Annotated in this window: 51 protein-coding genes and 1 pseudogene (2 of these 52 only partly in view); 21 read left to right on the top strand and 31 right to left on the bottom strand. The window is 73.5% G+C overall.

Features of this window, described 5'->3' with window-relative positions:
- The 4 genes from ACGF5G_RS06505 to murJ all read right to left on the bottom strand — a co-directional run.
- Positions 1-385, bottom strand: partial view of a hypothetical protein gene (locus ACGF5G_RS06505; protein ID WP_393259527.1) — the beginning only. Its footprint begins 695 nt before the window's first position; only the first 385 of its 1,080 coding nucleotides appear in the window; the start codon lies at positions 383-385; its stop codon lies off the left edge, out of view.
- Positions 382-1,203 (bottom strand): RNA polymerase sigma factor SigM, encoded by an 822-nt coding sequence (sigM, locus tag ACGF5G_RS06500; RefSeq protein ID WP_393259526.1) that lies wholly within the window; start codon positions 1,201-1,203, stop codon positions 382-384. The genes ACGF5G_RS06505 and sigM overlap by 4 nt, the downstream gene beginning before the upstream one ends.
- A 43-nt stretch (positions 1,204-1,246) precedes the next feature.
- The gene (locus ACGF5G_RS06495; protein ID WP_393259524.1) at positions 1,247-2,845 is read right to left on the bottom strand and encodes a protein kinase family protein; all 1,599 of its coding nucleotides are present in this window, start codon (positions 2,843-2,845) and stop codon (positions 1,247-1,249) included.
- A gap of 457 nt (positions 2,846-3,302) precedes the next feature.
- A complete protein-coding gene (gene murJ / locus ACGF5G_RS06490; protein WP_393259522.1) occupies positions 3,303-5,051 on the bottom strand; it encodes a murein biosynthesis integral membrane protein MurJ in 1,749 nt (582 codons plus the stop codon).
- Between the two features lie 135 nt (positions 5,052-5,186).
- Between murJ and ACGF5G_RS06485 the strand changes: the two genes are divergently transcribed.
- On the top strand, positions 5,187-6,647 hold the full coding sequence (locus ACGF5G_RS06485; RefSeq protein WP_393259521.1) for a CCA tRNA nucleotidyltransferase: 1,461 nt from the start codon (positions 5,187-5,189) through the stop codon (positions 6,645-6,647).
- An 81-nt stretch (positions 6,648-6,728) separates the two neighbouring features.
- On the opposite strand, the gene ACGF5G_RS06480 is transcribed toward ACGF5G_RS06485, so the two are convergent.
- Together ACGF5G_RS06480 and ACGF5G_RS06475 are read right to left on the bottom strand one after the other, a co-directional pair.
- Positions 6,729-8,246: a flotillin family protein gene (locus tag ACGF5G_RS06480; RefSeq protein WP_393259519.1), complete on the bottom strand. Its 1,518-nt coding sequence runs from the start codon at positions 8,244-8,246 to the stop codon at positions 6,729-6,731.
- Positions 8,247-8,275: 29 nt separating this feature from the next.
- Positions 8,276-8,797, bottom strand: coding sequence for a hypothetical protein (locus tag ACGF5G_RS06475; RefSeq protein ID WP_393260638.1), 522 nt, complete (start codon positions 8,795-8,797; stop codon positions 8,276-8,278).
- A 107-nt stretch (positions 8,798-8,904) separates the two neighbouring features.
- Between ACGF5G_RS06475 and ACGF5G_RS06470 the strand changes: the two genes are divergently transcribed.
- Positions 8,905-9,309 (top strand): hypothetical protein, encoded by a 405-nt coding sequence (locus tag ACGF5G_RS06470; protein WP_393259517.1) that lies wholly within the window; start codon positions 8,905-8,907, stop codon positions 9,307-9,309.
- Between the two features lie 69 nt (positions 9,310-9,378).
- Here the strand turns inward: ACGF5G_RS06470 and ACGF5G_RS06465 are convergent, their stop codons facing one another.
- A complete protein-coding gene (locus ACGF5G_RS06465) occupies positions 9,379-10,278 on the bottom strand; it encodes an SdrD B-like domain-containing protein (protein ID WP_393259515.1) in 900 nt (299 codons plus the stop codon).
- Between the two features lie 173 nt (positions 10,279-10,451).
- On the opposite strand from ACGF5G_RS06465, the gene ACGF5G_RS06460 reads away from it, so the two are divergent.
- The gene (locus ACGF5G_RS06460) at positions 10,452-10,931 is read left to right on the top strand and encodes a methylated-DNA--[protein]-cysteine S-methyltransferase (RefSeq protein ID WP_393259513.1); all 480 of its coding nucleotides are present in this window, start codon (positions 10,452-10,454) and stop codon (positions 10,929-10,931) included.
- A 99-nt stretch (positions 10,932-11,030) separates the two neighbouring features.
- On the opposite strand, the gene ACGF5G_RS06455 is transcribed toward ACGF5G_RS06460, so the two are convergent.
- The 3 genes from ACGF5G_RS06455 to ACGF5G_RS06445 form a co-directional block, all read right to left on the bottom strand.
- Positions 11,031-11,693, bottom strand: coding sequence for a hypothetical protein (locus ACGF5G_RS06455; protein ID WP_393259512.1), 663 nt, complete (start codon positions 11,691-11,693; stop codon positions 11,031-11,033).
- Positions 11,694-11,837: 144 nt separating this feature from the next.
- Positions 11,838-12,917, bottom strand: coding sequence for an inositol-3-phosphate synthase (locus ACGF5G_RS06450; RefSeq protein ID WP_393259510.1), 1,080 nt, complete (start codon positions 12,915-12,917; stop codon positions 11,838-11,840).
- Between the two features lie 23 nt (positions 12,918-12,940).
- Entirely contained in the window at positions 12,941-13,579 is a 639-nt protein-coding gene (locus ACGF5G_RS06445) for a PadR family transcriptional regulator (RefSeq protein WP_393259509.1), read from the bottom strand.
- A 175-nt stretch (positions 13,580-13,754) separates the two neighbouring features.
- Here ACGF5G_RS06445 and ACGF5G_RS06440 point away from each other — a divergent pair, with 175 nt between their 5' ends.
- From ACGF5G_RS06440 to ACGF5G_RS06430, 3 genes are all read left to right on the top strand, one after another.
- Positions 13,755-14,222 (top strand): DUF5318 domain-containing protein, encoded by a 468-nt coding sequence (locus ACGF5G_RS06440; RefSeq protein ID WP_393259507.1) that lies wholly within the window; start codon positions 13,755-13,757, stop codon positions 14,220-14,222.
- 197 nt (positions 14,223-14,419) lie between these two features.
- Positions 14,420-17,230, top strand: coding sequence for a transglycosylase domain-containing protein (locus tag ACGF5G_RS06435; protein ID WP_393259505.1), 2,811 nt, complete (start codon positions 14,420-14,422; stop codon positions 17,228-17,230).
- A gap of 121 nt (positions 17,231-17,351) precedes the next feature.
- Positions 17,352-18,857, top strand: coding sequence for a glycosyltransferase family 87 protein (locus ACGF5G_RS06430; protein ID WP_393259503.1), 1,506 nt, complete (start codon positions 17,352-17,354; stop codon positions 18,855-18,857).
- 54 nt (positions 18,858-18,911) lie between these two features.
- On the opposite strand, the gene ACGF5G_RS06425 is transcribed toward ACGF5G_RS06430, so the two are convergent.
- Together ACGF5G_RS06425 and ACGF5G_RS06420 are read right to left on the bottom strand one after the other, a co-directional pair.
- Positions 18,912-21,347 carry a hypothetical protein gene (locus ACGF5G_RS06425; RefSeq protein WP_393259501.1) on the bottom strand — a complete coding sequence of 812 codons (2,436 nt, stop codon included), beginning with the start codon at positions 21,345-21,347 and terminating at the stop codon, positions 18,912-18,914.
- Positions 21,344-22,135, bottom strand: a complete 792-nt coding sequence (locus ACGF5G_RS06420; protein WP_393259499.1) for a deoxyribonuclease IV — start codon at positions 22,133-22,135, stop codon at positions 21,344-21,346. Before ACGF5G_RS06420 ends, ACGF5G_RS06425 begins: the two co-directional genes overlap by 4 nt.
- A 633-nt stretch (positions 22,136-22,768) precedes the next feature.
- Here ACGF5G_RS06420 and rpsF point away from each other — a divergent pair.
- The 4 genes from rpsF to rplI all read left to right on the top strand — a co-directional run bounded on the left by rpsF (position 22,769) and on the right by rplI (position 24,419).
- On the top strand, positions 22,769-23,059 hold the full coding sequence (gene rpsF, locus ACGF5G_RS06415; protein ID WP_076468436.1) for a 30S ribosomal protein S6: 291 nt from the start codon (positions 22,769-22,771) through the stop codon (positions 23,057-23,059).
- A gap of 81 nt (positions 23,060-23,140) precedes the next feature.
- Complete coding sequence (locus ACGF5G_RS06410) at positions 23,141-23,677, top strand: single-stranded DNA-binding protein (protein WP_172896610.1); 537 nt, start codon at positions 23,141-23,143, stop codon at positions 23,675-23,677.
- 41 nt (positions 23,678-23,718) lie between these two features.
- On the top strand, positions 23,719-23,958 hold the full coding sequence (rpsR, locus tag ACGF5G_RS06405) for a 30S ribosomal protein S18 (protein WP_007073789.1): 240 nt from the start codon (positions 23,719-23,721) through the stop codon (positions 23,956-23,958).
- Between the two features lie 14 nt (positions 23,959-23,972).
- Complete coding sequence (rplI, locus tag ACGF5G_RS06400) at positions 23,973-24,419, top strand: 50S ribosomal protein L9 (RefSeq protein WP_091100601.1); 447 nt, start codon at positions 23,973-23,975, stop codon at positions 24,417-24,419.
- A 120-nt stretch (positions 24,420-24,539) separates the two neighbouring features.
- On the opposite strand, the gene ACGF5G_RS06395 is transcribed toward rplI, so the two are convergent.
- Entirely contained in the window at positions 24,540-25,406 is an 867-nt protein-coding gene (locus ACGF5G_RS06395; RefSeq protein WP_393259497.1) for a hypothetical protein, read from the bottom strand.
- A 392-nt stretch (positions 25,407-25,798) separates the two neighbouring features.
- Here ACGF5G_RS06395 and dnaB point away from each other — a divergent pair, with 392 nt between their 5' ends.
- A complete protein-coding gene (dnaB, locus tag ACGF5G_RS06390; protein WP_393259495.1) occupies positions 25,799-28,624 on the top strand; it encodes a replicative DNA helicase in 2,826 nt (941 codons plus the stop codon).
- Between the two features lie 15 nt (positions 28,625-28,639).
- On the opposite strand, the gene ACGF5G_RS06385 is transcribed toward dnaB, so the two are convergent.
- The 5 genes from ACGF5G_RS06385 to ACGF5G_RS06365 form a co-directional block, all read right to left on the bottom strand.
- Entirely contained in the window at positions 28,640-29,320 is a 681-nt protein-coding gene (locus ACGF5G_RS06385) for a maleylpyruvate isomerase N-terminal domain-containing protein (protein ID WP_393259493.1), read from the bottom strand.
- Between the two features lie 129 nt (positions 29,321-29,449).
- Positions 29,450-29,878 (bottom strand): zf-TFIIB domain-containing protein, encoded by a 429-nt coding sequence (locus tag ACGF5G_RS06380; protein ID WP_393259491.1) that lies wholly within the window; start codon positions 29,876-29,878, stop codon positions 29,450-29,452.
- 22 nt (positions 29,879-29,900) lie between these two features.
- The gene (locus ACGF5G_RS06375; protein WP_393259490.1) at positions 29,901-30,536 is read right to left on the bottom strand and encodes a phosphoribosyltransferase; all 636 of its coding nucleotides are present in this window, start codon (positions 30,534-30,536) and stop codon (positions 29,901-29,903) included.
- A 9-nt stretch (positions 30,537-30,545) separates the two neighbouring features.
- Entirely contained in the window at positions 30,546-31,847 is a 1,302-nt protein-coding gene (locus ACGF5G_RS06370; RefSeq protein ID WP_393259489.1) for a glycosyltransferase family 87 protein, read from the bottom strand.
- 70 nt (positions 31,848-31,917) lie between these two features.
- Positions 31,918-34,437 carry a putative bifunctional diguanylate cyclase/phosphodiesterase gene (locus tag ACGF5G_RS06365; protein ID WP_393259488.1) on the bottom strand — a complete coding sequence of 840 codons (2,520 nt, stop codon included), beginning with the start codon at positions 34,435-34,437 and terminating at the stop codon, positions 31,918-31,920.
- Positions 34,438-35,341: 904 nt separating this feature from the next.
- Between ACGF5G_RS06365 and moaC the strand changes: the two genes are divergently transcribed.
- The 4 genes from moaC to ACGF5G_RS06345 all read left to right on the top strand — a co-directional run bounded on the left by moaC (position 35,342) and on the right by ACGF5G_RS06345 (position 38,119).
- A complete protein-coding gene (moaC, locus tag ACGF5G_RS06360; RefSeq protein ID WP_393259486.1) occupies positions 35,342-35,833 on the top strand; it encodes a cyclic pyranopterin monophosphate synthase MoaC in 492 nt (163 codons plus the stop codon).
- Entirely contained in the window at positions 35,830-36,300 is a 471-nt protein-coding gene (locus tag ACGF5G_RS06355) for a molybdenum cofactor biosynthesis protein B (RefSeq protein ID WP_393259485.1), read from the top strand. Before moaC ends, ACGF5G_RS06355 begins: the two co-directional genes overlap by 4 nt.
- Positions 36,301-36,398: 98 nt before the next feature.
- Positions 36,399-37,658, top strand: a complete 1,260-nt coding sequence (locus tag ACGF5G_RS06350; protein ID WP_393259484.1) for a molybdopterin molybdotransferase MoeA — start codon at positions 36,399-36,401, stop codon at positions 37,656-37,658.
- Positions 37,655-38,119 carry a molybdenum cofactor biosynthesis protein MoaE gene (locus tag ACGF5G_RS06345; RefSeq protein ID WP_393259482.1) on the top strand — a complete coding sequence of 155 codons (465 nt, stop codon included), beginning with the start codon at positions 37,655-37,657 and terminating at the stop codon, positions 38,117-38,119. Before ACGF5G_RS06350 ends, ACGF5G_RS06345 begins: the two co-directional genes overlap by 4 nt.
- Positions 38,120-38,134: 15 nt before the next feature.
- Here the strand turns inward: ACGF5G_RS06345 and ACGF5G_RS06340 are convergent, their stop codons facing one another.
- Positions 38,135-39,577 (bottom strand): glycosyltransferase 87 family protein, encoded by a 1,443-nt coding sequence (locus tag ACGF5G_RS06340; protein ID WP_393259481.1) that lies wholly within the window; start codon positions 39,575-39,577, stop codon positions 38,135-38,137.
- Positions 39,578-39,792: 215 nt separating this feature from the next.
- On the bottom strand, positions 39,793-40,338 hold the full coding sequence (locus ACGF5G_RS06335) for a DoxX family protein (protein WP_393259480.1): 546 nt from the start codon (positions 40,336-40,338) through the stop codon (positions 39,793-39,795).
- A 168-nt stretch (positions 40,339-40,506) separates the two neighbouring features.
- Between ACGF5G_RS06335 and ACGF5G_RS06330 the strand changes: the two genes are divergently transcribed.
- Positions 40,507-41,052, top strand: coding sequence for a GNAT family N-acetyltransferase (locus tag ACGF5G_RS06330; protein ID WP_393259478.1), 546 nt, complete (start codon positions 40,507-40,509; stop codon positions 41,050-41,052).
- A 19-nt stretch (positions 41,053-41,071) separates the two neighbouring features.
- Here the strand turns inward: ACGF5G_RS06330 and ACGF5G_RS06325 are convergent, their stop codons facing one another.
- The 3 genes and pseudogenes from ACGF5G_RS06325 to ACGF5G_RS06315 form a co-directional block, all read right to left on the bottom strand.
- Entirely contained in the window at positions 41,072-42,313 is a 1,242-nt protein-coding gene (locus tag ACGF5G_RS06325; protein ID WP_350702516.1) for an ATP-binding protein, read from the bottom strand.
- A 150-nt stretch (positions 42,314-42,463) separates the two neighbouring features.
- Positions 42,464-42,892, bottom strand: coding sequence for a hypothetical protein (locus ACGF5G_RS06320; RefSeq protein ID WP_393260635.1), 429 nt, complete (start codon positions 42,890-42,892; stop codon positions 42,464-42,466).
- 590 nt (positions 42,893-43,482) lie between these two features.
- Positions 43,483-43,995, bottom strand: a pseudogene (locus tag ACGF5G_RS06315) (hypothetical protein); the annotation flags it as partial.
- 347 nt (positions 43,996-44,342) lie between these two features.
- On the opposite strand from ACGF5G_RS06315, the gene ACGF5G_RS06310 reads away from it, so the two are divergent.
- Positions 44,343-45,359, top strand: a complete 1,017-nt coding sequence (locus ACGF5G_RS06310; RefSeq protein WP_393259476.1) for an EamA family transporter — start codon at positions 44,343-44,345, stop codon at positions 45,357-45,359.
- 10 nt (positions 45,360-45,369) lie between these two features.
- Positions 45,370-46,176 (top strand): prepilin peptidase, encoded by an 807-nt coding sequence (locus ACGF5G_RS06305; RefSeq protein WP_393259475.1) that lies wholly within the window; start codon positions 45,370-45,372, stop codon positions 46,174-46,176.
- 13 nt (positions 46,177-46,189) lie between these two features.
- Here the strand turns inward: ACGF5G_RS06305 and ACGF5G_RS06300 are convergent, their stop codons facing one another.
- The 5 genes from ACGF5G_RS06300 to ACGF5G_RS06280 form a co-directional block, all read right to left on the bottom strand.
- The gene (locus ACGF5G_RS06300; protein ID WP_393259473.1) at positions 46,190-49,384 is read right to left on the bottom strand and encodes a UvrD-helicase domain-containing protein; all 3,195 of its coding nucleotides are present in this window, start codon (positions 49,382-49,384) and stop codon (positions 46,190-46,192) included.
- A gap of 100 nt (positions 49,385-49,484) precedes the next feature.
- Positions 49,485-50,729, bottom strand: a complete 1,245-nt coding sequence (locus tag ACGF5G_RS06295; protein ID WP_393259471.1) for a metallophosphoesterase — start codon at positions 50,727-50,729, stop codon at positions 49,485-49,487.
- A 13-nt stretch (positions 50,730-50,742) separates the two neighbouring features.
- A complete protein-coding gene (locus ACGF5G_RS06290; RefSeq protein WP_393260632.1) occupies positions 50,743-50,982 on the bottom strand; it encodes a MoaD/ThiS family protein in 240 nt (79 codons plus the stop codon).
- A 134-nt stretch (positions 50,983-51,116) separates the two neighbouring features.
- On the bottom strand, positions 51,117-52,130 hold the full coding sequence (gene moaA, locus ACGF5G_RS06285) for a GTP 3',8-cyclase MoaA (protein ID WP_393259469.1): 1,014 nt from the start codon (positions 52,128-52,130) through the stop codon (positions 51,117-51,119).
- Entirely contained in the window at positions 52,127-53,032 is a 906-nt protein-coding gene (locus ACGF5G_RS06280; RefSeq protein WP_393259467.1) for a fructosamine kinase family protein, read from the bottom strand. The genes moaA and ACGF5G_RS06280 overlap by 4 nt, the downstream gene beginning before the upstream one ends.
- Positions 53,033-53,182: 150 nt before the next feature.
- On the opposite strand from ACGF5G_RS06280, the gene ACGF5G_RS06275 reads away from it, so the two are divergent.
- Complete coding sequence (locus ACGF5G_RS06275; protein WP_393259465.1) at positions 53,183-54,223, top strand: DUF4192 domain-containing protein; 1,041 nt, start codon at positions 53,183-53,185, stop codon at positions 54,221-54,223.
- Positions 54,224-54,258: 35 nt separating this feature from the next.
- Here ACGF5G_RS06275 and ACGF5G_RS06270 read toward each other — a convergent pair whose 3' ends face one another.
- The 3 genes from ACGF5G_RS06270 to ACGF5G_RS06260 form a co-directional block, all read right to left on the bottom strand.
- A complete protein-coding gene (locus ACGF5G_RS06270) occupies positions 54,259-55,134 on the bottom strand; it encodes an alpha/beta hydrolase family protein (protein WP_393259463.1) in 876 nt (291 codons plus the stop codon).
- Between the two features lie 185 nt (positions 55,135-55,319).
- A complete protein-coding gene (locus tag ACGF5G_RS06265) occupies positions 55,320-55,514 on the bottom strand; it encodes a DUF397 domain-containing protein (RefSeq protein WP_350702536.1) in 195 nt (64 codons plus the stop codon).
- Positions 55,502-56,248 (bottom strand): helix-turn-helix transcriptional regulator, encoded by a 747-nt coding sequence (locus tag ACGF5G_RS06260; protein WP_357450398.1) that lies wholly within the window; start codon positions 56,246-56,248, stop codon positions 55,502-55,504. Before ACGF5G_RS06260 ends, ACGF5G_RS06265 begins: the two co-directional genes overlap by 13 nt.
- A gap of 207 nt (positions 56,249-56,455) precedes the next feature.
- Here ACGF5G_RS06260 and ACGF5G_RS06255 point away from each other — a divergent pair, with 207 nt between their 5' ends.
- Both ACGF5G_RS06255 and ACGF5G_RS06250 read left to right on the top strand, forming a co-directional pair.
- Complete coding sequence (locus ACGF5G_RS06255; RefSeq protein WP_393259461.1) at positions 56,456-56,740, top strand: hypothetical protein; 285 nt, start codon at positions 56,456-56,458, stop codon at positions 56,738-56,740.
- A protein-coding gene (locus ACGF5G_RS06250) for a flavin reductase (protein WP_393259459.1) crosses the window boundary here: on the top strand, positions 56,737-56,801 show its 5' end (the start). 187 nt of this gene lie beyond the right edge of the window; the window shows 65 of its 252 coding nt (coding positions 1-65); it begins with the start codon at positions 56,737-56,739; its stop codon lies off the right edge, out of view. The genes ACGF5G_RS06255 and ACGF5G_RS06250 overlap by 4 nt, the downstream gene beginning before the upstream one ends.

The following is a 56,801-nucleotide window of genomic DNA, read 5'->3' as shown; positions in this document are numbered from 1 at the left end:
GCACCGCGTCGCCGCCCCCGGAGGGGGAGCCGACGGCCTCGGAGCGGGCCGGCTCGGAGTCGTGTGGCTCGGGATGCACCAGATCGGAGCGGGCCGGCGTCGGGTCGAGCGGGCCGGAGTCGGGCGCGGGGGCGTTGGCCAGGGCCGCGACGAGCCGGTCGGTGACGTCCGTGGGCATCTCGGGGGCGGGGCCGGCCCAGGCGGCGGCCAGGTCGGCCCGGACGCTTGCCAGGGCCGGGGCGAGCAGCGCGTACGCCTCCGCCCAGGCCGCGTCCTCGTCGACTAGGCGGGCGACGCGTGCTTCGTCCGGGGTGCCGTCCAGCGCCCCGCCGACGTAGTCGGCGAGCAGGTCGTGGTCGACCTCTCCGAACCCCCCGGCCGTCACGCGTCCTCCTGGTGGGCATCCCGCCGGGACCGTCCCGACCCCGATCGGACGCCCTCGGGCGGTCGCGGGTTCCCTTCGGTGACGGCCGGCACGTTGGGGCCCGCCGCCGGGGCGGGCTGCGGCGATTCCTGCCGCTGCGGGGCGGGGCCCGGCGGCTCGGACTGCTGCGGGGCGGGCCGGGGGCGCAGGTGCCCGAGCTGCGTTGCGAGGCGGGCCCGGCCCCGGGCGCACCGGCTCTTGACCGTGCCCTCGGCGACGCCGAGGATCCTGGCCACCTCGGCCACCGGGTAGCCCTGCACATCCACCAGGATCAGCGCCGATCGTTGCTCGGCCGGCAGCCCGGCGAGTGCCTGACGGACCACCAGCGCCGTGTCGTGGTCGTGGACGGGAGCCGCCGGCTCGACGCCGCCCGTGGCGGATTCGGAGCCGCCGTCCCGGACACCGTCCGGCAGCGGAACCGTGGGATGCGCCTGCCGGCGCCGGATCCGGTCCAGGCAGGCGTTCACGACGATCCGGTGCAGCCAGGTGGTGACCGCCGAGTCGCCCCGGAACCGGCCGGCGGCGCGGTGGGCGGACAGCAGCGCGTCCTGGAGGGCGTCGGCGGCCTCCTCGCGGTCGCCGAGCGTCCGCAGCGCCACCGCCCAGAGGCGGTCGCGGTGCCGGTGGAACAGCTCGGCGAAGGCGTCCCGGTCACCCGCCACGTGGGCGTGCAGGAGTTCCAGGTCCGTCGGCCCGGCCGGCGGCACCGACGACGCGACCGGTGGGCCGCTCGCTCCGCCCACCGGTCCACCGCTCGTCCGCTCCCCGCGTACGCCCATCACCACGTCCGGCGGGTGCGGTGCCCTGGGCGCGGCGGCCGGCTCACGATCCCTGGACCGTGATCTCCTGGACGCCGACCTTGTAGCCGCGCTCGCTCGGCGGCAGCTCGGTGATCCAGAGCAGCAGGTAGCGGTACTTCTTGTCGGCGTCGAAGCCGTTGAAGGTCATCTTGGTGCCGTCGTGCTCCTCGAACGGCTGCCCGATCGGCGTCTTGTACTCCGCGACGAGCTGGGCGTCGCCGGAGGCCGACGAGGGGGGGTTGGAGGTCCCCGTGAGAAGCCGGGCGGAGGCGCCTCGGGCGGAGAGCAACACCTGCACCGACTTGACGGTGTGCTCCTCGCCCAGGTCGACCCAGACGCCCATGCCCTTCTTCAGATTGCCGAAGTTGGGGCGGTTCTCGTAGGTCTGGGTCTCCCAGCCCTTGTCCTCGTCGCCGTCGTACACCCGGTCGGCGTTGCGGAGTTCCGTGCGGTCGCCGTCCGGATCGATGATCCGGGCACCGCTGATCTTCAGCTCCCGCACCGTGGTGGCGGCCGGGGTGGCGTCGCCGCCGGGCGCGTTCGACGAGGGCGCGGCCACCGGGGTCTGTGGGCTCTCGTCGCCCCCGCCCAGCGCGCTGATGCCGATCAGCAGGCCCACCAGGGCGACTGCCAGCAGGCCGGCGATGCCGATGGCGACCTTGCGACCGCCGGCTGCGGCCAGCGGGGACGGCTCGTCGGCGGTGTCGGCGGCGAAGCGCAGCGGGCCGGTGTTGTCCAGGAACTGCTCGTCGGCCGGCACGTCCAGGCGGGCCAGCTCGGCGGCGAGCACGTCCGACGAGGGCGGCGCGATCTCGGCGTCGAGCAGGTCCATGGTGAGGTCGTCGAGGTACGCCGGCACGCCCGCCCGGACCTGCCGGGGCGCGGCGATCGCGCCGGCGGCGTCGCGGACGGCGTCGGGGATGGCGGCCCGGCCGTGGCCGGCGGTGGCGCCGCGCAGCGGGGCCTCGGCGTGCGGCCAGTGCCCGGTCAGGGCGAAGTAGAGGACCCCGCCGATCGCGCGCACGTCGCTCTGCTGGCTGTCGTCGCCGTCGGTACGCGCGTCGGCCAGCACCACCCGGCCGTCGTCACTGATCATCACCGTGCCGGGGTGGACGTTGCCGTGCACCATGTCGGTGGCGTGCACGGCGGCGAGGGCGCTCGCGACGGCGTTGCCGATGGTGGTGGCCCGGGCCGGGTCCAGCGGGCCGTCGGCGACCAGCTCGCGCAGGGACCGCCCGTCGACCCACTCGCGCACCACGTACGCCCGCTCGGCCTCGTCGATCGCGTCGTAGACGCCGACCAGGTTGGGGTGGATGACCCGGCTCGCCGCGACGGCGCCCTGGAGCATCTCGGTGGCGGAGTCGCCACCCGGGTAGCGCAGCACGACCGCGACGGGACGGCGGAGGATGACGTCGACGCCCCGCCAGACCAGCCGACCCGCGCTGTCGTTGTTGATGTGCTCGACCAGCTCGTAACGCTCGGCGAGGATCTCACCGGCCGTGGGAGCACCGAAGGTCATGACGTGCGGAGCGCTCTCCTCCGCCTCCTGACCCTCGCCGACCTGGGTCACCCGTCCTCCCTCGGTGATCGTGTCGATCGATGGACCCGCGCTGCTGGGCATGTGGCTTCCCGCTCTGCCTTCGAAGGAACCGGCCGACCGGTGTCGACGCGGAGCGTCGGCGCCTGCCGTACCCGTCGAGAGCGACCTTACCCGGGTTGGCGGTCTCCCCGACATGTCATCTTCGCGCCGCTCCCGGGTCGGGCTGCCGGCCGGCGATCAACTTGTCCGGTTGCGACCGTTGTCAGCCACGTTGCTGGCACATGTACTAACCAATCTAGACGTTGACCGCAAGTGCTCGCCGGAGGGGTTGACCTGTGTGGCGGCGACGCCGACGCCCCCGGGTTCCCTCCGACCGTGCCGCCATGCTCAGCCGTACGGCTGGTTATCCACAGGCCCGTCCGGCGTCTGAGCCGTGATTCGTGGAGTTATCCACAGGCGCATCCCCAGGCTGGTGATCCTCGTTCACAGAGCGTGCAGACCATCCGAGGGTCGTCGGCCCGCGCCCGAGCGCGGCGCGTCAGCGGCCCAGTCGGCGGCGGACCATGCCGACGACCTCGGTGATCTCACCGATCCGCAGCGCCATCGCGAGCCCGAGGTAGGCCCCGCCGATCCCCGCGCCGCCGACCACGAGCTGGATGATCGCCTCCAGTCGGGTCGGCGTGTCGTCGCCCGGCAGCAGCTTGACCACGATCAGACCGACCACCGCCGCCCCGAGCGCGGCGACCGCGACCCGGCCGAGAGTGCGCATGATCCCGCCGAGCCCGATCCGGCCGACCCGGGGACGGAGCAGCCAGGCGGAGGCGATCGCGGCGGCCAGGTAGGAGACGGCGTTGCCGATCATCATCCCGGCGGCCGCGAAGTGGGCGGCGAAGGCGGCGAAGAGGACGATCTGGACGCCGATCCGAAGCGCCACCACCGGGATGTTGATCAGCGCCGGGGTCCGGGTGTCGGGGAGCGCGTAGAAGGCGAAGGTGAACAGTTGGCTGACCGCGAACGGCACCAGCGCGAGCGCGGCCACCAGCAACACCACCGAGGTGTCGGCCGCGTTGTCGTCGCTGAACGCGCCGTAGCGGAACAGCACCACCGACAGCGGCGTGGCGAGCACGGCGTAGCAGACGGCAATCGGGGCCAGCACCGCCGAGACGGTCCGGGTGCCCCGGGACAGGTCGGCGGCGAGGTCGGCGTAGCGGCCGTCGGCGGCGGCCGCGCTCATCCGGGGCATCAGCGCCGTGATGATCGAGACGGCGATGATGCCGTGCGCCATCATCAACAGCAGGAAGACGTTGTTGTAGATCAGTGCGCCGGCGTCGCCGTCGCCCGCCCGGTTCAGCAGGTTGAACAGCACGATCAGGCCGACCTGGCTGACCGCGACGTAGCAGAACATCCACCCGCCCAGGCGGCCCAGCTCGGCCAGCCCCAGGGCGCGGAAGTCGAAGCGCAGCTTCCACCGGAAGCCGACCTTGCGCAGCGCCGGCAGCAGACCGGCGGCCTGGATGGCCACGCCGAGCAGCGTGCCGCCGCTGATCAGCACGATCCGCCCGGGGGTCATCTGCTCCGGCCGGATGATGTCCGCGCCGAAGATCGCGATGTAGAGCCCGGCGGTGCCGATCACCACCAGGTTGTTCAGGATCGGCGCCCACATCGGCGCGGCGAAGTGCCCCCGGGTGTTGAGCACCGCGCTGATCAGCGCGCTGAGGCCGGTGAAGAAGATCATCGGCAGCATCAGGTACGACAGGTTGGTGACCAGGTCCTGGTAGTCGGTGCCGCGGTTGTCGCTGGTGTACAGCTCAGTCAGCCAGGAGGCGGCGAGCACCGCGAGCAGCGCGGCCCCGGCCAGAGTGACCACCGCGAGGGTGAGCAGCCGCTGGGCGTACGCCTGACCGCCGTCCGCGTCCGCCTTGCGCCGGCGTACCAGCACGGGGATCAGGACGCTGGTGAGGATGCCGCCGAGCAGGAACTCGTAGACCATCCCCGGCAGGATCTGCGCGGTGGTGTACGCGTCACCGACCAGCGCGCCGCCCAGCGCGGCCGTCAGCACCAGGGTGCGCAGGAAGCCCGTACCCCGGCTGACGAGGCTGCCGATCGCCATCACCGCGCTGTTGGTCGCGGCGCTGGCCTCGGCCACCTGCTCCTGCGGAGGCGCGGTCGACTCCATGGCCGGCTGGTTGAGCGGCTCGGCGGAGATGAACGTCGCGCCGTCCGACGGCCGGCCGGGCGCGGCGCCGCCCTGGGCGGCGTTCGCGCTGCGGTAGAGACCGCCGCTCATCTTGTCGCCTCCAAGGCAGAGGGGGTACGTCCGAGCCGGGCACGGGCCCGCACGTCACAGACGATAGTCAACGGTTGCCCGATACCCGCGCCCGGCGGACCGCATCCCCGCCGGGACCGATAGTCTGGCGCTCCCATGTCCGAAGCCTCCGCTCCCCACGCCGCCGACCGCCGCGAACTCACCGCCGCGCAGCGCAACGCCGTCGCCGAACTGCTCCGGGTCTCCCCGGTCGCCGACGAGCTGGGCCGCCGGTTCGCGCGGGCCGGCCACGAGCTGCACCTGGTGGGCGGCTCGGTCCGCGACGCCCTGCTCGGCCGCCTCGGCGACGACCTCGACTTCTGCACCGACGCGCACCCGGACGAGACCCTGCGCATCGTGCGCGGCTGGGCCGAGTCGATCTGGGAGACCGGCCGGGAGTTCGGCACCATCGGCTGCCAGCGCGACGGGCTGCGGCTGGAGATCACCACCTTCCGGGCCGAGGCGTACGACCAGGTCAGCCGCAACCCGATCGTCGAGTACGGCACCGACCTCGCCGAGGACCTGCGGCGGCGCGACTTCACCATCAACGCGATGGCGGTCAGCCTGCCCGAGCACCGCTTCACCGACCCGCACGGCGGGCTGGACGACCTCGCCGCCAAGGTGATCCGCACCCCGGGCACGCCCGGGGAGTCCTTCGGCGACGACCCGCTGCGGATGCTGCGCGCCGCCCGGTTCGCCGCCCAGCTGCGCTTCGCGGTGCACCCCGACGTCCACGCGGCGATGGCCCTGATGGCCGCCGACCTGGACCGGATCACCGCCGAGCGGATCCGCGACGAGTTCACCAAGCTGCTCTGCGGCGCCGACCCGATCACCGGGCTGCGGCTGCTGGTCGACACCGGGCTCGCCGAGCGCTTCCTGCCCGAGCTGACCGGGCTGAAGCTCACGATCGACGAGCACGCCCAGCACAAGGACGTCTACGAGCACACCCTCACGGTGGTGAGCAACGCCGTCTCGTACGAGACCGACGGGCCGGACTTCGTCCTGCGGATGGCCGCGCTGATGCACGACGTCGGCAAGCCGGCCACCAAGGCGGTGGGCCCGGACGGCCGGGTCAGCTTCCACCACCACGAGGTGGTCGGGGCCCGGCTGACGAAGGCCCGGATGAAGGCGCTGCGCTACCCCAAGGAGATCACCTCCAAGGTCACCGCGCTGGTCGCGCTGCACCTGCGGTTCTACGGCTACGGCCGGGGCGAGTGGACCGACTCGGCGGTGCGCCGCTACGTCGCCGACGCCGGCGACCTGCTGCCGCGCCTGCACAAGCTGACCCGGTCGGACTGCACCACCCGCAACCGGCGCAAGGCCGCCCAGCTCGCCGCGGACTACGACGCGCTGGAGGAGCGGATCGCCCGGATCGCCGCCGAGGAGGACCTGGCGAGGGTCCGGCCCGACCTGGACGGCAACGCGATCATGGAGCTGCTGGGCGTGCCGCCGGGGCCGGTCGTCGGGCGGGCCTGGAAACACCTCAAGGAGCAGCGCCTGGAGCGCGGCCCGCTGGACCGCGACGAGGCCGAGGCGGAGCTACTGCGCTGGGCCCGCGACGAGGGCATCGTCGAGTAGTCGGCCACACGACCAGGGCGCCGCCCCCGGCCGGGGACGGCGCCCTGTCGCGACAGCGGCCACACCGCTGCCCTGGTGGCGTCAGCGGGTCTCGACCGCCGTGGCGTCGACCGACGGCTTGCCGTTGCCGGACGCGGACGACGCCGAGCCGAGCTTCGCCAGCAGGCCCGCCAGGTCGATCCCGGTCAGGTCGCTGCCGAGCTGGAGCCCCTGGGCCACGTTGCCCGCCACCGACTTGGTCAGCGACGAGGCGCCGTCGGTGGAGATGACGGTCATCTTGTCGATCGCGCCGATCGGGGCGCTCGCCGCCTCGACCACCTGCGGCAGCACCTTGACCAGCAGGTCCAACACCGCCGCCTCGCCGTACGCCGCGAACGCCTCGGCCTTGCGTGCCATCGCGTCGGCCTCGGCCTGGCCCTTGGCCAGGATGGCCGCGGCCTCGGCCTGGCCCTCCCGCTCGACCGCCTCGGCGATGGCGGAGCGGCGGCGCTGCTCGGCCTCGCCCTCCTTGGCGCCCTCGATCGCGTTTGCCTCGGCCAGCGCGGCCCGGCGGGCCCGCTCGCCCTCACCGGTGAGCCGGGCCTGCTCGGCGGAGGCCTGGGCGGCGGCGATGACGGCCTGCCGCTGCGCGTCGGCGTTCAGCACGGCCGCGTTGCGGGCCGCCTCGGCCTCCTGCTCCACCTTGTACCGGGCCGCGTCGGCCGGCTTGCGCACCTCGGTGTCGAGCTGGCGCTGCTTGAGCTCGGCGTTGCGCTCGGCCACCTTCTGCTGCTCGGAGAGGATCGCCTGGTCCCGCTCGGCCTGGGCGAGCGGCCCGGCCGCGGCGGACTTCGCCTTGGCCGCGTCGATCTCCGCCTGGATGGCGGCCTGCTTCAGCGCCAGGTTCCGGTTGGCCTCGGCGATCACCTCCTCGGCGAGCAGCCGCTCCTGCTCGGCCTGCTGCCGGGCCCGGGCCTCGGCGATGGACGCGTCCTTGAGCACCCGGGCGGCCTCCGGCCGGCCCAGGTCCTGAAGGTAGGAGCCCTCGGCCAGGATGTCCTGGAGCTGGAAGGTGTCCAGCACCAGGCCCTGGTTGGTCATCGAGTGCTCGGCCTCCTCGGCGACCGCGCTGGCGAACGCCGCCCGGTCCCGGATGACCTCCTCGATGGTGAGCCGGCCGACGATCGAGCGCAGCGCGCCGGCGAGCACCTCCCGCGTGAAGTTGTCGATCTCGTCCTGCTGGTGCAGGAAGCGCTGGGCGGCGGCCCGGATCGCGTCCTCGGTGCCGCCGACCTTGACGATCGCGACCCCGTGCAGGTCGGCGCGGATGCCCTGCTTGCTGACGGCGCCCCGGATACCGACGTCGATCCGGCGGCTGGACAGGTCGAGCGACTGGAGCTTCTGCACCACCGGCAGGACGAAGACCGACGCGCCGAGCACGACCTTCTGCCCGGACATGTCGGTGGACCGGCCGCCGTCGGCGGTCTGCGTGGTGCGGCCCTTGCGGCCGGTGACGATGAAGGCCTCGTTCGGCCCGGCGACCTTGATCCGGGAGAGGACGAAGAGCACGAGCACGATGACGAGGAGGACCGCGCCGCCGATGGCGATGAGAAGGGGCATGTGACCGTCCTGATCTGCTATGAGGGGGTTCAGTAGGTTTCGACGTGCACGCTGGTCTCGCTGAGCGCCTCGACCACGAAGATCTGGGCGCCGACCGGGATCGGTCGGTCGGCCCGGGCGTTCAGCTTGACCGGCTGGCCGGCCACCCGGACCCGGACCTCGCCGTAGCCGTCGGCGGGCACCGGGGTGACCACCAGGCCGATCGCCCCGACCAGGTGGTGGCGGGTGGGGGTGGGGTCGGTGCGCATGTCGCGGGCAGCCCGGCTCAGCCGGGACGCGGCCCACGCGGTGGGCACGGCCGCGACGAGGCCGCCGACCAGCGCCACCGCGATCATCCCGGGGGTACGCCCGCCGAGCAACTCGTTGGCGATCGCGGCGCCGAAGCCGAGCGCCCCGGTGAACCCGGCGACCGCCTCGACCGACACGGGACCGTCGAAGTCCGGGTTGCCGAAGTGCAGCAGCTCGGCGCCGAGCAGGGCGAGCGCCAGCACCGCGACGCCCGCGCCGCCGATGATGAGGAAGATCAGTGTCCCCGTGGCCACGACCCGCACCGTACCGATCTGGCGCAACGTGCCGCCGAACTCGCCCGACACGAATCTAGCTGTTGACAAGATTCCGGCGAGCGGTCAATCTTGACATTGACAAGACGGAGGTTTCCATGTCCTCGGCAACCCTGACCACCGCCGGCATCCTGCTGATCACCGTCGTCACGGTGGCGTACGGCGGGCTGACCCTGCTCATGCACCTGACCCGGCGCAAGGCCGGCTACCTCGACAACCCGGTCCGCCGGGGCCTGTGGACCGCCGGCCACGCGCACGCCGGGGTGCTGGTCCTCTTCGCGCTGGCCGTGCTGCCCTACGTCGACCAGGCCGACGCGTCCGACGGCACCCGCACGCTCATCCGCGCCCTGCTCGTGGCCGCGCCGATCCTGATGCCGCTCGGCTTCTTCCTCTCGGTGGCCCGGCCGCAGGACACGAAGCCCAACAAGCTGATCTGGCTGACCGTCGCGGGCGGCACCAGCCTCAGCGCCGGTGCCCTGCTGCTCGGCTTCACCCTGCTCTGAGCCCCGACGGAGGCGGCTCGGGACCGGAGCCGCGCCGCCCGCCCGTCCTCCGGGCGGGCGGCGACCGACTCAGCTACGAGTGACCAGGCCGGTGTCGACCACGTACTCGCCGCCGTGCACGGCGAAGAACTCGGCGCTCGAGGTGAGCAGGTACGGGTCGGACTGGTACGTGGTGACCATGTCCGAGTCGGTGGCGTCGTCACCCACGTCGGCGGCGGTGCGGCCGTACGTGCCGGCAGCCTCGACCCAGACCAGGTAGAGCAGTTCGGTACGGGTGGTCAGCGACCACGTGCCGTCGGGGTTGACGGTGGCCGTGCCTCCGCCGGTGGTCTGGTTCTGCCGGGCCCCGACCCGGACGCTGAGCACGCCGTCCGGGCCGGCGCCGATGCCCGGCTCACCCTCGTCGCGCTGCCCGTCCCGGTCCAGGTCGTGCCAGACCACGCCCCGGACGACGCAGGTCCCGGAGATCGCCACGGTGACCGAGCTGGTGTTGTTGGTGGTGTCGGACTCCTGGCGCTGCGGTGCGATCGTCGCGGTGATCGGCACCCGGGAGCCGGGCTGGGCGCCGGCCACCACGAACGGCAGCGAGAGCCGCTGGGCCCGTCCGGCGGCGGGCAGGGCCGGGTGGGCGCAGGTGTAGCTCGCCTCATCCACCACCGCGCAGTTCCATCCGTCGGTGGCCGTGAGCGCCGTCGTACGCAGCCCCGCCGGCACCGACACAGTGACGCTGAGCGGGTCGGACTCACCGGTGCCGCCGTTGCGCACGTCGATCTGCGCGCGGAAGGTCTCGCCCTCCGCCGGGTTGTAGTGGTCGGTCATCAGCAGATCGACGAACAGGTCGGGCTGGGTGCGTCCGGCCGCCACCGCGTCGGCCGGAGCGAGCGCCGCCGTGGCCCCGAGCAGGGCGAGGGTGGCGGTCGAGGTGGCGAAGATACGTCGGATCGAGCGGGACAGGGGATGGGATCGCATGGCGTCCTCACGTCGCAGGGTCGGCCCTCCCGGATGGTGAGGACCGGAGCGGAGATCAACTCCACCTATCCGGCGTCGTCGATGCATGCGGCGTTACGCGGTTGTCGGAACCGCTTCGCCGTCACGCGTCGTCCGGCCGTCGACGGTGTCGGGCCGCCGGGGACAATGGGTGGATGCGCTGGACCGTGCTCGACTCCCCGATCGGCGAGTTCTCCATCGCCACCGACGGAACACACGTGTGCCGGGCCCACTTCGGCCGGGTCGACACGGCCGACGAGGAGCCGGGCGACGAGACGGCCCGGCAGGCCGTGGCGGAGCTGCGGGCGTACTTCGCCGGCGAGCTGACCGAGTTCGCGGTGCCGCTGGCGGTGCCGGGCGGTTCCGACTTCGAGCGCGGCGTCTGGCGGGAGATGACCCGCATCCCGTACGGGGAGACGCTCACCTACGGCGAGGTGGCCCGGCGGCTCGGCGACCAGGGCGCCGCCCGCGCGGTCGGGGTGGCCTGCAACCGCAACCCGATCCCGGTGCTCGTGCCGTGCCACCGGATCGTCGGGGCGGGCGGCAAGCTGGTCGGCTTCGGCGGCGGCCTGGACCGCAAGGTGAAGCTGCTCGAACTGGAGGCCGGGGTCGCCCTGCAACGCGCCTGGTCCTGACGCTGGGCCGCCGTGCGACGGGCTGGTCCTGATGCGGGTCGCTGTGCGACGCGCCTGGTCCTGATCTGGGGCGGAGCCGCCCGCCGGCACCCGGCGACGTCAGCCCGGGGCGGGCAGGCAGCCGCCGTCGGCGATGCGGGTGCCGATCTCCACGGCGACGTCGCCCGCCCGGACGCTGCCGAAGACGCACGCCCGGCCGGTCCATCCCGCGAAGAGCAGGCCGTCACCGGGGCCGAGGTCGAGCCGGCCCGGCGGCCGGACGGTGACGTCGGCCAGCCCGGTCGCGGCGACAGCCCGCCGGACGGATTCCTCCCCGGGGTCGTCCCGCCCACCGACGGTCAGGAGGTTGAGGCTCCGCATGACCTCCGCCGCGCAGGCTCGGGCACCGCTGGCCGCCTCCGCGTCGAGCGTGCCGCGCTGCCGGAAGGCGTCGTTGGCCGCCTGCTGACGGCGGAACTCCTCCTCGCGCCGCTGCTCGTCGGTCAGCGGCTGTCCGCCGCCCGGTCGGCTCGGCGTGGCGGTCGCGGTACCGGGCCGGGCGACCTCGCCGGGGCGGGCGACGGGGGTTGCCGCGCGGACGCAGCGGGCTTCGGTGATCGCCGCAGAGGTGGCCGGGAGGGCCGACGCCGCGCTGTTGCTTGAGGCTGGACCGGTGCCCGGAGCCGCGCAGCCGGCGAGGACCGGAAGGAGCACGGTGCCGGTGACCGCGCCGATTGCCCATCGTGCCGCTCGGCGGCGGCCGGGGCGTGGGACGGACGTCACGGCGGTCAGCCTAACCGCGCGTCGCCGATCGCTCGACCCCGTGTGACACCGGTGGTCGTCGCGCGTACGGCGGTGGGAGAGCCGGACGCGGCGAAGGCCGGGTCCGTGCGGACCCGGCCTTCGGTGGTGCTGGTGGTCGGCGCGTCAGCGCTCGACGTCACCGGCGATGAACGCCTCGACGGCGGCGTGCGCGTCGTGGTCGGCGTACTGCACCGGCGGGGACTTCATGAAGTACGACGAGGCCGACAGGATCGGGCCGCCGATCTTCCGGTCCAGCGCGATCTTCGCGGCGCGGACGGCGTCGATGATCACGCCGGCCGAGTTCGGCGAGTCCCACACCTCGAGCTTGAGCTCGGCGTTGAGCGGGGTGTCGCCGAAGGAGCGGCCCTCCAGGCGGATGTACGCCCACTTGCGGTCGTCGAGCCACGGCACGTGGTCCGACGGGCCGATGTGCACGTCGCTCTTGCTCATCTCGTGCGGGATCTGGGACGTGACCGACTGGGTCTTCGAGATCTTCTTCGAGACCAGCCGGTTGCGCTCCAGCATGTTCATGAAGTCCATGTTGCCGCCGAAGTTGAGCTGGTACGTGCGCAGCAGCTCGACCCCGCGGTCCTCGAAGAGCTTCGCCAGCGCGCGGTGCACGATGGTGGCGCCGACCTGGCTCTTGATGTCGTCACCGACGATCGGCAGGCCCGCGTCCTCGAACTTCTTCGCCCACTCGGGGTCGGAGGCGATGAAGACCGGCAGGGCGTTCACGAACGCACAGCCGGCGTCGATCGCGGCCTGCGCGTAGAACTTGTCGGCCTGCTCGGAGCCGACCGGCAGGTAGGAGACGACGACGTCGACCTGCGCGTCGCGCAGCGCCTGCGCCACGTCGACCGGCTCGGCGTCGGACTCCTCGACGATCTCGCGGTAGTACTGGCCCAGACCGTCGAAGGTCGGGCCGCGCTGCACGGTCACGCCGGTCGGCGGCACGTCGCAGAGCTTGATGGTGTTGTTCTCGCTGGCGACGATCGCCTCGGCGAGGTCCATGCCCACCTTCTTGGCGTCCACGTCGAACGCCGCGACGAACTGCACGTCCGAGACGTGGTAGTCGCCGAAGGTGACGTGCATGAGACCCGGGACGCGGTCGTTCGGGTCGGCGTTCCGGTAGTACTCCACGCCCTGCACGAGGGACGAGGCGCAGTTACCCACACCGACGATGGCGACGCGGACGGAGCCCATAGCGTCTGCCTCCTTCTTCTTCATCACGGCCGCTCTTTCCTGGACTCTCCAGGCGGAGGCGGGCTGTTGTCTTCTCGTCGGCCGCCGGCCGTCCCGGTTTCCGGGACCGTCGGGGCACGGCCGGAGCGCTCGTTGGCGATGAGCTCCTCCAGCCAGCGGACCTCGCGCTCACAGGCGTCCAAGCCATGGCGCTGCAGTTCCAGCGTGTACGCGTCGAGGCGCTCGGCCGCCCGGCCGAGCACGTCGCGAAGCCCCTCGCGACGCTCCTCGATCTTTCGCCGGCGACCCTCCAGGATGCGGAGTCGGGTCGCCTGGTCGGTCCGGGCGAAGAACGCGAAGTGCACGCCGAAGCCCGTGTCGTCGTACGTCTCGGGCCCGGCCTGCGCGATCAGTTGGGCGAAGCGTTCCTTGCCCTCCGCGGTGATTTTGTAGACCACCCGACCTCGTCGGCTGGTCAGCGCGGGAACCTCCTCGGCGGTGGCGGGTGTCTCGGCGGCCTCGGTGATCCACCCCGCCGCCTGCAACCGACGCAGGGTCGGGTAGAGCGAGCCGTAGCTGATCGCCGCCCGGATCGCTCCGAGCTTGGCGGTCAGCTCCTTGCGCAGCTCGTAGCCGTGCATCGGAGACTCCTGCAGGAGGCCGAGGATGGCGAACTCGAGCACGGGCCATCCTCTCTGTACCCTCTACGCGGAGTGGTAACCGCCGCGATGTATCGGACCGATACATCGCACGCTAGCGGATCACCGTGATCAGGGCAAACCCCCGTTTCCGCGGTTCTGTGGTCACGCATCGTCACCGTGGTCGCCCCGTCCGGCGAGACCGCGTACCCTCTTCCGCATGCGTACGCAGCGCCAGGTGGTGGACTACTCGCTCCGGAAGCGAGCGGTGCTGCGTGAGCTCCTCGCCGGTCGGGTCGGCACGTACGACGTCTGCGACGCGTCGCCGTACCTGAAGAACGCCGCCCGCTACCACGGCGAGCCGACCGACGACCGGTGCCCGATCTGCCGGAGCGAGAACCTGACGCGCGTCCACTACATTTACGGCGACGAACTCAAGCAGTCCGCCGGCCAGGCCCGGACGCTGGCCGAGTTGCCCGTGCTGGCGATGACGCTGCGTGAGTTCCAGGTCTTCGTGGTGGAGGTGTGCCTCGGCTGTGACTGGAACCATCTCGTCGAGCAGTACCTGCTCGGCCGGGACGGGCTGGCCGGGGACCCGGAGGGCGGGCCGGAGCAGGACGCGGTGGGCGGCGCGGCCGCCTCGGGCACCGGTGCGGTCGGTCGACGGAGGCGAGAGGCGCAACGGTGATCCTGGCTCGATCGGCCGACCCCGGCCAGCATGCGCGCGCCCGGGGTGACCGACGGCTCGTTGGTCTGATTGGCCCGATTGATTCATACATGACCCCGATCGGTCGGCACGGACGTGCCGCTACTGTCGGGTGTCCCATCTCACGGCAAACCGGTGGCGGCGCGATCGCGCCACACCGCGACGGCAGGGTGTGAGGAATGAACTCGTACGGCGATCCCAGTTCCCCGCGCGGGCGGGCCCAGATTCCGGGCCAGCACGGCGACTCCGGCGGTGGCGCCCGCGGGGGCGGTTGGTCGGCTGCACAGGAGGGTACGGCACCCGGCCGCGCCTCGGTCACGCCCCGGGGTGCCGCCGGTGGGCGGGCCTCGGCCGCCGGCTCGGCTTCGGTGGGTTCCGCCTCCGCCGGTCGTGCCGGCGCCGGCCGGGCCTCCGTCCCGGTCTCCCCGGCGCCGGGCGCGGGCCGCGCATCGGTGCCGGTCTCCCCGGCGGCCGGCGGATCGGCCGGCCGCGCCACGGTGGGCGCCGCAGCCGTCGGTGCCGCCTCGGCCGGGCGGGCCAGCGTCGGATCGGCGGCCGTCGGCGGCGTCGCGGGCCGGGCGTCGGCGCGGGCGAGCGTCTCGCCGGGCCCGGGTGGGCCTGGCGGGCCGACCGGCCCCGGCCGCGGCGGTCGCGGCGCGGGCGACCCGGACAGATCGGCGCGAGCCAAGAAGCGCAAGCGGGTGAACATGCTGATCGCCGCGTTCGCGGTCCTCATCATGCTCGCGGGCCTCGGCGTGGTGGGCTTCACCTACTACTCGACCACCGTGGTGCTCCCCGAGGACACGACGCCGCCGCAGGCGACCACCCTCTACGCGTTCGACAACAAGACGGTCATCGCAAAGGTCGGCACGCAGAACCGGACCCTGGTCACCATCGACCAGATCCCGCAGCACGTGCAGGACGCGGTCGTGGCGATCGAGGACCGGAACTTCTACAAGCACTCCGGTGTGGACTACAAGGGCATCGCCCGCGCCGCGTGGAACAACCTCACCGGCGGCCAGAAGCAGGGCGCCTCGACCATCACCCAGCAGTATGCCCGCAACGCGTACGACAACCTGAAGGACGACACCTACGCCCGGAAGGTCAAGGAGGCGATCTTCGCCTCCAAGTTGAACGACGAGTACACCAAGCCCCAGATCATGCAGCACTACCTGAACATCATCTACCTCGGGCGGGGCGCGCACGGCATCGAGGCGGCGGCGCAGACCTACTTCGGCAAGCCGGCGAAGGACCTGAACGTCGCCGAGGGGGCGGTCCTCGCCGCGCTGATCAAGCAGCCCGAGGCCGGCCTCAACGGCGGCCACAAGGGCTACGACCCGGCGGTCAACCCCACCGAGGCCAAGTCCCGCTGGGACGACGTGATCCGCGCCATGATCGAAGAGGGCATGCTGAACGCCCCGGGCAAGCCGGCTGCGCCGACCGAGTACCCGAAGGTGAAGAAGCCGAACCAGGGCGGCGCCGGCATCGACTACGGCGTCGACACCCCGTACGGCAACGTGATCAACTACGTCAAGCAGGAGATGCGTGACCAGGGGCTCTGCGTCGACGACGCGACCAAGGTCAGCGAGGAGAAGAAGCTCTGCTCGCAGGCGCTGATGTCCGGCGGCTACCGGATCCGCACCACCATCGACACGAAGATCCAGAAGGCGGCGGTCGAGACGGCCCAGCGCAAGACCAAGGGCTCCGAGCTCGCCGGCCAGCCGAAGAACCTGATGGCGGCGGTGGTGGCCATCAACCCGGACAACGGGCGCGTGCTCGCCTACTACGGCGGCGACAACGGCACCGGCACCGACTACGCCGGCAAGAACACCGACGCCAACGGCAACGTCACCGGCGGTCACTCGCCGGGCTCCAGTTTCAAGATCTACACCCTGGCCGCAGCACTCCGGGCGCAGAAGGCTCTGGAGTCGCGCTGGAAGGGCCGGGCGTTCACCCCGGAGGGCACCGAGTTCAAGGTCAGCAACGCGGGCAACGACAACCCGAAGTGCGGCGACTCCTGCACCCTGAAGGAATCCACGTTGCAGTCGCTGAACGTGCCCTTCTACCACGTGACCCAGGAGATCGGACCGGACAAGGTCATCAAGATGGCCGCCGACGCCGGCGTCACCACCATGTGGCGGACGGACACCAACCCGGCGAAGGCGTACGACCTGACCAAGACCGATCCGAAGAAGATCGCGCCGAGCCCGTTCTTCCACGTGGTCGGCTACGGCCAGTACCCGGTCACCGTCCTCGACCACGCCAACGGCGTCGCCACCTTTGCCAACGAGGGGGTCTACAACAAGGCCCACTTCCTCTACTCGGTGGAGGAGCGGGACGTGAACACCGGAAAGTGGAAGAAGGTCGGCGGGGAGAAGCTCACCCCGAAGCAGCGCATCGAGAAGGACGTCGTGGCCGACGTGACCTCGGTGCTGGAGCAGTACCCTGCGCGGGTCAACCACCGGCTGGAGAACGACCGTAAGGCGGCCTCCAAGACCGGCACCTGGGAGCAGAAGCCGGACAGCCCGGAGAACGGCGACGCCTGGATGATCGGCTACACGCCGCAGATCGCCACCGCGGTCTGGGTCGGCAACCTGCAGAACCGACTGCCGCTCAAGCTGAAGGACGGCCGTCGGGTCAGTGGTTCGAACCTCCCGGGTGACATCTGGGAGCGGTTCATGGAAGAGGCGCACAAGACCTCGGACGACTATCGGGAGAAGAAGGACTTCCCGCCGGCGGCGAACATCGGCGACCCCAACTCCGGCAACGGCGAGGCGCCCCCGCCAGTGACGCCCCCGACCCCGCCGGACTGCCCGAACCCGTTGAACCCGTTCTGCCCGCCGACCGGCAACAACGGCGGTGGCAACAACGGGGGCGGCAACCCGGGCGGTCCCACCAGTCCCACCGACCCGACTGACCCGCGGCCGGGTGGCGGGGGCGGCGGTGACGGGCTGCTCCCGAGCCTCACACCCCGACCCGACGACGATTGAGCCACGAACGCCGCCGGCGGCCGGAGCACCTTTCCGGCCGCCGGCGGCGTTTCCGCGTACCGACGACGTGTCGGGTGCTGAAGGGGACGCGGAGGCCGGTCGTACGGCAGGATGCACCCTCATGAGCACGCAGCCGACGCGAGGCATCGACGACGCCGGTGCCGCCGACCACCCGTCCCGGTCCGACGGCTTCGTCCGGGGCGTCTCCGGCGTCATCGGCGGCCCGTTGGGCGACCACGCCGTCGCGCTCGACCGACCCGCCGGGCGGGAGAGCCGGTTCTGGACGGCGGCGAGGATCGTCCTGGCCCTGGTCTGCCTGACCCTGGCGCTGCACTGGGTGCAGAAGTCGCCCTGCCAGGACGGTGCCTGGCAGAACAACGTGCAGTACACCCGGTTCTGCTACACCGACGTGCTGGCGCTCTACTACGCCGAGCGGCTCAACGAGGGCGCGGTCCCCTACCGGGACCACCCCGTCGAGTACCCGGTGCTCACCGGCTACTTCATGGGCGCGCTCGGCCTGCCCGTGCACGCCCTCGGCGAGAACGACCCGGGGATCAACCAGGGCCAGTGGTTCTACAACCTGAATGCGCTGGTGCTCGGCGCACTGGCGGTCGCCACGGTGGCGGTGATCCTCGCCCTGCGCCGCCGACGACCCTGGGACGCCGCGCTCTTCGCGCTCGCCCCCGCGCTGATGGTCACCGCCACGGTCAACTGGGACCTGCTCGCCATCGGGCTGGCCGCGTTCGGCCTGTTCGCCTGGGCCCGCAGTCGGCCCCTGCTCGCCGGCGTCCTGCTCGGCCTCGCCGGGGCGGCCAAGATGTGGCCGCTGTTCGTCCTCGGCCCGATCCTGGTGCTGGCGCTGCGCGCCGGGCGTCTCCGCGCCGCCCTCACCGCCTTCGGCGCGGCCCTGGTGTCCCTGGTCGCCGTGAACCTGCCGGTCGCCGTCCCGTACCGGGAGAACTGGGACCGGTTCTTCGAGCTGAACTCGACCCGGCCGATCGACTGGGGCACCCTCTGGTACATCGGGCGCTACCTGGACGGCAAGGTCGGCAGCGCCAACCCCGCCGATCTCGGGCCCTTCGAGTGGCTGAACGTCAACATCCCGGCGCTGAACACCCTGTCGTACGCCCTCTTCGGGCTGGCCTGCCTCGGGGTGGCCGCGCTGGGGCTGCTGGCACCGCGCCGCCCCCGGCTCGCGCAGCTCGCGTTCCTGGTGGTAGCCGCGTTCCTGATCTTCAGCAAGGTGTGGTCGCAGCAGTTCGTGCTCTGGCTGCTGCCGCTGGTGGTGCTGGCCCGCCCCAAGTGGGGCGCCTTCCTGGCCTGGCAGGTGGCCGAGGTCTGCTACTTCGCGGCCTTCTACGGGGAACTGCTCGGCGCGTCGACCGGTAAGCCGGTCTTCCCGGAGGGCGTCTTCGTGCTGGCGGCCACCCTGCGCCTGACCACCGTGGTGGTGCTCTGCGTGCTGGTCGTGCGGGAGATCCTGCGGCCGGAACACGACCCGGTGCGGGCCACGTACGCCGACGACCCGGACGGCGGTCCCCTCGACGGCGCGCCGGACGCACCCTGGCTCGACCGCTGGCGACGCCGGCCCACCGCCCCCGCCGAGCCGGCACCCCTCCCGGCGTGACCCGTCTCGCCGGCCACCCGAGGTGAGACATCCGGGCGGCCGGCGGCACGCGGGTCAGAGCCGGTAGACCACCACCTGGCCGATCTCCTCGCGGGTGATGCCCAGGCCGTCGACCGGCGCGTCGACCGTGACCTCCCACGGCGTGCCGGCGATCTGGTCGCGCATCAGCAGCACGTTGCGGACGCCGAGGATGCGCAGGTAGTCGACGCTGGTCTGATCCGGGAAGGAGAGCGTCACCCGGCGCACTTCGTCGAGCTGGTGCGGGGTGAAGCCGCTGCCTCCGTTGACCACGTCCTGGAACCTGGTCGTGGACCAGAGCATCACCGGCTGGTCGAGGTTCTGGCTGCTCGGCAGCACCAGCAGCGGGCCGGCCACGGTCCGCATCGCGGCGGGCTGCTGCGGCACGACCGGGTGCGGCGTGACGTTCAGGCCCTCGGCGATCACCAGTACCAGCGGCAGCAGGGTGGCCAGGCGCAGCCACGGGCCCGGCCAGGAGGGGATCCGCTCGGCGCAGATCTCCCGCACCCGCGTGGCGAACGCGCTGACCGCGCCCGCCGCGAGCAGCCCGAGCAGCAGCGTGGTCCAGAGCATCAGCCGGCCGGGGGTGCGCAGGCCGCTCCACCCGGGCAGGTGCTCGAAGAGCGGCACGTAGGTGTACGTGCCGTCGAAGAACCGGGTGCCCATGGCGAGCACCATGGTCACCACCACGCCGGCGAGCAGCAGCAGCCGGTGGCGCAGCTTCCAGACGGAGAAGAAGAGCCCGCCGGCGGCGAGGGCGTAGAGCACGAACCCGGGCAGCAGGGTCATCTCCGGGTGCCAGGGCAGCGCCGCCCGCGCGCCCTCGTGCAACTCGCCCCAGATGCGCGACTCGGCGGGCGCGGTGAAGAAGCCGCTGGCCGGCGGGGAGAAGATGCCGATGTCGGCGACCGTCCGCTCCGCCTGCGGGTGCTGCTCCTTCACGGTGAAGTACGGAACCGCCAGCAGCGCGCCGACACCGGCGAAGAGCAGCCCACCGACCAGGTCCGCGGCCAGCAGCCGACGCCCGAACGGGCGCTTCACGGCCCAGAACCAGGTTCGCCGGACGTACCAGGTCACGGCGGCGACGACCACCGTGCCGCCGAGGAAGTACGCGAACGGCAGCCCGATGCCGAAGCCCAGGCTGAGCTGCCAGGCGGCCACCAGCCAGCCGGTGTAGACCCAGCCGTCGTGCCGGCGCTCCGGGCGGTAGCCGTGGCGGAGCGAGTAGCCGTGCCCCCGCGCCAGCATGGCCAGCGCCAGCGGGATGCCGCCGTTGGAGATCACGTGCAGGTGCCCGGCCTGCGCGAGCAGCCAGGGCGCGTAGGCGTAGCCGACCCCGGCCACCGCCCCGCCGATCCGGCCCGCGCCGAGCTGGCGGGCCAGCGCGTACGCCCCGAGCGTGGCGAGCGCGTGGGCCAGCACGAACATGATGTTGTAGCGCAGCACGGCGGCCTCGGGGCCGGTGCCGATCATGCCCGCCGGGGCGTAGCCGAGGAGCGTGTCGGAGAAGGCGAAGCTCCAGTCCTCCGGGAAGAAGGTGTTCGACTGCCAGAGCTGCGCCGGGTTGGTCAGCAGGATGTGCCCGGACCAGGCCATCTGCCACGCCTGCAGGCTCGGGTCCCAGTAGTCCTGCGGGAGGGTGTGCAACGGGTAGCGCAGGGTCGGCCAGGTCATCAGGACGGCCAGCGCCAGCGAGCCGAGCGTCGCGAGCGTCCACTCGTGGATCAGCACGCGACCGACCGCCCGGGCGGCACGCCGTACCCAGCTCGGCCGGGGCTCCGGGGCGGACGCGAAGGCGGCCCACCGGTCCGGCTTCCCCGTCTCCTTGCCGCCCTCCTCGCTCTTGCCGCTCTCCTTGCCGTCGCCGTTCTTGTCCGTGTCGTCCTTGTCCGTGTCGTCCTTGGCGGCACCCTCCTTGGCGGCACCTGCCTTGTCCGTGCCGGCCTTGTCCGTGCCGGCCTTGGCCGCACCGGCCTCGGCGGCACCGTCCTCGCGGTCCTTGCCGTCGGCGTCCTTGGCCCTGCCGTCGCCGGTGGTGCCGGCGTCACCGGCGGCGGCCTTGACGTCGCCGTCGGTGGTGACATCGGCGCTGGTTCCGGCGGCACCGGGCTCGGCTCCGGCATCGCCGAGCCTGGTCCTGGCGTCTCCGCTGTTCGTGGCGTCGCCGGCCTTGGCGCCGCCGGTGCCGCTGGCGGTGCCCGGCCGGTCGTTGTCTCGGCCGCTCGTGCCGCGGGCGTCGCTGGTGACCGGGTCCTTGTCGGTGGAGCGGGTCCCGGCGGGAGCACCGGCCGTCGGCGCGGTGCCGCCACCCGTGCCGCTGGCCGGGTCGGCCCCGTCGGAAACGCCCGCGCGCGCGGCTTCGGTGGAGGTGGTCGGGCCGGGGGGTGGGCCGGCCGGCGAGTCTTCGCCGGAAGCCGCCGACGGGCCGGCGGCGGGGCGGGGGCCACCGGTGGCGGACTGGTCGGTCGTCATGCGGCGGGGCTCTCCGCGCCGAGCCGGTCACGCAGGAAGGCGATGTCGGCACCCTGGCCCTCGACGCCGCCCGGCGTTTCGACGATCACCGGCGCGCCGGCCGCGCGGATCACCGCCACCAGCAGTTCGGGGTCGATCGTCCCGGCGTCGAGGTTGTCGTGCCGGTCCTGCCCGGAGTTGAACGCTCCCTTGGAGTTGTTGGCGTGCACCAGGTCGATCCGTCCGGTGATCGCCTTGACCCGGTCGACCAGACCGAGCAGCTCCTCGCCGCCGGCGTGCGCGTGGCAGGTGTCCAGGCAGAAGCCCACCTCGTAGTCGCCCACGGCGTCCCAGAGCCGGGCCAGCGCGTCGAGCCGCCGGGCGCACGCGTTGTCGCCGCCGGCGGTGTTCTCGATCAGGACCGGCAGCTCGAAGCCGCCGGAGTCCGCCGCGTACGCGAAGGTCTTGCGCCAGTTGTCGAAACCGACGGTGAGGTCGTCCCCGGCGTTGACGTGCCCGCCGTGCACGATCAGCCCCTTCGCGCCGACGGCGGCGGCCGCCTGGGCGTGCCCGAGCAGCAGCTTCCGGCTGGGAATCCGGATCCGGTTGTTCAGGGTCGCGACGTTGATGACGTACGGCGCGTGGACGTAGAGGTCGACGTCCGCCGCCCGCAGCCGCTCCGCGTCCTCCCGGGCCTTCGGGGCTTTCCACCCCTGCGGGTCGGAGAGGAAGAACTGCACGGCCCCGGCCTCTCGGGCCGTCGCCTCCGCCAGCGGGTCGGTCGAATCGACGTGGGCTCCGATACGCATGCACGGGAGCCTACGTCGCCGCGCCGACAGCCGGGGCGACGGCGGTGGGGAGTGGGAGGCGTGCCCGCGTCACCTCCCGGCGTCGGCGGTCGTTGATGCGAGTGGGATCCACGGTTGGTGCTCCCGGGCGAGGCGGCCGCAGGTCGCCCGCCGGGTGGCCGAGCCGCCCGGGAAGCGGGGGCACCCCCGTCGCGCGGCCCGGCGCGACGGGGCCGGCCCCGGAACCAGTACCCGGGTCGGCCGAAAAATTTCGGAGAAATCCGCCATTTACGCCGACAAGGGTCAAGAGCCGTTGTAACGTCAGGTAACAACACGATAAAGCTCCGCGGGGCGTCCCCGGTCCAACCTCATCGGTGTGGTCGTTCCTCCCCAGGTCCCACCCAAGGAATGCGGACGGGACGCCCCGCGGCCTCGTGCACGGGGGCTCGCATCGACAGCGACGTCGAGGCGGCCCCCGTCGCCTCTGCCCGGGGCGGGTGGACCGACCACCCCGGGCATGATCGTCCGGACCGGGTATCCTGGTCCGGTTGTCCGCGTCCGGCCGGGTTCCCCCGGGACCGGCGTGGGCCACGACGCACGACCTCCTGCCACGGAAGGACCGTGGCCGCTTAGCCCACAGGAGGTGAGCACGTCTTGCGTCATTACGAGATCATGGTGATCCTCGACCCCAGCCTCGAGGAGCGCACCGTCGCCCCGTCGCTCGACACGTACCTGAACGTGATCCGGACCGCGGGTGGCTCGGTGGAGAAGACCGACGTGTGGGGCCGCCGGCGCCTCGCGTACGAGATCAACAAGAAGGCCGAGGGCATCTACGCCGTCATCGACCTGCAGGCGACGCCTGCGGCGGTGGCCGAGCTGGACCGTCAGCTGCGGCTCAACGAGTCCGTGCTGCGCACCAAGGTCATCCGGCCGGAGATGCGCTAAGCATTCAACCCCGGTTCACCCGGACCAGCCTCATCGGTGCTGTCGGAGGGCTCTGAGAGCCTGTACGGCAGAACAGATTGAGTGCGCGAGGAGATGGTCATGGCAGGAGACACCACCATCACGGTCATCGGCAACCTGACCGATGACCCCGAGTTGCGGTTCACCCCCTCCGGTGCGGCGGTCGCCAAGTTCCGGGTCGCCTCGACGCCCCGGTTCATGGACAAGGCCTCCGGCGAGTGGAAGGACGGCGAGCCGCTCTTCCTGGCGTGCACCGTGTGGCGGCAGGCGGCGGAGCACGTTGCCGAGTCGCTCCAGCGGGGCGCCCGCGTGATCGTCTCGGGCCGGCTGCGTCAGCGGTCGTACGAGACCCGCGAGGGCGAGAAGCGCACCGTCATCGAGCTCGAGGTCGACGAGATCGGCCCGTCGCTGCGCTACGCCACGGCGAAGGTGCAGAAGATGTCCCGCTCCGGCGGCGGTGGCGGCGGCTTCGGCGGCGGTGGTGGAGGTGGCCAGGGCGGCGGCGGAGGCAACTTCGACGACCCCTGGGCCTCGGCCGCTCCGGCACCCTCGCGCGGTGGTTCGGGTGGCGGAAACTTCGACGAGGAGCCCCCGTTCTAATGGCGCCGAGCGCCCGCGATCGCAAACCAGGAGCACGAGCAATGGCCAAGGCCGCTGCACTTCGCAAGCCGAAGAAGAAGGTGAACCCGCTCGACAAGGACGGGATCACCTACATCGATTACAAGGACACCGCGCTGCTGCGCAAGTTCATCTCCGACCGCGGCAAGATCCGCGCTCGGCGGGTGACCGGCGTGACCTCGCAGCAGCAGCGGCAGATCGCCCGTGCGGTCAAGAACGCCCGCGAGATGGCGCTCCTGCCGTACACCGCCACGGCCCGCTGAGAGGAGGCACCGATATGAAGATCATCCTGACTCAGGAGGTGTCCGGCCTCGGTGCCCCGGGCGACATCGTCGAGGTCAAGAACGGCTACGGCCGTAACTACCTGCTGCCGCAGGGCTTCGCGATCGCCTGGACCAAGGGTGCGGAGAAGCAGGTCACGGTCATCAAGCGGGCCCGCTCGGCCCGGGAGATCCGCGACCTCGGCCACGCCAACGAGGTCAAGGACCAGCTCGAGGGCCTCAAGGTCAGCCTGAAGGCCCGCGCCGGTGACGGTGGCCGGCTCTTCGGCTCGGTCACCCCGGCCGAGATCGTCGACGCCGTCAAGGCCGCCGGCGGCCCGGTCCTCGACCGTCGTCGGCTGGAGCTGCCCGGTCACATCAAGTCGACCGGCTCCTACCCGGTGCGGATCAAGCTGCACCCCGAGGTGACCGCCAAGTTCGACCTCAACGTCGTCCAGGGCTGACGCCTCACCACAGCACCACGACAGGGCCCGCACCGACCGGTGCGGGCCCTGTTCGCGTTCGACAACCGGCCCGGCCGGATGGGGCGCGTCAGCCGATCGGCTGCCCGGTGACCGCGCTGATCATGACCGTCGAGAGGCCACCGCCGACCACCGCCGCAGCCAGCGCCACCGTGGCCGAACGCCAGGTGGTGCCGACCCGGCGCAGCAGCAGCGCCACGACCAGGCTGCTGGCCAGCGCCAACCCGAATCGCGGCAGGCCTGACGCCAGGGAACCCAGCGCCCGTGACCGCGGCGAGTCGCAGCCCCGCCGCTGATGTCGGTGACGCAACCCGCCAGCGCCTGCCCGTCCAGGGTCAGCAGCCAGGCGAAGATCAGCGCCCCCGGCACCACGTAGCAGGCGGCGGTGTAGAGCAGCGGCCGCCACGGCCCACCCGGATCGGCATCGAGCAGGTCGTCCTCGACGCGGCGGCTCCAGGCCCCCGCCCCGGCGGCCTCGACCCGACGGCGTACGGCTGCCGAGGTCGACGCCCGCGACGGGGCGACCGGCTCGGACGCCCGCCGTCGCGGCGCCATGCGCGGTCGGGGGGCGGTGTGGGAGACCACCGGCGACCGGGGCGCCGACGCCGGCGGGTCCGGGGCCTCCCGCCAGCTCGGCTCGCTGACCCGGTGCCAGCTGCTCGTGGTCTCCATGGTCCGCCAGCCGCCACCGGCCCGGCGGCGGTCGAGGTCGTCCTCGTCGTCCGGGGCGGCGTGCCGGCCGCCGCCGTCCGCGCGGCGGACGCCGGACTCGAGCGCCCAGCGCGGCAGGTAGGGATCGACGGACTCCTGCTGGCCGGCTGTGATGCCGCGACGTCGCCTCCGGGCGCGGGGCCGGGCGGTGTCCCCGTCGTAGGGGTCGGCCGGCGACGGGTCTGGGGGACCTTCCCAGGCAACGGCCGGGGGGCGCTCGGGCGGGCCATCGTCTCGTCCCCAGTCCCGGTAACTCACGGCCGGAGCGTGACCCTCCCCAACCGATGGCGCGATCCGCTGCCAAGGTGTAGCCGTTCGCTGGAGACGGTACGGGACGTTCGACCGGGCAGTTCGACCGAAAACTTTCATCCACAGGGTGGGGATTGAGTTTTCCCAGCTCAGCGGCTTTCCTGGGGGAATTCCCCAACCGTTGTCCACAGCCTGTGCACACCCTGCGCACATGGTCGTCCACCGGAATCCACAGGTTGTCCCGAGGCTCGTCCACCGCCACGGTTGAGGGGCTGACCTCGGGTTCCGTAAGGTGGGCCCCCGACCGGCCGTGCGATGACCCCCGATCGACCGGCAGGTCGAGGTTGTCGTACCCCGGCGGTAGAGCTGGCCTTGGATCCGACGCAGTGGAGGGGGGACCCGTGTCGGTCACCGACGACATGCGGGCGGACCAGCGCACCGGCGGCGGCCAGGCGTCCCCGCCGCCCCAGCGCGACGGTCAGTTCGACAAGACCCCACCCCAGGACGTCGCCGCCGAGCAGTGCGTCCTCGGCGGCATGCTGCTCTCCAAGGACGCCATCGCCGACGTCGTCGAGATCCTCAAGACCAACGACTTCTACCGGCCGGTGCACGCCACCATCTTCGACACCATCCTGGAGATCTACGGTCGGGGCGAGCCGGCCGACTCGATCACCGTGGCGGCGGCGCTGGCCGACTCCGGCGACCTCGTCCGGATCGGTGGCGCCCCCTACCTGCACACGCTGATCGCCAGCGTGCCGACCGCCGCGAACGCCGCATACTACGCGCGGATCGTCAGCGAGCGGGCGGTCCTGCGGCGGCTGGTGGAGGCCGGCACCAAGATCGTGCAGCTGGGCTACGGCACCGGTCAGGGCGGCAGCCGCGACGTCGACGACATCGTCGACCTCGCCCAGCAGGCGGTCTACGACGTCACCGAGCGCCGCGTCAGCGAGGACTTCGCGGTGCTCGCCGACATGCTCCAGCCGACGCTCGACGAGATCGAGGCGGTGGGTGCCCAGGGCGGCGTGATGACCGGCGTCCCCACCGGCTTCACCGACCTGGACCGGCTGCTCAACGGCCTGCACGCCGGGCAGCTCATCATCGTCGCCGGCCGGCCGGGTTTGGGTAAGGCGCTCGCCCTCGACACGCCGCTGCCAACCCCGGACGGATGGACCACGATGGGCGAGGTCGCCGTGGGCGACCGCCTGCTGGCCGCCGATGGCAGCCCGACCACCGTTACCGCCGCCTTCGAGGTGATGTACGACCGGCCGTGCTACGAGGTTGAATTTTCCGACGGCACGGTGATCGTCGCGGACGCGGAGCACCTATGGAAGACCACGACCCGGGCGAGCCGAGGCCAGCCTGAGCAGCGAACGCGTCAGTACTGGCCGGAGTCGTCGTTGTCCAGGGTGCGGGCCGCCCAGGCGACGGTCGGTGCCGAATCCCGACGCCTCGTCACCGTGGCGCAGGCCCTGGAACAGGTCGGCCCTGAGTTCCGCAACGTCCTGCACACCGTCGCGCGGGAGGTCGGCGCCGAGGGGCGGGTGAGCCGGCTGGTGACGCGCGCGGGGAAGGCGCGGAACTGGAGCGCACCGGGGTACCCGGCAGGGCCACTGCTGACTGGGCTGCGCGAGCGGGCCGAGCGGCACGTCAATGCCGGTGCCCGGGTGCGGCACGGCGGTGTGGTGACCACTGCCCAGATCGCGGCGACGTTGCGTACCGGCACGGCCGACCGGCGGTTGAACCACGCCGTCGAGAACTGCGGTCCCCTGCGACTGCCGGAGCGCGACCTGCTGATCCCGCCCTACACCCTGGGCGTGTGGCTCGGTGACGGGCACACCGGCGCCAGCCGGTTCACCACCGCTGACGACGAGATGGTGGACCTTGTCGAGCGGGACGGATTCGTGGTGCGGCCCAGCGGCCCGATGCTCTACAGCATCTCTCTGCCGGCGGCGACGCCATCGACCGAGCGGACGTGTGTCAACTGCGGCCGGTCCACCCGGGCACTTCGGGAGAACCCTGCCGTCAAGCGCTGCGCGGACTGCAGGGTCGCGCACGGTTCGTTTCTGGCGCTGCTCCGCCGGCTGGGGGTGGCGACGGACAAGCACATCCCGCAGGAGTACCTTCGGGCCTCCGAGCCCCAGCGCCGCGCGTTGCTGGCGGGCCTGATGGACACCGACGGCACGGTCGCTCCCGCCGGTAACCTCCAGTACACCTCCACCTCCAAGCGGCTCGCCGAGGACGTGTGGGAGCTCGTGGTGAGTCTGGGCTACCGCTGCACTGTCACGGAAAAGGCGGTGCCCGGGCGCAGCCCCGATTCGTCGACCGCGTACACGCTGAACTTCTCCACCCCGGATCCAATCTTCCGGTTGGAGCGGAAGCGCTCGGCTCACGCCGCGAGGCGTCGTACCAGTTCGGACGTGCGGACGAATTCCCGCTTCATCGTGGACGTCCGACCGGTGCCGAGCGTCCCGGTTCGGTGCGTGACGGTGGACAATCCCGAGCACCTCTACCTCGCGGGTCGGGCGATGGTCCCGACGCACAACAGCACCGCAAGCATGGACTTTGCTCGAAATGCTGCTATTCGCGCCAACCAGGCATCGGCGATCTTCTCACTGGAAATGAGCAAGGTCGAGATCGTCATGCGGCTGCTCTCGGCCGAGGCGCGGGTGCCGCTGCACGTCCTGCGCAGCGGTCAGCTCTCCGACGACGACTGGACCAAGCTCGCCCGGTGCATGGGCGAGATCAGCGAGGCGCCGCTCTTCGTCGACGACACGCCGAGCATGAACCTGATGGAGATCCGGGCCAAGGCGCGGCGGCTCAAGCAGCGGCACGACCTCAAGCTGATCGTCGTCGACTACCTCCAACTGATGACCTCGCCGAAGCGCACCGAGAGCCGACAGCAGGAGGTCGCGGACCTGTCCCGTGGCCTGAAGCTGCTCGCCAAGGAGGTCGAGTGCCCGGTGATCGCGGTGAGTCAGCTGAACCGTGGCCCGGAGCAGCGCACCGACAAGCGACCCCAATTGTCCGACTTGCGCGAAAGTGGATCAATTGAGCAAGATGCCGATGTTGTCATCCTGCTGCACCGCGACGACTACTACGACAAGGAATCGCCGCGGGCCGGGGAAGCGGATTTCATAGTTGCCAAGCACAGGAATGGCCCAACCGACACGGTGACGGTTGCGGCGCAGCTCCATCTGTCGCGGTTTGTGGACATGGCCATCGTCTGAGAACAGCGGCGCGGGTCAGCCCAGAAGCGGGAACCAGCCGGCGACCTCGCCGAGTTCGAGCTGGTCGCGGTCGGTGAGTGGCAGCCGGCCGGTCGCCTTGAGCAGGTATTCCGCGTCGCTCCACCCGGCCGGGCGGACGGCGTCGTCGCTGAGCAGGCCGTCCATCGTGGCCACGGCGACCCGCGTGGCGAGCACCCCGGGCAGGGGCGCGTCGGGCAGGTCGAGGACCAGGTCCAGGTGGTGCACGACGGCCTCGGTGGTCAGGGTGGCGAGCAGGTCCGGCACGCGCAGCACGTGCCCCTGCGTGGTGACGCGGCCGTCAGGGTCTGCCGCGCCAGCAGCGCGTACGGCGGCGGGGGCCGTGTCGGTCCAGAGCCGGACGATCCCGCTCGGACGGTCGAAGGCGGCGGCGGAGCGGCGCACCCACCAGGCATGTCGGGCGGCGGCTCCGTCCACGTCGGCCGGGAACGCGCGCCAGTAGCTCACGTCGTCCACGTCGGGCGGGCCCTCGGCGGGGCTGGCCAGCGCGACCAGCGCCCGCTGGGCGTCGCAGAGCACGTGGAACAGCAGGTCAGCGACGAGCCAACCCCGGCACCGGGTGGGCCGTTGCAGGTCGGCGTCGTCGAGGTCGGCCACGACCCGGATGATCCCGTCGTACGCCTGCGCCAGCGCGAAGTGCTGCCCCTGGTGCGTCATGGGATGCAGCGTCGCACGCCGGTCGCCGGCTGGCACGGCTAGCAGTGGCCCGGCGAGTGGCGGTGCGGGGCGCGGGCGTGGCCACGGATGACCGGGCCGGTCGAGGCACCGGCCCGGTCGACGGAGGGCTCAGCCGAACATCTCGTCCAGGAAGCTCTTGTGCTTCTTGCGCTTGTAGTGCCCGTGGTAGCCGTGGTGCTGGTGGCCGTGCCCGTACGCGGGGGCCGGCGGGTAGCCGTGGGCCGGCGGGGGCGGGGGCGGCGGGACAGCGCCGTAGCCCGGCTGGTGCGGGGCGGGGGCGGGCGGCGGGGGCGGCGGAGGCGCGTAGCCGCCCTGCTGGTGGCCGGGCTGGCCGGCGTAGCCGCCCTGCTGGTGGGCGGGCTGCGGCGGGGTCGGGGCGCCCTGCTGGCGGTTCCAGTTGGCCTCCGCCTCGAACAGCTTCTCCAGCTCGCCGCGGTCGAGGAAGATCCCCCGGCACTCGCCGCACTGGTCGATGACGACGCCGCTGCGCTCGTACTGGCGCATTTCTCCGTGGCACTTGGGACAGGTCAGGCTCATTCTCCGACCGTACCCGGTCCGGTCACGCGGTTGCTGTCAGCGCTTCCGTTACTTCGGAGTCGGGGACCTCGTGGAAGTCCTCGTAGTAGGCGCTCACCGCCATGAACTCCGGCGGGTGCTGCGCGCAGATGACCTGGTCGGCCTCGGCGGCCAGCATCTCGTACGCCTCCTGCGAGCCGACCGGGACGGCGACCACGACCCGGCGGGCGCCGAGGTGGCGGGCGACCTGGACGGCGGCGCGGGCGGTGGCCCCGGTGGCCAGGCCGTCGTCGACGATGACGGCGGTGCGCCCGGAGAGGTCGAGCGGCGGCCGGCCAGCGCGGTAGAGCTGCTCCCGCCGCTCCAGTTCGGCCTGCTCGCGTTGGCGCACCTCGGCGATGTCGTCGGCGCCGAGCCGGCTGGCCACGACGTCGTTGAGCACCTGCACGCCGCCGGGGCCGAGCGCGCCGAAGGCGACCTCGGGCGCCCACGGCATGCCGAGCTTCCGGACGACCAGCACGTCCAGCGGCGCGCCGAGGCGCTCGGCGACCACCCGGGCCACCGGCACGCCGCCGCGCACCAGCCCGAGCACGATGACGTCCGGTTCGCCGATCAGGGCGGTGAGCCGGTCGGCGAGCATCCGGCCCGCCTCTTCGCGGTCGCGATAGGTGGTGGTCATGCCTCAGGTCTACGCCGTGTCGCCGCCCTTCGCCCGCCAGTTCGGCGAACCGGGGTGCCGCAGCGCGGCGGCCCAGACCAGGAGGGCGAGCGGGTAGAGCAGGTAGCCGAAGCGGGTCGACGGCATCAGCAGGATCGCGGCCAGCAGCCCGTACCCGCAGGTCAGCGTCGCGGCGACGGCGGTGTGGGGCGGGCGGCGGGCGAGCCGGACGGCGATCGCCAGCCCGGCCGCGAGCAGCAGGGCGGCGGCGACCGCGCGGCCGGCGGGCAGCGCGGTGGCGATCAGGTGGCCGGGGAACGGCGACTGTGCCGGGCTGGTCACCAGGCCGTGGCCGAGCGGGAAGCGGAGCACGTTCTCGACCAGCGCGTCGCGGTCGACGAGCAGGGCGGGGAGCAGCGCGGCGACGGGCAGGCCGACCGCTCCCGCCGCGACCCGCAGGCCGGCCCGCCGGGTCATCCCCCAGATGATCAGCACGAGGGCGACCGGCCAGGCGAAGAGCTTCAGCGCCCCGGCCAGGCCGACGGCGATGCCGGCCCGGCCGGGTCGTCCGGCGGCGGCGAGGGCCAGCGCGAGCAGGCAGAGCGCGAGGACGGGCAGGTCGTCGCCGCCGGTGGCGAGGGTGAGCGCGCAGACCGGCAGCACGGTGGCGGCCTGTACGCCCCGGAGCACGGCGGCGCCGGCCGCGTGGTGGCCGGCGGGGCGGTCGACGCGCGCCAGGGCGCGGATCGCGAGGGCCAGCGCCAGCGCGGTGCCGACCGCGAACCAGACGCGCGCGTCGGTCCACCAGGCGTCGACGGCCGCCCTGGGCAGCCCGAACAGGGCCATTCCCGGCTGGTAGGGGGTGTAGCCGAGCAGCTGCTCGCCGGGCGGCAGGGCGGCGATCGCGTCGTGCCCGAGGTACGGCGTGCCGGTGTCGACCAGCCGCCTGCCGGACTCCTCGACGACCAGCACCTCCTCCTGCGCCCGGTCGCCGCGCCCGCCGGCCCGTTCGACGCTCTGCCAGGCCAGCGGCAGCAGGGCGGTGGTGAACCAGGCGAAACCGGTGACCGCCCAGCGGGCCGGCAGGCCGGCCAGCGGCGACCGCGGGTCGCGCCGGCGCAGTACGAGCTGGGCGGTCGCCGCGAGGGCGGCGAGGAGATACCCGGCGGCGGCGACGCCGCCCCAGGCCCGGTGCGGGACCAGTGTGGACGTGGCGGCGGTGGTCGCGGCGAACGCCGCCGACACGGCGTACAGGCCGAGGTCGAGGGCGAGGCCACCGGCGGCGGAGTCGAGGGCCCGCCAGCCGCGGCGGGTGGTCGGGGCGGCGGTCACGCGCGCCAGTCTGGCAGACCGGGCCCACGCCACCGCCACGCGTCGATGCTGGGCTGGCGGCCGTTCCCGGTCAGGCCGGCAGGTGGCGGTCGGCGCGGCCGCGCCCGCCCTGTCGGCGGCCGGGGGCGAGACGGATGACCGCGCCGGCGTCGTGCAGCGGCGGCGCGAGAGCGCCCGGACTGCCCCCGGAGCCCCGCCGGAACGCGGCGAGGAGCGTGTTGGCGGGCATCGGCCGGGCGAAGAGGTGGCCCTGCCCGGCGGTGCAGCCCAGCTCCCAGAGCGCCCGGCGTTGCGGCTCGCTCTCCACCCCCTCTGCCACCACGTCGAGGCCGAGGCTGCGGCCCAGGTCGAGGGTGGAGCGGATGACGGCGGCGGCCTCGGCGGAGCCCTCCATGGCGGTCACGAAGCTGCGGTCGACCTTCAGCTCGTGCACCGGGATCCGGGAGAGCAGGGAGAGGGAGGAGTAACCGGTGCCGAAGTCGTCCAGCGCCAGCCGCACCCCCTCGTCCCGCAGCCGGCTGAGCACCCGGTCCACCACGTCGAGCTGGCTGAGCGTGAGCGTCTCGGTCAACTCCAGCACCAGCCGGTCGGGGGGCAGGTCGTGGGCCCGCAGCCGGGCCAGCACCGAGCCGGGGAAGCGGGCGTCGAGCAGGCTGCGCGGCGACACGTTGACCGCGACCGGCACGTCGAAGCCGGCCTCCCGCCAGGCGCTCGCCGCGAGCAGCGCCTCGTCGAGGATCGCCTCGGCGAAGGCCGGCAGCAGCCCGGACCGTTCCACCGCCTCCAGGAAGCGCAGCGGGTCGATCACCCCGTGGACGGGGTGGCGCCAGCGGGCCAGCGCCTCCGCGCCGGTGACCTGGCCGGAGCCCAGGTCGACGATGGGCTGGAAGTTGACGGTGAACTCGTGGTCGGCGACGGCGCGGGGCAGCTCCCCGCCGAGGGTCAGCCGGCCGAGGTCGGCGGTGTCCCGGGTCGGGGCGTACGTCGAGGTGCGCTGCCCGGCCCGCTTCGCCTGGTACATCGCCACGTCCGCGCGGCGCAGCAGCTCCGGCATGCCGCCGGTGGCGGGCGCGGCGGCGATCCCGCCGCTCGCTTCGACGCTGATCCGCATGCCGTCCAGGTCGAACGGCTCGTGCAGCGTGGCGAGCAGGGTCTCCGCGCGGTGCGCGGCCACCGCCGGGGCCGGCAGACCCCGCAGGAGTACGGCGAACTCGTCGCCGCCCAGCCGGGCCACCAGGTCGCCCTCCTGGGCGGCGGTGCGCAGCCGCTCGGCGACCTGCACGAGGACCTGGTCCCCGGCGGCGTGCCCGAGGGTGTCGTTGACTTCCTTGAAGTGGTTGAGGTCGATCAGCACCAGCGCGGTCACCCCGTCGGCGTGCCGGGTGTTGAGGTGCTCGGTGCCCTGGTCGAGCAGGTGGCGGCGGTTGGCCAGCCCGGTCAGCGCGTCGTGCGTGGCGGCGTACGCGTGCTCGTCGGCGACCCGGGCCAGCTCGGCGTACGCCTGGGCGTTGCGGACCGCGGTGCAGAGCGCCGAGGCGAAGGTGCGCAGCGTGTACTGCTCCCGCTCGGAGAGCTGCACGGGGCCGCGGAAACGCAGTCGCAGCACGCCCACGTCGGCCGTCCGGTCGTGCCCCTCCAGCGCGGCCGGGACCACGGTGCCGTCGGTGGCGGTCGGCTCGCCGGCCGGCCCGTCGTACGTGATGGAGCCCGCTCCGCCGCGCACGGTGCGGCCGCCGTCGCGCAGCTCGACCTCCACCTCGTCGGCGGAGAACAGCTCGGCGGCCTGGGTGACCGCCGTGGTGAGGACCTTGTCCAGGTCGACCACGTTGAGCGCGTCGGTGGTGCGGGCGAGCCGCTGCCACGCCTGCTGCTCCGTGCGGGCCTTGACCCGGTTGGAGTAGAGCAGGTGAAGGCTGAGCACCAGGGGCGGCACGGCAAGCAGGAGTCGGGGGTCGGCGCGCAGGATGAGCAGCGTGGTGACGATGAGGACGAAGCGTGCCGCCGCGCTCGTCAGGCGCATCCCGAGGTCCTCCCGGAAGAGGTGCCCGAGCCTGGTGCCGGTGGCGAGCGCGATGACCGGGAGGGTCAGTAGCTCGTCGAGGACCACGGCGACTGCGTAGGCGAGCCCGATCAGCCCGACGACGTGTGGGAACTCGGTGGGCGATGGCGGCCATCCGAGCGCGTGGAGTGTCGCCCCCGCGCCCGCCGCCAGCAACATGCTCTTGGCTACTCCGAAGGCGGCTTTCAGCGGCGGGAGCTTGATGAGCAGCAGGGCGATCGCCACCCCGAGCCCGGTGGTCAGGACGACCAGCGACGTCGGTGCGACCGCCAGACTCAGGATGATCGCCGTCTCGCTCCAGGAGATCGCGTGAACCGTCGCGCGGATCCGGATGCGCCACTTGATCGTCACGCCGAGTGCGGCCATGAAGATCAAGCTGAGGCTGAGCGCCAGATCCTCGCCCGACAGGTCGAGTTCCGTCAGCGCGTGCAGGGAAACGACCACCGCGACCGTGGCCACAACGCAGACGAGGCCGACGTGCAGCGTCAGCCGCCGCTCGGCCTCTGTCTTGCCCGTGTTCGGTCGTGTCACCGCATCCCCGACTTGCCACCCGCCCCCGATGAGCAGATGTCGAGGCTACCTACGGTCACTCGCCGAACACAATCCTTCTTACTGCCACTCGTGTGCCGACATGGCTTTGTCCCTCCTGCTTAACTGCCCGACCTCATCTGCGGCTGTTGTCTGCGACGGGAACAGCCTAAGGGTGGTTAAGGCAATTTTGGAGGGATATATGTAACTATGGGCAATGGATGAGAATCGCGCTACTTTTCGTGACTTTCCGTTCCCGCGTCGGAACGGAGTGCTGTACTTCTATCCGCTTGTGGTTAACGCAAGATAATGGCCCAGTGTCCGCCTCTGCGCATCGGACGTGAAGGCGCCCTTGAACGCCGATCATGATTGTGGCGCGACGGGCGCGGTGCGCCCCGTGGCGGCGCGATTGTCCATGCGCCGGCCCGGAAGCAGCCCGTTCGGGCCGTATCCGGTTGCGGACCGTCGTGGCGCCACTGCCGGCTGTCGACCAGAGCCGCTGCACCGACCTGTCGGAACCACCGAACCCGCACCCGGCAGGGTGGGCACCGCACCATTCATCTGAGGGCTGATCAGGCGTGACCCTCAGCAACCGCGAGCCTTTCGTTCATATGTTCGTGAAACCCTGCCCGTCCATTCGGGACGTCCGACCCGGCGCTCCGCACAACGAACCGAAGGTCGAGGTTCCGATCGGCCATGAAGTGATCGCCTTACAGTGAGAGTCGCCTCACCGATTCGTTATTGCCGAGGCTGGTCGTCGGCCCGAAGGCGGATGAGTTCCTGCTCGGGCCGGAAGCCGGTCGGCCAGGGACGGCAGGTCCCCACGCAGCGGTGCGGGGTCGGGGCGGGACACCGACGCCAGGGCCGTGGCCGACGATCGCGCCGTACGACGGATAGGCTCGCGGCCGTGACCGATCCCGCGCAGCTCACCCACGTCGATCCGGCGGGCGCGGCCCGCATGGTCGACGTCTCCGCCAAGACCGTCACCGGCCGCCTGGCCGTCGCCGCCGGCCGGCTCCGCACCACTGCGGAGGTGGTCGAGTTGCTGCGCCGCGACGGGCTGCCCAAGGGCGACGCGCTGGCGGTCGGCCGGCTCGCCGGCATCATGGGCGCGAAGCGGACCCCGGACCTGATCCCGCTCTGCCACCCCATCGCCCTGCACGGCGTCACGGTCGACCTGACGCTGACCCGCGACACCGTCGAGATCACCGCCACGGCCCGGACGGCGGACCGCACCGGGGTGGAGATGGAGGCCCTGACCGCGGTGGCCGTCGCCGGGCTGGCGCTGGTCGACATGGTCAAGGCGGTCGACCCGGCGGCCAGCGTCGACGCGGTCCGGGTGCTGCGCAAGGAGGGCGGCAAGACCGGCCTGTGGGTCCGCCCGGAGGACCGGCCGTGATCCGGGCACGGGTGGTTGTGGCGTCCAACCGGGCCGCCGCGGGGGTGTACGCCGACACCAGCGGGCCGCTGCTCGTGGCCGGGCTGCGCGAGCTGGGTTGCGAGGTGGACGACCCGGTGGTGGTGCCCGACGGCGAGCCGGTGGGCGAGGCGCTGCGCGCCGCCCTGGCCGACGGGGTCGACGTCGTGCTGACCAGCGGCGGCACCGGGATCAACCCGACCGACCGCACCCCCGACGTGACCCGGGCGCTGCTCGACTACGAGGTCCCCGGCATCGCCGAGGCGATCCGGGCGCACAGCCGCGACAAGGTGCCCGCCGCCGCGCTCTCCCGCGGGCTCGCCGGCGTGGCCGGCCGGATGCTGGTGGTCAACCTGCCCGGCTCCACCGGCGGGGCCCGGGACGGTCTGGCCGTGCTCGGGCCGATCCTCGCCCACGCCGTCGACCAGCTCCGCGGCGGCGACCACTGACACCCCGCCACGTCGACCCCGGCCGCCCGCTTGACGGGGCACCGGGAGTGGTGCAGGTGACGGGGCGACCGACACCCCGCACCGGCTAGGCTCGGCCGGTGAGCACGGAAACCGCACCGGCCGCCGATCCAGTCGCCGCGCCCCCGCCGGCCGACTGGGAGGAGGCCCGATCCCGGGTGTACGCGGTCGGCCTGGCCGCCGCGCTCGCCACCGTGAGCCGGCCGCTCGCCGAGATCGACGGGCACACCCTCGCCGAGCCGTTGACCACGCGTACGGACCTGCCCGCCTTCCCGACCTCCAGCGTCGACGGCTGGGCGGTGCGCGGGGCGGGCCCGTGGCGCCCGGTCGGGCGGGCGCTGGCCGGCAGCACCCCGGCGCCGCTGACCGACGACGGGACGACCGTCGAGATCGCCACCGGCGCGATGGTGCCCGCGGGCGCCACCGCCGTGCTGCGGGTCGAGGAGTCCCGCCGTACGCCGGAGGGCCTGGTCGACGGCACGCCGCGGCCCGCGCCGGAGTGGCGCGAGCCCGGCGAGGAGGCGTACGCCGGGGAGGAACTGGTCCCCGCCGGCACGCCGGTGGACCCGGCGCTGGTCGGCCTGGCCGCCTCCTGCGGGCACGACAGCCTGCTGGTGCGGCGGCAGCCGCGCGCCGCGCTGCTGGTCTTCGGCGACGAGTTGCTGACCGCCGGTCCGCCCGCCGCCGGCCGGGTCCGGGACGCGCTCGGGCCGGCGGTGCCGGCGTGGCTGCGCCGGTACGGCTGCGTGGTGCGTCCGTCGGACGTGGTGGGACCGGTGGCGGACACCCTGCCCGCGCACGTGGCGGCCCTGCGCGCCGCGCTGGCCACCGCTGACCTGGTCTGCACCACCGGTGGCACGATGCACGGCCCGGTCGACCACCTGCACCCCGCGCTGGAGGCGCTCGGCGCCGACTACGTGGTCAACACGGTCGCGGTGCGGCCCGGCTTCCCGATGCTGCTGGCCCGGCTGACCGACGCCGACGGGCGGGTCCGGTTCGTCGCCGGGCTGCCCGGGAACCCGCAGTCCGCCATCATCGCCCTGGTCTCGCTGGTCGCCCCGCTCCTGGCCGGCCTGTCGGGCCGCCCGATGCCGGTGTTGCCGCACGCCGCGCTCGCCGAGCCGGTGCCCGGCCGGGGGCGGTACACCCACCTGGCACTGGTCCGGCTGGACCGGGCCGCCGGCACCGCCCACCCGGTCCGGCACGTCGGCTCGGCGATGCTGCGCGGGCTGGCCGGCGCGGACGGCTTCGCCGTCATCCGCCCCGGCACCTCGGGCGAGCCCGGTGACCGGGTGCCGGTCGTGCCACTGCCGCTGCTGCCCGGGGAGCGTGCGTGGTGACCGCGCCGACCACCGACGCGTCAGGCCGGCTCGCGGACCACCGGCCCACGACGTTCGGCGAGGTCACCGACCGGCCGCTCGACCTGGCCGCGCACGAGGCGGCGGTCGCGGACCGCCGGGCCGGCGCGGTGGTGTCGTTCCAGGGCGTGGTCCGCGACCACGACCACGGCCGCGCGGTGACCAGCCTGGAGTACGAGGGCCACCCGAGCGCCGAGCGGGTGCTGCGCGAGGTGGCGGCCGAGATCGCCAGCGAACCGGACGTGTACGCCGTCGCGGTGTCGCACCGGATCGGCCCGCTCGCCATCGGCGACGTGGCCCTGGTCGCGGCGGTCAGCACCGCCCACCGGGCCGCCGCGTTCGCCGCCTGTGCCCGGCTGGTCGACGAGGTCAAGGCGCGGCTGCCGATCTGGAAGCGGCAGGTGTTCGCCGACGGCACCGAGGAGTGGGTGAACTGCCCCTGACGGGCGGCCCACCCCTCAGCGGCGGACGCCGAGTGCGGCCTGGCGGCCCATCCGGTCGCCGTAGAAGGCCGGCTCGGCGCCGGGGCGCCACGGCAGCGCGGCGACGAGCACGATCAGGGCCAGCGCCAGCGAGTTCTCCATCAGGGCGCCGAAGAGGCCGTCCTGGTAGTGCGACACCTCGGGGAGCTGGTGTTCGTACGGCCAGATCGGGGAGACCAGGAAGAGCAGGTAGAGCCCGATCGCCGCGACGCCGTGCCGGAGCCCGGTCAGCCCCGGGTACCAGATCGGCGGGCGCAGCCCGTTGACCCCCGGCAGCCCGCCGTACGCGCCCTGGCCGGCCCGCTGGGCCAGCCCGCGGCTGGCGTCCCGGCGGCGTACGGCGGCGTCGGCCAGCACGATGATCGCGGGGATCACCCAGACCAGGTGGTGCGTCCAGGAGATCGGGCTGATCACGTTGGCGGTGAGGCCGACCAGCGTGAACGCGGTCAGCTCGTCGCCGTCGGCGCGCGCGTTGGCGGCGCGGGACAGGCCGAGCGCCAGCATCAGCACCGCGAACGCCAGCCAGAGCAGGCCGGGCGTCTCGATCGAGTCGTAGAGCCGGGCCAGCAGCCCGGCCAGCGACTGGTTGGGCGTCATGTCGGCGGCGCCGACCCGCTCGGTCTGCCAGAGCACGCCGCCGAAGTAGGCCCGGGACTCGGTGCCGACGACGGCGAAGGAGCCGAGGGTCACGGCGATCACCGTGCCGACCGCGGTGGCCGCCGCCCGCCACTGTCGGGTGATCATCAGGTAGGCGATGAACAGGGCCGGGGTCAGCTTGACCGCGGTGGCCAGACCGATGCCGACGCCGGCCCACGCGCCGCTGTAGACGAAGCGCAGCAGCGGGCCGTCGGTCTCGGCGACGTGGGTGCCCCGGCGGGACCGCCAGCGCAGGCCGATCAGGTCGGCCATGATCAGTGCGAAGAGGAGCAGGTTCACCTGGCCGTAGCCGAGGGTTTCCCGGGCCGGCTCGATGGCGACCGCCAGCGGCGTCGCGATCGCCACGGTGAACGGGAGCGGCCAGCCGAGCCGGTCGACGATGGGGCGGAGCAGACCGGCGAGCACGACCGCCAGGGCGGCGATGCTGGCGAGCGCGTTGACCATCCCGGCCAACTCGACCGGCAGGTGCGCCATCGGCAGCATGACCAGGCCGCCGAACGGCGGGTAGGTGAAACCCAGGGTGGTGCCGGGTGCGATGAACTCGTAGAGCTCGTGACCGCTCGCCCACCACACCACCGCGCCGTGGTAGATCTTCATGTCGAAGAAGTTGTACGGCCGCCCGAAAGCGCCGATGGCGAGCCATGCGGCATAGGCGACGGCGGCCACGAAGCCGGTCCGTACGACTGTCCTACGATCGATCCCACGCGTTACGCGACGGACTGGGGCGAGGCGGTCCACCCTCCTACCGACGGTCGCCGGCATGGCGTGGCCACCCCCGTACCAAGGTCGTCCTACCCGTCCAGGTCCGGTACGGAGCCTAGAACGGCGCCTCACGTTAATGCCTCCCGCGTTATGCGACCGTGTCCGATCCCACACATGTTTTTGACATTTCCACCGCGTTAACGCCTACCGGGTGGTTCAGGTGATTCGTGGCGTTGGCGGGTGGTGGACCGGCGGAGGGGAGGTATCGACGCAGGTCAGCCGGGGATTCGTCGGGCCGTCGCTGCCGATCGTACGGCGATCCGGGCCTCTCTGCGGGCGGTACGGACGGCTCGCTGCACCGAACGTCGGGAGTGGCCGATCCGGTGGCCGGTCCGCCACCGCAGGCCGGGCTTGCCGCCGGTGTCGGCGGCGGCGAGCAGCAGCCCGCCGAAGAGGCCGATGTTCTTCAGGAAGTGGATCTGGTTGTTGTTCCGCGCTCCCGGGTCGTCGTTGTTCCAGAAGGGATGCCCGGCGATGGTCACCGGGACCAGCGTGCCGGCGAGGACCAGCGCGGCCGGCCGGGCGAACCTGCCGGTGGCGAGCATCAGCCCGGCACCGACCTGCACCACCGCGTTGACCCGGATCAGCGTCTCCGTGTCGGTGGGGATGCGCGGGCCGGCCTTCTCCAGTAGCGGGGTCACCCGGTCGGTCAGGGGCTTCGCGGCCGGGACCAGCCGCCCCGGGTTCTGGAAGTTGTGCAACCCGCTGACCACGAAGATGCCGCTCAACATGGCGCGGGCGAGGGAGCGTACGGGTTTCATGGGTCAGTCATACCCCGTCACCGGCCCGGTTACCCCCGCAACCGCCGATCCGGATCGGCCCACGTGGACCTCCCCGGGCTGGTCGCCACGCCGACCCGGCGAGGTCGCGCCACGCCGATTCGAGCGACCGTCGCTGATGGACCGCCGACGAGGGGTAACGTCCCCCGCGTGACGACGCTGCGGCTGCGACCCGAGGACCCGGCCGACACCGGCGCGGTCCGTCGCGTGCTGGCCGCCGCCTTCGCCCGGCCCGACGTGGCCACGCCGCCCGAGGTGGGGCTGGTCGACGAGCTGCGCGGCAGCGACGCCTGGCTGCCGGAGCTGGCGATGGTCGCCGAGTACGGCGGCGAGGTCGTGGGGTACGCCCTGCTCACCCGGGTCCGGGTGAGGTCCGACGACGCCACCGCCCCGGCACTGGCCCTCGGCCCGGTGGCGGTCGCGCCGCACCGGCGGCGGATCGGGCTCGGCACGGCGGTGGTCCAGGCCGGCCTCGACGCGGCCACCGAGCTGGGCGAGCGGCTGGTGGTGGTGCTCGGCGACCCGTCCTACTACCACCGCTTCGGCTTCGGCCGGGCCGACCGGATGGGGCTGACCAGCCCCTGGTCCGGCCTCGGCGACCCCTGGCAGGCGCTGGTGCTCCCGCCGACCACCGGCGGCGAAGGGCCGTCGCCGCGCGGCGAGGTCCTCTTCCCCCCGCCCTGGTCGAAGGTCTGACCCGCGCCCACCCCGCCCGTCAGGCCGGCTGGGTGCGCAGGTAACGGCCGAAGTGGGGGACGGTGAAGGCCACCGTGCCGCGCTCGCCGGAGTAGATGAGGCCCTTCTTGATCAGCGCGTCCCGGGCCGGGGAGAGGCTGGCCGGCTTGCGCCCGAGGGTGCGGGCGATCTCCGCCGTCGGCACGGCGGCGTCCATGTCGTCCCGCCCGCCGCCGTCGACCTCGCCCTCCACCAGGGACAGGGTGGCCATCGCCCGCATGTACTCGCGCTCGGCCGGAGTGGCCCGCTCGAACCGGGAGCCGAAGAAGCCGACCGCCAGTTCGGCCTCGGCCTCGGGCGCGGCGACCCGCACGTCGGCGGCGGTGATCGGCGAGCGCGGCGCGTGGTCCCAGGTCGCCTTCCCGTACGCCTGGACGAAGTACGGGTAGCCGCCGGACTTCTCGTAGAGCAGGTCGAGCGCCTTCTGCTCGTACTCGACCTCCTCGCGTTCGGCGGGCGCGCAGAGCGCCTGGTCGGCGGCGATCCGGTCGAGCCGGTCGATGCGCTGGTAGCGGAAGAGCCGCTCGGAGTACGACTTGGCGGCGCTGAGCACGGCCGGCAGGTGCGGCAGCCCGGCACCGACCACGATCAGCGGCGCGCCCAGTTGGGACAGCTCGTGGCAGGCGGCGCAGAGCGCGGAGACGTCCTCCGCGCCGAGGTCCTGCATCTCGTCGATGAAGACGGCGATGCCGGTGCCGACGTCGGCGGCCACCGCGGCGGCGTCGGTGAGCAGCTCGACGAGGTCGATCTCGATGTCGCCGGAGTCGGCCCGGCCGCTGGCGGCGGGCACGTCGATGCCGGGCTGCCACCGGTCGCGCAGCTTCGGGGCGGCGCCGCCGCGACCGGTCGGCGCGGACCGTTGGGCGAACGCCTTCAGCACGCCGAGGAAGGCGTCGATCCGGTCCGGCGCGCGGTGCCGGGGCGCGAGTTCACGGACGGCCATGTGCAGCGCGGCGGCGACGGGGCGGCGCAGTGACTGGTCCGGCCGCGCCTCGATCTTGCCGCTGCCCCAGAGGTGGTTGATCGCCTGGGACCGGAGGGTGTTGAGCAGCACCGTCTTGCCGACCCCGCGCAGGCCGGTGAGCATCAGGCTGCGTTCCGGCCGCCCGCGGGCGATGCGCTCCAGCACGACGTCGAAGACGTCCAGCTCGCGCCCCCGCCCGGCCAGCTCGGGCGGACGCTGGCCGGCGCCCGGTGCGTACGGGTTGCGGACCGGATCCACGCATCGCACAGTATCGGGCCGTCTAGCTGCGGGGCTAGACATCCGTAGATGGGGCTACCGGCGTGTCGGGTCGCGGCGGCGGCCGGATCCGGCGTCGAGACAAAACTAGGGCTGTCTAGCGTCGATGCTAGACAGCCCTAGTTTTGGTAATCAGCGCTTCTTCAGGCAGAGCACGTAGTCGAGGAAGTCCACCGAGTTGTCGTGCACGTAGTTCGCCGTCGACTTCGGCGCCCGGGTCTTGCACTTGTCACCGTCGCTCGTGCCCGGGATCCGCAGCAGCACCTCGTACGTGTTGGGGCCGCAGGGCACCTTCCGCAGCTCGGCGTCGGTGGACGTGCCGTCGTTGACCACGCAGTCGCCCTTGGCGAAATCGTCGTCGTCGTCCTCGGTCGGGCTCGGCTCCGCCGAACTCGGCGCCGCGCTGGGCTCGTCGGTCGGCTCGCCCGTCGGACTTGCGGGGGCACTCGTCGCCGGTGCCGAGATCGACGGGTCGTCGTCATCGCCGGCCTGCCAGACCGCCCAGCCGGCGATCCCGAGGCACGGGCAGAGCAGGAGCACCACCACCAGGCCGATGATCAGGGCGATCTTCCCGCCGCCCTTCTTCGCCGGCGGAGCGGGCGGCGGCGTCCCGTACCCGCCGGGGGTCGGCGGCGGGGCGCCCCACTGGGCGCCGGGCGCCGGCGCGGGCGTCGGGCCGGCCGGCGGGAACGGCCCGGCCGGCGGATAGCCACCCTGCTCCGCCGACGGCTGACCCCCCGGCGGGGGCGGATACCCGGCCCCGGAGGTGGGCGGCGGCGGGTAGCCCGACCCGGAGGACGGGGGCTGCGGGGGGTAGGCCGGTCCGGGGGCCGGAGGCTGGCTCCACATCGGCGTGGTCGGCGGCTCGGCGGCCGGGCCGGGCTGGCCCCACTGCGGGGCGGCGGGCGTTTCGCCACCCGGCTGCGGCTGGCCCCACTGCGGGGCGGTGGGCGGTTCGCCGCCGGGCTGCGGCTGGCCCCACTGCGGGGCGGACGGCGGCTCCGCGGCGGCCGACGGCGGCTGCCCCCACTGGGGCAGCGTCGGGTCGATGGGCGGCAGGCCCCCGGGATTGTCGGCCGGGCGCTGGTAGGGGTCGTCCGGCTGGCCGGGTGATCCGTAGGTTGTCATCTCTTCCCCAGGGGTGCGGTGGTTCAGCGCTGCTTCAGGCACAGCACGAAGTCGAGGGTGTCCAGCTCGCTGTCGAAGAAATACCAGTTGGTGTAGCCGTCGACCTTGGCGCACTTGGCCGCGGCGTCCTTCTCGCCGCTGGTCGCGCCGTCGATCCGGCGTAGCACCTCGTACGTCTGCGGGCCGCAGTCACTGATCAGCAGCTTGGGCTTGCCGCCGGTCGGACCGTCGTTGCGTACGCACTGCCCCGCCTCGACGAAGCGGGGGTCGGCGGAGGACTCGGGTGCCGCGGCACTGGCCGCCGGGGCGCTCGCCGGTGCCTCCGGCGCCCCGGACCCGGCGGCGGGCGCCGGCCCGCTCGGCGTGGCCACCGGCGCCTCGTCGTCCTGGCCGAGCAGGTAGAACACCGCCGCGCCGCCGACGAGGACCAGCATGGCCACCGCCGCCAGCACCGCGGCCACCGGCCCCCGGGCACGCCGGCGTTCCGGCGGCGACGTGGTGCCCGGCGCGTACGGGGAGGGGGGCGCGGAGCCGGGCCAGGAGGCGTACGGCGGCGCGGCGGGACCGTGGTCGTAGGCGGGAGGCGGTGCCCCCTGCTGGTACGGCCCCGGTCCGTGACCCGGGTCGCCCCGCCGGTACGGCTGACCGCCGTACCCGGGCTCCGGCGGTGGGTACGTGGCGTGCGGATCGTCCCACCCGCCGCGCCCGGGCGAGGCGGCCGGCGGGCCGTACGCCTCGTCCGGCTGCCGCCCACGCCACGGTGCCGGGTCCCCCCGACCCGGTGGTGGTCCGTAGTTCGCCATGCACGTCTCCCGCGTGAGTGGTGAGAGGCCGGCCACCAACGAGGGACGCCGACGCCCAGGCCACCGTAGCGTGTCCACCGATGAGACCACGCCCACCGATTCCGCCACCGCCCACCGGGACCGACCCGGGCACCGGGGCGCGTCGGGCGGTTGCCGCCACGCCCGCCCTGGTCTGGACCGCCCTGCTGCTGGTCTACGTCGTCTGGGGCTCCACCTACCTCGGCATCAGGATCGTCGTGGAGTCGATGCCGCCGCTCGGCTCGGCGGCCGCCCGGTTCGCCGCCGCCGGTCTGGTGCTGGCGATCGTGCTGCGGCTGCGCCGGGGCCCGGGCGCGCTGCGGGTCGACCGGCGGCAGCTCGGCTCGGCCGCGCTGGTCGGGGTGCTGCTGTTGGCCGGCGGCAACGGGCTGGTGGCGCTCGCCGAGTCCGGCCCGCCGGGCGTCGCGGTGCCCTCCGGGATCGCCGCGCTGCTCGTGGCCACCGTCCCGCTGCTGGTGGTGCTGCTGCGTACGGTCACGGGCGACCGGCCCCGGTTCTGGACGTTGGCCGGGGTGACGCTGGGCTTCGTCGGCCTGGTGCTGCTCGTGCTGCCGACCGGCGGGGCGGACGCCGTACCGCTCGCCGGGGCGCTGACCATCGTCGCAGGCGCCGCCAGCTGGTCGATCGGCTCGTTTCTCTCCGGACGGATCCGGATGCCCGCCGACCCGTTCGTCGCCACCGTCTACGAGATGTTCGCCGGGGCGGCGGCACTCGCCGTCCTCGCCGTGGGGCGCGGCGAGCTGCACGGCTTCGACCCGGGCCAGGTCACCGGCCGGTCGTGGCTCGCGCTCGCGTACCTGATGGTGGCCGGCTCGCTGGTCGCCTTCACCGCGTACGTCTGGCTGCTGCACCACGCCCCGATCTCGCTGGTCGCGACGTACGCCTACGTCAACCCGGCGGTCGCGGTGGCGCTCGGCGCGCTGTTCGTCGCGGAGCCGGTCACCGCGCAGGTGCTGCTCGGCGGCGCGGTCATCGTCGCCGGGGTCGCCCTCGTCGTGAGCACCGAGAGACCCCGACGTCCTGTCCAGGGGGCCGCGCCGGAGCCGTCCCGCCGGTAGCGTCCGGCCCGTGTCGGGCGGGCTGGTGGCGTGCGCGGCGCTGCTCGGCGGCGTCGCCGGCCTCGCCGCGCTCCGGGTCGCCCGCCACTGGACGGGCCGACCGGCGTCGACCCGGCCGGGGCCCGCCGTCGGGGCGGTGGCGTCCGCCGTGACGGGCCGACCGGCGTCGACCCGGCCGGGGCCCGCCGTCGGGGCGGTGGCGTCCGCCGCGACGGGCCAGCCGGGTCGGCCGGCCGACCGCGGTGGGCCGGCGGCCCCCGCCCGGGCCGCTGGCGTCGGCCCGTCCACCGGGTTCGGCGCGGTCGCCGGGGCGGTGGTGGGCGCGGTCGTGTTCGCCGGGCTCGCGGCGGCCCTCGGCGGCGACCCCGTCCTGCCGGCCTTCCTCGGGCTGGCGGCGGTGGGGCTGGTGCTGGCCGTGGTCGACCTGGCCTGCCTGCGGCTGCCCGACCCGCTGGTGGGCGCGGCCGCGCTGGTCGTCGCCGTCGGCCTGACCGGCGCGGCGCTGCTGGCGGGGGCCCCGGAGCGGCTGCTCGGCGCGGTGGCGGGGGCCGGGCTCTGCTTCGCCGGGCACGCGCTGCTGGCCCTGTTGCCCGGCTCGCGGCTGGGCTTCGGCGACGTGAAGCTCGCCGCCGTGCTGGGCCTGCCGCTCGGCTGGCTGGGCTGGTCGCCGCTGGCGCTCGGGCTGCTCCTGCCGCACCTGCTCAACGGCGTGGTGGTGCTCGCCCTGCTGGCCGCCGGCAGGGTGCGCCGGGACACCCCTCTCCCACTCGGCCCGGCCCTCCTCACCGGCGCCTGGCTCGCCACCCTCACCCCCTGACCCGCGCGTTCCCTCAGATGAGGCGGAGTTGGTGGTCTCGGGGGCGGCGAGGTTGGGCTTCGCCGAAGCGTTCGAAGAGGCCCGGGTCGATGGCGTCGAGGAACGGCGACGGGGAGCACTCGCGCTCGTTGCCCTGCCGGCTGCGGCGGGCGGCGTGGGTGACGTACAGGCGGTCCTGGGCCCGGGTCAGCCCCACGAAGAAGAGCCGCCGCTCCTCGGCGATCGCGTCGTCGTCGGGCGTGCTGCCGGGCCAGCGCAGCGGGAGCAGCCCGTCCTCGGCGCCGACCAGGAAGACGACCGGGAACTCCAGCCCCTTCGCGGCGTGCAGGGTGAGCAGGGTGACCGCCTCGGCGCGCGGGTCGAGGGCGTCCACCTCCGCGCCGGTGGCGAGCTGGGACAGGAACAGCGGCAGGTCGTCGCCGCAGCGGCGGGCCAGCGGGGTGAGCAGGTCGACCGCCGCCCGGACGTCCTCCGGGCGTACCGCGCCGGCGCCGTCCAGCGTCGGCACGGCGAAGCGCTCCGCCAGCACCTGACCGGCCAGCCGGACGCGGGCGGCCAGCGAGCCGTCGAGCCCGTCGGCGTGCCGCAGCTCGCGGGCGATGGCCGCCACCCCCGGCCGGTCCCGCAGCCGGTCGTGCGAGCGCTTCTGCACCGGGATGTTGGCCCGCGCCAGCGCGTCCACGATCGGTGCGGCCTGCGCGTCCGTGCGGTAGAGCACGGCGATGTCGGAGAAGGAGAGCGAGGTCGACCGGCCGTCGATCCGCCCCGAGTCGAGCGACCGGTGGGAGAGCCCGCCGACCAGCTCGTCGACGGTGCGTACGACGAAGTCGGCCTCGTCGGCGACGGAGGCCGCGGGGTAGCGGCCGACCAGCGGGGCCTCCGGGTCGAGCCGGGCCGGGTCGAGCCGGCGGCCCCGGACCAGCGACGACGGCGCGATCGCCTGCACCGCGGCGGCCAGGATGGGGGCGGAGGAGCGGTAGTTGCGGTTCAGCCGCACCAGCCGGGCGTCGGTGAAGTCCTGCGAGAAGCGCAGGAAGTAGCCGACGTCGGCGCCCCGGAAGGAGTAGATGGCCTGGTCCGGGTCGCCGATCGCGCAGAGGTTGCCGTCGGCGGGGCTGAGCAGGCGCAGCAGCTCGTACTGCACCTCGTCGACGTCCTGGTACTCGTCGACGAAGATCCACCGCCAGCGCTCCCGGTAGCGCTGCACCAGCTTCCGGTCGGCCCGCAGCAGCGCGACCGGCAGGGTGAGCAGCTCGTCCAGGTCGACCAGGTCCTGCTTGCGCAGCAGCGCCGCGTAGCCGGCGTCGTCGGCACCGGCCTCGGCACGGGCCTCCGCCCGCTGGGCGTCGTCGGCGATCCGGAAGTCCGCCGGCAGGCCGACGGCGTCGGCGTTCTCCCGCAGGATGGTCAGCCCCAGCGAGTGGAAGGTGCCGACCGTGACGTCCTCGGCGACCGGCCCGAGCAGGCCGTCGAGGCGGTGCCGCAGCTCCTCGGCGGCGCGCCGGGTGAACGTGATCGCCAGGCACTGCTCCGGGAAGACGTTCAGCTCGGCGCAGAGGTAGGCGATCCGGTGGGTCAGCGTCCGGGTCTTGCCGGTGCCGGGCCCGGCGACGATGAGCAGCGGCCCGCCGGGCGCGGAGGCGGCCACCCGCTGCATCGCGTCCAGCCGGTCCAGCAGCCCGGTGCCGACCTCCTCCATGCCCGCGAGCATCGGCTCGAACGGCTCGTGCGGCGAGGGCGCCGGCGCGATCGGGGGCGGCGGCGTGGCCGGCGCGGCCTTGCGCTTCGGCTCGGCCTTGGCCGCCGCCGGGCGCTTGGCCCGCGGCTTCGGCGCCGGCTCCGCGGGGGTGCGCTGCGCCGGCACGGGTACGTCGAAGAGGGTCTCCTGCGCCGTCGCCGCGCCGCCACCCAGCTCGGCCGGGTCGAACAGGGTGATGGCGCCGTACTCGCCGTCGTAGCCGGGGACCCGGCGGACGTCGCCCCGGCGCAGCCGGCCGATGCCCTCGGCGAGCAGTTCCCCGCCGACCCGGGCGATCTCGGCGAGCGGGGTGGTGGTGAGGATCTCCAGCTCCGGGCCGAGCGCGGCGAGCAGGTCGTTGAGCTTCCCCTCGACCTTCTTCGAGCGGGCGCCCACCTTGTTGATCTCGCCGAGGACCTCGGCCAGCGGCACGAGGTGGGTGACGTCCCTGGCGTGCGGGGGCCGGTGCCCCGCCGGACGGTCGGCCAGCTCCTCCACCCGGCTCAGCACGCCGACGGTCAGCGGCTTGTCGCACTCCGGGCAGCGCCCGCCGGCGGCCCGGGTCCGCTCCGGGGACCAGTTGACCCCGCAGAGCCGGTGCCCGTCCGCGTGGTACTTGCCCTCCTCGGGGAAGAACTCGATGGTCCCGGCCAGCCCGTCGCCGGTGCGCAGCGCGTCCCGGACGGCGAAGTAGTCCCGGGCGGTGGCGAAGACGGTGGCCTCCCGGGCCAGGGCGGGCGGCGAGTGCGCGTCCGAGTTCGACACGAGCTGGTAGCGGTCCAGGCTGCCGACCCGCCAGTTCATCTCGGGGTCGGAGGAGAGGCCGGTCTCCACCGCGAAGACGTGGTCGGCGAGGTCGGCGTAGCAGTCGGCGATCGCGTCGAAGCCGGACTTCGAGCCCAGCGCGGAGAACCACGGCGTCCAGATGTGCGCGGGCACCAGGTAGCCGTCGGCGCTGGCCTCCAGGGTGATCTCCAGCAGGTCCCGCGAGTCCAGGCCGAGGATCGGCCGGCCGTCCGAGCCGAGGTTGCCGATCCGCCCGAGCGCCGTGTTGAACCGCGCCACCGCGTCCAGGTCGGGCAGGTAGATCAGGTGGTGCACCTTGCGGGTGCGGTCGTCCCGCTTGTAGATCGTGGAGATCTCCACGCTGAGCATGAAGCGGACCGGGTCCGTCTCCGCCTCGCTGGCCAGCCGGGGCGGCAGCCGGCGGGCGACGTCCCGCTCCGCCTCCGGGCTGAGCCGGTACAGGCCGGGCTCGGCGGGGTGCAGCGTCTCGCGCAGGTGGTCGTACCAGGCGGGGTGGGTGAAGTCGCCGGTGCCGAGCACGCCGATGCCCTTGCGCCGCGCCCACCAGGCGAGGTTGGGCAGGGTGAGGTCGCGGCTGCACGCGCGCGAGTACTTCGAGTGGATGTGCAGATCCGCGACGAACGGCGGGAGGCCACCGGAGGGTGCGGCGCTGAACGGAGGCACGCCGCATCCTGTCACGCCCGCTCGATTACCCGCCGGTCGCCACGCAGACCCGTGACCTGAGCGTCCGGTGCTGGACAAGCCGCCTGCCCCGCGCTATGGGTCAGCGGGCGCGGAGCTCGACCAGGGTGACCTGCGGCTCCGCGCCGACGCGCACCGGCGGGCCCCAGAAGCCGGCGCCGTTGGTGACGTACACCTTGGTGCCGTCGACCTCGCCGAGGCCGGAGACCACCGGCTGCTGGAGCTTCACCAGGAGGTTGAACGGGACCATCTGGCCGCCGTGGGTGTGCCCCGAGAGCTGGAGGTCGACGCCGAACTTCGCCGCCTCCACCGCGGCCACCGGCTGGTGGGCGAGCAGCACCACCGCGCGGCTCGGGTCGCGGTCGCCGAGCGCCGCCGTGTAGTCCGCCGGGGCGGCCAGCCCGGTGCCGGCGGCGGTCACGTCGTTGACCCCGGCCAGGTCGAGCACGCCGCCCCGGGCCTGGATCTCCGTCCGCTCGTTCTGCATCACCCGCAGCCCGAGCCGGTCCACCTCCTGGACCCACTCCTCGACGCCCGAGTAGTACTCGTGGTTGCCGGTGACGAAGTAGCTGCCGTGCCGGGAGCGCAGGCCGCGCAGCGGCTCGGCCGCCTCGCCCAGCTCGGCCACCGAGCCGTCGACCAGGTCGCCGACGACCGCGACGATGTCGGCGTCCAGGCGGTTGATCGCGGCGACGATCCGCTCGGTGTGGGCCCGGCCACGCAGCGGGCCGAGGTGGATGTCGGAGACGGTGGCGATCCGCAGGCCGTCCATGCTCCGGGGGAGCTTGGCGAGCGGGATCTGCACCCGGTCGAGCCGCGGCGGGCCGAGCGCGGTGCGGATGCCGTACCCGGTGAGGCCCGTCGCGGTGAGCCCGGCGAAGATCGCCGCCCCGCGGGCGAGCAGCAACCGGCGGGCCGGGTCGTGGTCCGGCTGCGAGACCGCGCCGGCGGCCGGCGGATCGGCCGGCCCCGCCGCGCCGACCAGGGCGGGCTCGGGCGCGGCGGCGGTGGGCTCCGCGGCGACGGCCCGGCGGCGCAGCACCAGCCGGGCCACCAGCATCGGCACCTCCAGCGCCACGAGCAGCACCAGCAGGTAGAACATGACGGCGAGCCAGAGGTAGCCCGGCCACGCGAGCCAGTAGAGGCCCGCCTGGGTGCCGGCCATGGTCGCCGGTACGAGCAGCGCCAGCACCAGGGCGGTGATCCCGCCGATCCGCCGCCAACGCCCCGGGGTGGTGGTGTCGCGCACCAGCCGTTTCCAGAGGTAGAGGTGGATCAGGCCGGTGATCAGCGCCATGGTGGCCACGAAGGCCAGTGCCGCCAGCATGTGTGCGCCTCCCTCAGCCGCCCGCGAAGGGGGGCAGGACGTCGATCGTGGCCCCGGCCGGTAGCGGTGCCCGACGATCATGGCAGGTCACGCCGTCGACCAGGAAACTCGCCACCCGCAGCACGGCGGCGAGCTGCTCGCCGTGCCGCCCGGCGAGTTCCACGACGAGTTCGTCGAGGCAGCCGCCTCCGGGTGCGGTCTCCTCGGGCCGGCCGGCGGCGGCCCGCGCCCCGGCGAAGTATCGGACGGTCAGCGACGCCTCGACGTCGGCACCCTCGGCCGGTGACCCGGTGCGGGCTGTGCCTGCCTGGGTCGGCGGCGTGGTGCGGGCCGTGTCTGCCTGGGCCGGTGTCCCGGTGCGGGCCGGCCGCGTCGGTTCCGCCACGGTCAACCCCCGATCGCGGACATCGGCCGGGCCGGCTGGAGGAAGGCCGGGTCGTCGATGTCGTGCCCGGCCCGCTTGCCCCACATCGCCGTGCGCCAGCGCCGGGCCAGCTCGTCGTCGTCCGCCCCGGCCCGCAGCGCGCCGCGCAGGTCGGCCTCCTCGGTGGCGAAGAGGCAGGTGCGGACCTGTCCGTCGGCGGTGAGCCGGGTGCGGTCGCAGTCGCCGCAGAACGGCCGGGTGACGCTGGCGATCACGCCGACCCGCGCGGGGCCGCCGTCGACCAGCCAGGTCTCGGCCGGCGCCGCGCCGCGTTCCGTGGGGTCGGGGGTCAGGGCGAACTCCCGGCGCAGCGAGGCGAGGATCTCGTCGGCGGTGACCATGGTGGCGCGGTCCCAGCCGTGCTGGGCGTCCAACGGCATCTGCTCGATGAACCGCAGCTCGTAGCCGTGCGTCAGGGCGAAGCGGAGCAGCGCCGGCACCTCGTCGTCGTTGATCCCGCGCATCAGCACCGCGTTGACCTTGACCGGGGTCAGCCCGGCGGCGGTGGCTCCGGCGAGCCCGGCCAGCACGTCGGGGAGGCGCCGGCGCCGGGTGAGCCGGGCGAACCGCTCCGGGTCCAGGGTGTCCAGCGAGACGTTCACCCGGTCCAGCCCGGCGGCGCGCAGCGCGGGGGCGAGCCGGTCCAGCCCGATGCCGTTGGTGGTCAGGGAGATCCGGGGACGCGGCTCCAGCGCCGCCACGGCGGCCACGATGCCGACCAGCCCGGGCCGGATCAGCGGCTCCCCGCCGGTGAACCGCACCTCGGTCACCCCGAGCCGCCGCACCGCGACCCCGACCAACCGGACGATCTCGTCGTCGCCGAGCAGTTGCGGGCCCGCCAGCCAGGGCAGCCCGTCGGCCGGCATGCAGTAGGTGCAGCGCAGGTTGCACTTGTCGGTCAGCGACACGCGTAGGTCCCGGGCGACGCGGCCGTACCGGTCGACGAGGACGCCATCGGTCGGTGGGGCGGCGTTCACCCGTCGACGGTAGCGCGCACCAGCGCCGACCGGGCGGTGCGGGCGACCCCATCGCGGTACGCCCCGCCGAACAGGGCGGTGTGCACCAGCATCAGGTGGAGCTGGTGCAGCGGCACCCGCTCCCGCCACCCGTCGGCCGGCGGCCACGCCTCCGCGTACGCGGCGAGGATCCGGTCCAGGTGGGGCGCGCCGCCGAAGAGCGCCAACTGCGCCAGGTCGGTCTCCCGGTGCCCGCCGTGCGCCGCCGGGTCCACCAGCCAGGCCCGGTCGTCGGCCCCCCAGAGCACGTTGCCCGGCCAGAGGTCGCCGTGGATGCGGGCCGGCGGCTCGTCCCCGCCGAACTCGCCGATCCGGTCGACGACCTCCTCGACCAGCCCGGCCTCCGCGCCGGTCAGCGCGCCGCCGTCCACCGAGCGGCGCAGGTAGGGGACCAGCCGACGCTCGGCGAACCAGCGCGACCACGGGCCGTCGTCCGGCGTGTTGTCCTGCGGGAGGGCCCCGATGAACCCGGCCCACTCGGCCCCGAAGGCCGGCGCGCCGGCCCGGTGCAGCCCCGCCAGCTCCCGGCCGAACCGTTCGGCCGCCTCGGGCGTCGGCTCGCCGGGCTCGACCCAGTCGAGTGCCAGCAGCTCCGGCAGCGCCACGACCACGTCCGGTACGGCGACCGCGCCGGCCTCGCGTAGCCAGCGCAGGCCGGCCGCCTCGGCGGCGAAGAAGCCCTCGGACACGGGCCTTCCGGCGGTCTCCGGCCAGGTCTTGGCGAAGACGGAGTGGCCGTCGTCCAGGGTCAACCGGGAGGCGGCGCAGATGTCGCCGCCGGAGACGGGCGTCTCCCGGATCCGCTGGTGGGTCAGGAAGGTCGGCAGGTGCTCCGGATGCGCCCGCAGGTACGCCAGATCCATGACGGCAACGTAGCCGCTTCACCCTCACCGCGCGTCGTTCGCGCCACAGGTTCCCCGGTGAGCTGCGGCGATACTCTCCGTGTCTGTGGATAACCCGTGTGTCGTCCACAGGGTCAGCCGGCCGGTGCGCCCGCGCCGCAGGCTGCGGGCATGACCTCGACCGACCGCCCCCGGCTCGCCGTCCGTTCCCCCGCCGACCTCATCGCCGCCGTGCCGTACCTGCTCGGTTTCCACCCGGCCGACAGCGTGGTAGTGGTCGCCATGCGGGGCCGCCGGATCACCTTCGCCGCCCGCGCCGACCTGCCCGACCTGGCAGACCCGCACGATCCGGCCCGGCACCTCGCCGGCGTCATCGCCCGGCAGGGCGCCGAGACCGCCACGGTCCTGGGTTACGGCCCGGCCGCCCGGGTCACCCCGGCCGTCGACGCCGTGCGCGCCGCGCTGGCCGTGGCCGGGCTGCCCGTGCTCGACGCCCTCCGCGTCACCGAGGGCCGCTACTGGTCGTACGTCTGCACGGAGCCGGAGTGCTGCCCGCCGGAGGGCACCCGCTTCGACGCCGGGGCCAGCGAGGTCAGCGCGGCGGCCGTCTTCGCCGGCCAGGTCGCCCTGCCCGACCGGGCCGCCCTCGTCGCGCAGGTCGCCCCGGTCGACGGCCCGGGCCGGGTGGCGATGCGCCGGGCCGCCGTCCGCGCCGAGCGGCGCCTGGCGGCCCTGCTCGACAAGACGCCCCCGGCGGAGCTGCGCGACGGGCGGGCGGTCCGGGCCGCCGGGGTGGCGGCGGTACGCGGCGCGTTGCGCCGGCACCGGCGGGGGCAGCGGCTCGGCGACGACGAGGTGGCCTGGCTGAGCCTGCTGCTGACCCACGTCACCGTCCGCGACCACGCGTGGGAGCGCACGGACGGGCGGGACGAGGACATCGCGCTCTGGACCGACGTGCTGCGCCGGGCCGAGCCGGAGCTGATCGCCGCGCCGGCGGCGCTGCTGGCGTTCGCGGCCTGGCGGGCGGGGCAGGGGGCACTGGCGGCGGTGGCCCTGGAACGGGGCCTTGCCGAGCACCCCGACCACTCGCTGGCGCTGCTCCTCGACGACCTGCTCCGCCGGGGCGTGCCGCCGTCCGCGTTGGACGGCTGGCCGGCGGTCGCGGTGCCCGGCGTGCTACGCCGCAGGCGCACCCGTCGGGGGCCCCGCTGATCCGCCGCCGCCGGGCCGACGCATGGCGGCCCGGGTCATCCCCGGGCGGGAAGCCGCCGGCCCAGCCAGGAGAGCAGGATCTGCTCGTACTGCGGGCTGACTCCGGCCAGGTCGTCGGCCTCGTCCAGGGTGGGCGCGTGGTCGCAGCCGGTCAGCCGGGCGACAGTCAGCTCGGCGGCGCGGGCGGCCCGGCGCCATACCGCCAGACTCTCCTCGATCGGTATCCAGGCGTCGGTCTCGCCGTAGCAGAGCAGCACCGGGCAGGACAGCTCCGCGAAGACCGGCTCCGGGTCGAAGTCCATGTCGGCCCAGGCACCCGGCTCCGGCACTTCACGCGGCAGGAACACCAGCGGAAACCAGGGCCGCTCGACGGCCGCGTCCAGCTCCGCCTGGGCGACCGAGCGGGGCAGCCCGCCGCGCAGGTACGTCTCTGCGACCCGACGCAGCCGGCTCAGGTGGGCGAGGTCGGCGTCGCCGTACCCGTGGCGGCGAAGCTGCTCGGCGGTGGCGTACCGCATCTGCCGGGCGGGGCTGACGCCGCTGCACCCGACGAGCACGAGGAAGTCGACCCGGTGCCGGCTGGCGGTCAACGCGGCTGCCCAAGCCCCCTGGCTGAACCCCCACAGCCCGACGGGGGCGTCGCCGACCTGCCGGCGCAGCACGTCGAGGGCTGCCGCCGCGTCGTCGGCCTGGGCGGTCAGCGGCACGTCGTTACCGTCGACCCGGGGGCGCCGGTCGTAGCGCAGCACCGCGATGCCGGCCGGCGGCAGCAGCCGGGCCAGGTGCTCGTAGAGGAAGTGGGACCGCGTGCCGGCATGGGAGCCGTGCAGCACGGCGAGCGCTCCCCGGGCCGGCCCGGCCGGAAGGTCCAGGATGGCCGGAAGCTGCTGCTCGCCGACGCCCAGCTCCATGCCGGGCAGTCAACCACGGACCGGCCGCGTCCGTCTCGCCCGTCGTGCCCGCTGTTCGGGGCGGGGTGGACGGCGGTGGGCCCCGGAGCGGCAGCCTGCCGGCAGGCGTCGTGCGGCCGGCCACCGCACCGTTTCGTTCCGGCGACGACGGTCGCGGTTCGCGCCGTGCGGAGATGCGGGGGCGGTCAGGCCCGTTCGGCGACCCGAGCGACGAATGCGCGCCACGCCGCTGGCCCGAAGGTGAGGGCCGGGCCGGCCGGGTCCTTCGAGTCGCGTACGGCGACGACGCCAGGAAGGTTGTCGGCGACCTCGACGCAGTTGCCGCCGTTCGAGCTGCTGCGGGTGGCCTTGCGCCACCGCGCGCCGGTCAGGTCAGCCATGATCTTGCCTCTAGGAAGTCGATGGATTGGTTTCGCGGGAGCGCGACCGATCTCACGGTATCCCACACGGCCCACAGCGGAGCAACGTCATTAGTGATGCGTCCAGTTGCCTGATCATCCAGGTAGCCGACATCCTCGCCGTCCCTCGTCGTGGCAATCACGAACGGCCCCGCCTGGCCTGGGTGGAGGCCCGCGTCCAGCGGAAGGACATGCACCATGACGTTAGGCCGTTCGGCCATCGCTGCCAGGTGGTCGAGCTGCGGCACCATGACTGCCGGCGCGCCTCGGCGCAACGCTGCCTCATCGATCACGAAGACCGCCAGGGGCGGCCGGGGCCGCTCAAACACCGCAGCCTGCCGCCGTAGCCGCGTCTCGACGTAGCCGTCTGCGTCGGCTATCAGGGGGCCACTCGCGAGCACCGCGCGGGCATAGGCCTCGGTCTGAAGTAGTCCGGGAATGACGGTCGACTCATAGCACCGCAGCCCAGCCGCTTCGCGCTCGATGTCCGTCCATGGCTGGAACCATGCCGGCTCGCGGCGCTTCAGTGCGTCCGGCCAAAGCTCCTCTATGTCCTTGTTCAGGATTTCGGCGACCCGGGCACGGTGACGGGTCTGCGGAATTCGTCCCTGGCTCACCCACCGCGCCGCCGTCTTCGGGTCAACGCCGACTTGAGCTGCAAGGCTCTCGGCAGTCTCACCGGCCTTCGCCATCGCTACCTGTACCGCCCGGTTCATCCCGATCCCTCACTCGAACGTCCCGAATGATTCCGGTACAGACTGCTACGCGGTGTCACTGTCTGGCAACCCTCGGCAAGGTGCCTTGTAGGCGGCGCGAGCCGGTGGAGGCACCCGAAGCCCGCCGGTCGTGCCGGCGAGGGGGCCGCCGCCGGGCGAGCATCCGTGGCGGCCCCCTCCTCCAGCCGACGGACGAAGGGAAAGACGGTGAGCCCGCGAGAGATCACCTCCGGCGACGTTCTGTGCCTGACCCGATCCGCGAGCCCTCAGTTCGTCCGCCCGATCACCGTGCGGGTGATCCGTGTCCTGACCGACTGGCACACGTACCACGGATGGTGCTGGATCGACGTCTACGAGCTGAACGCGCGCGGCGACGCCGTGGACCGGCGCTCGCTGTACGTGCGGTGCGAGGGAGTGCGTTGGCGTACGCCGCCGCCCCCGGCCGCTGCCCCGGCCCGCCGCCCGATCTCCCGCGTGCGGGTGACGGCGTGAGTCGGCGGCGCCCCGAGCATCTGCCCACCCGGCCCACCTGGCGCTGCGCGGCCTGTGGGAT

The organism is Micromonospora sp. NPDC047730 (assembly GCF_043204765.1).
GTDB lineage: Bacteria > Actinomycetota > Actinomycetes > Mycobacteriales > Micromonosporaceae > Micromonospora.
This window is presented reverse-complemented; position numbering and strand designations above follow the sequence as displayed.

Coding starts and splice junctions, on each gene's coding strand:
- sigM (WP_393259526.1), bottom strand. CDS start 1,203: ATGGGCGTACGCGGGGAGCGGACGAGCGGTGGACCGGTGGGCGGAGCG.
- ACGF5G_RS06495 (WP_393259524.1), bottom strand. CDS start 2,845: ATGCCCAGCAGCGCGGGTCCATCGATCGACACGATCACCGAGGGAGGA.
- murJ (WP_393259522.1), bottom strand. CDS start 5,051: ATGAGCGGCGGTCTCTACCGCAGCGCGAACGCCGCCCAGGGCGGCGCC.
- ACGF5G_RS06485 (WP_393259521.1), top strand. CDS start 5,187: ATGTCCGAAGCCTCCGCTCCCCACGCCGCCGACCGCCGCGAACTCACC.
- ACGF5G_RS06480 (WP_393259519.1), bottom strand. CDS start 8,246: ATGCCCCTTCTCATCGCCATCGGCGGCGCGGTCCTCCTCGTCATCGTG.
- ACGF5G_RS06470 (WP_393259517.1), top strand. CDS start 8,905: ATGTCCTCGGCAACCCTGACCACCGCCGGCATCCTGCTGATCACCGTC.
- ACGF5G_RS06465 (WP_393259515.1), bottom strand. CDS start 10,278: ATGCGATCCCATCCCCTGTCCCGCTCGATCCGACGTATCTTCGCCACC.
- ACGF5G_RS06460 (WP_393259513.1), top strand. CDS start 10,452: ATGCGCTGGACCGTGCTCGACTCCCCGATCGGCGAGTTCTCCATCGCC.
- ACGF5G_RS06450 (WP_393259510.1), bottom strand. CDS start 12,917: ATGGGCTCCGTCCGCGTCGCCATCGTCGGTGTGGGTAACTGCGCCTCG.
- ACGF5G_RS06440 (WP_393259507.1), top strand. CDS start 13,755: ATGCGTACGCAGCGCCAGGTGGTGGACTACTCGCTCCGGAAGCGAGCG.
- ACGF5G_RS06435 (WP_393259505.1), top strand. CDS start 14,420: ATGAACTCGTACGGCGATCCCAGTTCCCCGCGCGGGCGGGCCCAGATT.
- ACGF5G_RS06430 (WP_393259503.1), top strand. CDS start 17,352: ATGAGCACGCAGCCGACGCGAGGCATCGACGACGCCGGTGCCGCCGAC.
- ACGF5G_RS06425 (WP_393259501.1), bottom strand. CDS start 21,347: ATGACGACCGACCAGTCCGCCACCGGTGGCCCCCGCCCCGCCGCCGGC.
- ACGF5G_RS06420 (WP_393259499.1), bottom strand. CDS start 22,135: ATGCGTATCGGAGCCCACGTCGATTCGACCGACCCGCTGGCGGAGGCG.
- rpsR (WP_007073789.1), top strand. CDS start 23,719: ATGGCCAAGGCCGCTGCACTTCGCAAGCCGAAGAAGAAGGTGAACCCG.
- rplI (WP_091100601.1), top strand. CDS start 23,973: ATGAAGATCATCCTGACTCAGGAGGTGTCCGGCCTCGGTGCCCCGGGC.
- ACGF5G_RS06385 (WP_393259493.1), bottom strand. CDS start 29,320: ATGACGCACCAGGGGCAGCACTTCGCGCTGGCGCAGGCGTACGACGGG.
- ACGF5G_RS06380 (WP_393259491.1), bottom strand. CDS start 29,878: ATGAGCCTGACCTGTCCCAAGTGCCACGGAGAAATGCGCCAGTACGAG.
- ACGF5G_RS06375 (WP_393259490.1), bottom strand. CDS start 30,536: ATGACCACCACCTATCGCGACCGCGAAGAGGCGGGCCGGATGCTCGCC.
- ACGF5G_RS06340 (WP_393259481.1), bottom strand. CDS start 39,577: ATGCCGGCGACCGTCGGTAGGAGGGTGGACCGCCTCGCCCCAGTCCGT.
- ACGF5G_RS06335 (WP_393259480.1), bottom strand. CDS start 40,338: ATGAAACCCGTACGCTCCCTCGCCCGCGCCATGTTGAGCGGCATCTTC.
- ACGF5G_RS06310 (WP_393259476.1), top strand. CDS start 44,343: ATGAGACCACGCCCACCGATTCCGCCACCGCCCACCGGGACCGACCCG.
- ACGF5G_RS06295 (WP_393259471.1), bottom strand. CDS start 50,729: ATGCTGGCGGCACTGGCCTTCGTGGCCACCATGGCGCTGATCACCGGC.
- ACGF5G_RS06280 (WP_393259467.1), bottom strand. CDS start 53,032: ATGGATCTGGCGTACCTGCGGGCGCATCCGGAGCACCTGCCGACCTTC.
- ACGF5G_RS06275 (WP_393259465.1), top strand. CDS start 53,183: ATGACCTCGACCGACCGCCCCCGGCTCGCCGTCCGTTCCCCCGCCGAC.
- ACGF5G_RS06270 (WP_393259463.1), bottom strand. CDS start 55,134: ATGGAGCTGGGCGTCGGCGAGCAGCAGCTTCCGGCCATCCTGGACCTT.
- ACGF5G_RS06265 (WP_350702536.1), bottom strand. CDS start 55,514: ATGGCTGACCTGACCGGCGCGCGGTGGCGCAAGGCCACCCGCAGCAGC.
- ACGF5G_RS06260 (WP_357450398.1), bottom strand. CDS start 56,248: ATGAACCGGGCGGTACAGGTAGCGATGGCGAAGGCCGGTGAGACTGCC.